Below are 55,691 nucleotides of genomic sequence, written 5' to 3'. Positions count from 1 at the left end.
ACGAGGAGATCGCGCCGATCAGCTTCGAGCGGAACTCGCCCAGGCGCTCGGCGACCTTGGGGCGCAGCACGTGCAGGTACTTGTTGATGTCCTTTTCGCCCAGGGTGGCGGCGTTGCCGACCACGTCGGTGGCGAACTCGTAGCCGTGGCCGTTCCAGTTCACCGAGTAGGATTCGGGCAGTTCGCCGACATTGGCCACCGGGCCGCCGAGCATGGCCTTGGCCGCCGAGTCGTGGGTCCAGCCGCCGTGCAGGATGTCGCCGACGAAGTTTTCGGCGGCGATCTTCCAGTTGCACTCGATGGTGGAGCGGATGCAGCCGCCCAGGAACTCGCTGCCGCCCTCGTCCATGTCGAGCATCACGTCCATGTACCAGGTCATCGGCCCGAGGTACTCCTCCAGGGTCGGCGCATCGCTGGCAAAGGTGGCGAACACCAGGCCCTTGTAGCTGGCCACGCGGGCTTCGCGCAGGCCATGCCTGGACTTGTCGAACTGGCTTTCTTCGTAGCACTTGGATTCGTGCATGCCCATCAGGCGCCCGCCATCGGCGCCGAACGACCAGCCGTGGTAGTTGCAGATGAAGCCGCGGGCGTTGCCGGCCTCGGCAAAGCACACCTTGTTGCCGCGGTGCGGGCAGGCATTGAGGAACACCTTGATCGAGGCGTCCTTCTGGCGTACCACCAGCACTTCGTCTTCGCCCATCGAGGTGGTCAGGTAGTCGCCGGACCTGGGCAGCTGGGATTCGTGGGCGACGAACAGCCAGCAGCGCGCGAAGATCTTCTCCAGCTCCTGCTCGTAGATCGCCTCGTCCCAGAACACCTTGCCCGACAGGCGCCCCTCCTGCATGTCGCAGAGGCGGTCGAGGTTGCCCAGGGCGGGCGTGCTTTCGAGGGTTCTGAGCGGTATGTGCTTGTTGTTATCCATGGTTCAGACTCACAGGTATGCGGTTGGACGGCGCCCGGTCAGACCGGGCTGTCGGCGTCGGCCAGCGCCTCGTCGGCTTCCAGGGCCGTGTCGGCATACACCTCGCGGTCGGTGACAATGACCTTGTAGGTGCGCAGGTGCCGTTCGCAGGGGAAGGTCACGGCCTTGCCGCTGGGGATATGGAACTGGCCCCAGTGCACCGGGCAGGTGATCAGGTCGTCTTCCATGTCGCCTTCGGCCAGCGAGGCGGTGGCGTGGGTGCACATGTCGGTGGTGGCGTAGAAGGTGCCGCCCAGGTTGTAGACGCACAGGGCATCGCCATCGCCGTTGGCGACCTTCTTCAATTCGCCCGGCGCCAGCTCGTCACGCTGGCAAAGCAGTACGCGGCTCATGCCGGCTCCTCGTTGTTGAGTTGCACAAAGCCCAGGCCGGTGACCCAGGCGGGCACGGCTTCATAGGCGATCACTTCACCGCGCGGACGCTCCAGGGCGGCCATGGCGCAGGCGAAGTTGCGGATTTCCATCGCGCCGTTGCCGGCCCGACGCAGGATGTCTTCGTCGCGGTAGGCGCACAGTGCCTGCAGGTCGCCGTTGACCCCGTGGGCAAGGATTTCGCGGTCGAAGTCCTCGGCCACCTGGCCCATCTCGACGGTACCTACCCAGTGGCTGATGCCGCCGCTGCCGATGATCACCACGCGCTCGTCGGCGTCGAACGCCTCGACTGCCGCGCGCAGTTGCCGGCCCAGGTCGGCCGAGCGCTCCAGCGAGATGTACGGGTCGACGCCGCACGCCAGGTACACCGGGATGCTCGGCAGCTCACGGCCCAGCAGGGCCTCGGCCGGCTTGACCACCAGCTGGTGCGGGATCGAGAACGAATGGTCGACGGTGAAGCTGCGCGCCACGGTCCAGTCCACGCCCTGCCCTTCACCGTGATGGACGATGTGCTCGGCCAGCGCCTGGTGGTTGCGCACCACGCCCCGGTCCAGGCCCGGCAGGCGGTCGATGGGGCCGTCCACGTCGCCGGTGCCGATCACGTAGCGCGGCAGGCAATGGGGGCCGAACAGGATGTAGTGATCACAGCCGACGATGATCACCGCCGTGGGCTGCAAGGCGGCCAGGCGCTCGGCGCATTGGGCATAGGCGCCCCATACGGCATCGCGTTGTGCGGCCGGTGGCGCTTCGGGCGCCACGAACATCACCGGGTCATGCGGCATCCAGAAGCCGCCCACTATCTTGCCCATCGGTTCACCCCTTGAGCGCGGCGGAAAACCCCGCGCCTTGTTCATCGGTACAGCCCAGGCGCTGCTTGTAGACGCGCATGCTGCGTTGCGGCGAAAGCTCCTGCCAGAAGCCCATGGTCAGCATCGGGTTGACCCCGGCCGCCTGCAGGCCGGCCACGTCGAAGTCGAGGATCATCTGCGCCTCGTCGGGGGCCAGGGCAAAGCGCTGCACGAAGCCTGCGGCGTCTTCACGAAAGCGCTGCTTGGCCGCGCGCTCCACGCACAGCTGCCACAGCACCCGCTCCATCACGTTTCTGCTCATGCCGGACTACTCGCCGAGAAAGTCGCGAACCAGCGCGGCAAAGCGCCGTGGCTGTTCGCTCTGGACCCAGTGACCGCAGCGCCCGAACAGGTGCAGGTCGGCGTCGGCAATGCTGTTGGCGATCAGCAGCCCGCACTCCGGCGGCACCACACGGTCTTCGCGGCCGTGTACCACCAGCGTCGGCGCCACGATCTTGGCCAGCGCGGCGGCGGGGAAGCCCTTGACCATCGTCTGGCCTTCGGCGGCGGGCTGCGGGATCAGCTTGCGCAAGGCGGCCTGGGCACCGGGCCGGGCACTGGCCTCGTAGCGGGCCTGCACCATGGCGTCGGTGATCAGCGCCTTGTCGTAGGGGAACAGCTCCATCAGCTGACGCATGTTGGCCAGCGACGGCTCGTATTCCCAGGCGCCGCGCAGGCCTGGGGTCTGCACGAACTCGCCGGCCGGGGTGCCGAGCAGCACCAGCTTGTTGACGCGCTCGGGGGCGAACACCGCCAGGCCGATGGCCAGGGCGCCGCCGAACGAGTTGCCGATGAAGGAGGCCTTCTGGATATCCAGGGCATCCATGATGCCGATCAGGTGGCTGACCCACAGCTTGATGTCGTACCGGGCCTCATCCTTGAACTCGGTGAAACCGAAGCCGGCGATGTCCGGCACGATCACCCGCCAGCGGTCGGCGAACACCGGCACGCTGGCGGCCCAGTTGGCCCAACCCGAAACACCCGGGCCCGAGCCGTGCAGCAGGAACAGCGGCTCGCCCTGGCCGGCCTCGTGGTAGTGGGTGTGGTGCCCTGCTGCGAGCAGAGTCTTTGCAGTTGCGCTCATGTCGGCCTCCGGTTTTTATTCTTAACATACAGTTGTGTATCTGCATGCTATTTACCGTTTTGACCTGAGTCAATGAAAAAACATGACTATTTTCAAATAATGAGCAGCCGTACCTACACCTATGTACTGTCATGTATGGCAGGATGCGGACACCCGGCACTGGCCTTGTGGCCAATGCCGGCAATAGCTTCGCCGTTGCGGCGGGCGTTAGAATGACGGTTTGCTGCCAAGGCCAAGCGTCGAACCCTGCGCTGCCCTGGCGCTTATCCAGCTTGTTGGACAAGGCCCTACACAATGTCATCACGCACCAACCTCACGCGGGAAGATTGGATTCATGCGGCACAGGAAGTGCTTGTCACCAGCGGCGTCGACGCCGTGCGCGTCGACACCCTGGCCAAGGAACTGAAGATCACCCGTGGCAGTTTCTACTACCACTTCAAAAGCCGCGGCGAACTGCTCGAAGGCATCCTGGGCAACTGGCGCGCACGCGCCACCGAGGATGTGATCCTCAACCTGCGCACGGCCCACAGCACGCCGCTGCAGCAGTTGCAGCGCCTGCTGGAGCTGCCTTCCCACGGCCAGACCGCCAAGGACGCCGCCTCGATCGAACTGGGCATCCGCGGCTGGGCGCGGCGCGACAAGCAGGCGCGCCAGGCCATCGACGAGGTGGACAGCCATCGCCTGAACTACATCGAGGGGCTGCTGATTCAGGCCGGCGTGCCCAGCGACGAAGCCCAGGACCGCGCCTACCTGATCTACGCCTACCAGATCAGCCTGTCGCTGCTGCACAGCGAAGACACCCCGCAACAACGCCTGGCGCGCAGCCAGCGCATGGCCGGCATCCTCCTCCCCGCGTGCAGCCACGCCCCGGCCTGAGCGCCTGTGCCGACCCGTTCGGCACATTGCAAATACACAAATGTATCTTTGTATATCCAATACCCGCCATCCAGCGGGTATTGGCACGCTCGTCTTGAAAAATATTTATTCAATAAATTCAAATAGATAATCGAATAAATCGGCGAATGCAGGCGCGCCGCTGCGGCGCCTGTTGACAAGCCGCCCACCTTCCCGCGTAGTCTATACATACACATGCACATGTGTATTTAAACGCCTTGCATGTTGCCCTGCCCCGGGCAGGGGCGCACCACAATAAGAATAGAAAACGAGTACTTCACTATGCACGCGCCTGCACGCTCTCGCCGGGTCCCGCCCTGCGCGCCCGACCCGTCACGCCCCCGGTACGGCACCGCCGCACCGACGCCGACCGCCCTCTGCGACCGGCATCCCACCTCCCCCTTGCCCACTGCTCGCTGAGGCCTGCCCATGGATTTCTCGATACTGGCGTTTCTTGCCCAGGACGGCCTGACCACGGGCGCGATCTACGCACTGGTGGCGCTGGCCCTGGTGCTGGTGTTCTCGGTGACGCGCACCATCCTGGTGTGCCAGGGCGACTTCGTCACCTACAGCGCCCTGACCCTGGCCACCCTGCAGCTGGGCCTGATGCCCGGCACCGTGTGGCTGCTGCTGGGCTGCTCGCTGGCCGCCTGCGCACTGGACTGCACCGACGCCGCACGGCGCCGTCAATGGCGCCGGCTGCCGGGCCTGCTGGCGCGCTACCTGAGCCTGCCGCTGCTGTTGTGGGCGGTGCTGGGCAACCTCGACCTGGCGAGCCTGCCGGCGCTGCTGCAGATTCTGCTGACCCTGGCCCTGGTCACGCCGCTGGGGCCGTTGCTGTACCGCCTGGTGTACCAGCGGGTGGCCGAGACCTCGGTGCTGTTGCTGTTGATCGTGTCGGTGGCGGTGCATATCGCGCTGGTGGGCGTGAGCCTGCTGATGTTCGGCGCCGAGGGCGTGCGCACCGAAGCCCTGGCCGAGTCGGTGTTCATGCTCGGCGAGCTGCCGGTGGGCCTGCAGAGCCTGCTGGTGATCGGCAGCGCGCTGCTGCTGATCGGCCTGCTGTATGCCTTCTTCGGCCACAGCCTGTACGGCAAGGCGCTGCGTGCCACTGCGCTCAACCGTACCGGCGCGCAGCTGGTGGGCATCCCCACCCAGCTGGCCGGCAAGGCCGCGTTCGGCCTGGCCGCGCTGATCGGCGCGATCTCCGGGGTACTGATCGGCCCGCTGACCACGCTGTATTACGACTCGGGCTTTCTGATCAGCCTCAAGGGCTTTGTGGCGGCGATCTTCGGCGGCCTGGCCAGTTACCCGATAGCCGCGGCCAGTGCGTTTTTCGTCGGCGTGCTGGAGAGCTTCGCCAACTTCGGCGCCTCGGCCTACAAGGAGGTCATCGTGTTCACCGTGGTGATCCCGGTGCTGCTGTGGCTGTCGCTGAAAAACCCGCATCTGGAGGAGCAACACTGATGGCCCTGCGACTGATCCCCCTGTTGGCCCTGCTGCTGGTGGCGGGCCTGGCGCCGCTGGTGCTGCCCGCGTTTCACGTGACCCTGCTCAACTACATCGGCCTGTACAGCCTGGTGGCCCTGGGCCTGGTGCTGCTGACCGGCATCGGCGGCATGACCTCGTTCGGCCAGGCCGCATTCGTGGGCATTGGCGCCTACGCCAGCGCGGTGCTCACCACCCAGTACGGCCTGTCGCCGTGGCTGGGCCTGCTGGCGGGGCTGGCGATCACCCTGGTGGTGGCCACCAGCCTGGGCCTGCTGACCCTGCGCCTGGCCGGGCACTACCTGCCCATCGGCACCCTGGCCTGGGGCCTGGCGCTGTTCTACCTGTTCGGCAACCTGCCGGGCCTGGGCGGCTTCGGCGGCCTGCAGAACCTGCCGAACATCGAGCTGCTGGGCTGGCAGATCAGCGGCTCGGCCGATTTCGCCGTGCTGATCGGGTTGTTGCTGGCGGCCAGCCTGTGGCTGCTCGACAACCTGCTGCACAGCCGCCAGGGCCGTGCCATCCGCACCCTCAAGGAATCGGCCGGGATGGCCGAGGCGATGGGCATCGATACCGCACGCAGCCGCCTGCAGGTGTTCATCATCGCCGCCCTGCTGGCGGCCCTGTCGGGCTGGCTGTACGCGCACCTGCAGCGGGTGGTCAACCCCACGCCGTTCTCGGTGGTGATGGGCATCGAGTACCTGTTCATGATCGTGCTGGGCGGCGTCGCCAGCCTGTGGGGCGCGCTGCTGGGCGCAGCGTTGCTGACCCTGATCAAGCAGGTGCTGCAGGACGTGCTGCCGCAGCTGTTCGGGCACGCCGACAACGTCGAGATGATCTTCTTCGGCGTGCTGGTGATCCTGGTGCTGCAGTACGCCCGCGGCGGCCTGCTGCCGGTACTGCGCAGCGTGCTGCCGGCCAGCCGCCCGCGCACCCTGGCGCTGGATGACGCGCCGGCCCTGCCCCGGCGCAGCATGCCGGCGGCCGGCAAGCCGCTGATGGTGGCCCAGGGGCTGCTCAAGCAGTTCGGCGGGCTGGTGGCCAACAAGAACATGGGCCTGTCGGTGAATGCCGCCGAGGTGACCGCGCTGATCGGCCCCAACGGCGCCGGCAAGTCGACCCTGTTCAACCTGTTGTCGGGGGTGCTGACGCCCAATGCCGGGCAGATCACCTTCAACGGCCAGCGCATCGAAGGCCTGTCGCCGCGCGCCATTGCCCACCTGGGCGTGAGCCGCACCTTCCAGCACGTGCGCCTGCTGGGCGAGATGAGCGTGCTGGAGAACGTCGCCCTCGGCGCCCATGCCCGGGGCAAGGCCGGGCTGCTGCGCTCGATGCTGCACCTGGAACGCAAGGAAGAAGCCGCCCTGCTCGCCGAGGCCACGCGTCAGATCCAGCGGGTGGGCCTGGGCGAATACCTGCACACCCCGGCCGGCAGCCTGCCGCTGGGCCAGCAGCGCATCGTCGAGATCGCCCGCGCGCTGTGCAGCGACCCGTTGCTGTTGCTGCTCGACGAACCCGCCGCCGGCCTGCGCCATGGCGAGAAACAGGCGCTGGCGCAACTGCTCGAGCAGTTGCGTGGCGAGGGCCTGGGAGTGCTGCTGGTGGAGCACGACATGGAGTTCGTGATGGGCCTGGCCGACCACATCGTGGTGATGGAATTCGGCCAGCCCCTGGCCAGCGGCACCCCGCTGCAGATCCAGCAGAACCCTGCGGTGCTGGCCGCCTACCTCGGAGGTGTCGAATGAGTCGCCTGCTGGATGTGCGCAACCTGTCGATCAACCACGGCAAGGTCGAGGCGGTACGCAACCTCGACCTGCACCTGGAGGAAGGCCAGATCGTCAGCCTGATCGGCCCCAATGGCGCCGGCAAGACCACCCTGATGGCGGCGCTGATCGGCCTGCTGCCCTGCCAGGGCCAGGTGACCTACGCCGGCCAGGCGTTGCTGGGCCACCACGACGTGGCCCAGCGCATCGACCAGGGCATGGTGCTGGTGCCCGAGAGCCGCGAGCTGTTCGGCCTGATGAGCGTGGAAGACAACCTGCGCCTGGGCGCCTTCAGCCGCCACCGGCACGGTTTTCGCGACCATCAGCAGACCCTCGACGAGGTGTTCGGGCTGTTCCCGCGCCTGCTCGAACGGCGCCAGCAGGCCGCCTGCACGCTGTCGGGCGGCGAGCGCCAGATGCTCGCCATCGGCCGCGCGCTGATGGCCAAACCGCGCCTGCTGATGCTCGACGAACCGAGCCTGGGCCTGGCGCCGCGGGTGATCGGCGAGATCTTCACCATCTTCGACACCCTGCGCCAGAGCGGCGTGTCGATTCTGCTGGTGGAGCAGAACGCCCGCGCTGCGCTGAAGATTTCCGACTACGGCTACGTGCTGGAGGTCGGCGAGATCGTGCTTGAAGGCGACGCCCAGGCGTTGGCCAGCAACCCCCGGGTGGTCGAAAGCTACCTGGGCCGCGCACCCGCGCCCACCGCCACCACGGAGGTGATCAGCGCTACCGGCACGTAGCGCCCCGCAGCACTTGCCACACCCATAAAAACAATATCAGGAGCTTGCATGAAACCGATTCTTCCCTTGCTGTTGCTGGCCACGCTGTCGACCGCTGCACAGGCCGACATGACCGTCGGCGTGATTCTCTCCACCACCGGCCCGGGGGCCTCGCTGGGCATCCCCGAGCGCAATACCGTGGCGCTGCTGCCCAGGGAGATTGCCGGGCAGGCCGTCAAATACGTGGTACTGGACGATGCCAGCGACAGTACCGCCGCGGCCAAGAACGCGCGCAAGCTGGTCAGCGAGCACAAGGTCGACCTGCTGATCGGCTCGACCACCGTGCCCACCTCGGCAGCAGTCGCGCAGATCGCCAAGGAGAGCCAGACCGCGCAGATCGCCCTGGCACCGTTCAGCCCCGCCAGCGGCGAGCAGAGCTGGATCTTCACCATCGCCCAGACCAACACCCTGATGGCCCAGGCGCTGATCGAGCACATGCAGCAGAACGGTGTGAAGACCCTCGCCTACATCGGCTACAACGATGTGTGGGGCGAAGACTGGCACAAGGTGCTCAGCGAAATGGCGCCGGCGGCAGGCATCACGCTGGTGCGCGACGAGCGCTTCAACCGCACCGACTCGTCGGTCAGCGGCCAGGCGCTGAAGGTGATGAGCAGCAAGCCCGACGCGGTGCTGATCGGCGCCACCGGCACCCCGGCGGCACTGCCGCATACCGAGCTGCGCCGGCTGGGCTACAAGGGCACCGTGTACCACACCCACGGCGCGGCCAACAGCGCGTTCCTGCGCATCGGCGACAAGGCGCTCAACGGTGCGATACTGCCGGTGGGCCCGGTGGTGGTGTGGGACAAGCTGCCCGCCAGCCACCCCTCCAAGGCCATCGCCAGCCAGTACGCGCAGGACTACCAGGCCAAGTACGGCGACAACAGCCTGTCGCCGTTCGGCGCCTACCTGTACGACGCCATGCTGCTGGTGCAGGCGGCCACCCCGGCGGCGCTCAAGGGTGCCGAGCCCGGCACCGCGCAATTTCGCCAGCAACTGCGCGACCAGCTGGAGCAGACCCGCGACGTGGTCGGCACCCATGGCGTGTACAACCTCAGCGCCACCGACCATTTCGGCCATGACCAGCGCGCGCGTGCACTGGTGAGCGTGCAGGACCAGCAATGGGTCCTGCTGCATGCCCCTGAATAAACCCCCACAACAATAATAAAAAAGGCAGATCCATGAGCACTCTGAAACGGGTCAACACCACCCTCGCCCTCGGCACCCTGTGCGGGCTCAGCCCGGCACTGCTGGCCCAGGGTTTCATCGAAGACAGCAAGGCCACCCTGACCGCGCGCAACTACTACTTCGACCGTGACTACAAGGGCGAATCGGCGCAGTCGGCGACACGCGAATGGGCCCAGGGTTTCATCCTGCGCTTCACCTCCGGCTACACCCCGGGCACCGTCGGCTTCGGCCTGGATGCCCAGGCCATGCTGGGCCTGAAACTGGACTCCAGCCCCGCGCGCACCGGCACCGGGCTGCTGCCGTTCGACCCCAGGGACCGCGACCCGCGCGACGATTATTCGGAGCTGGGCCTGACCGGCAAGGTCAAGGTCTCCAGGACCGAACTGCAGGCCGGCACCCTGGCACCGTTTTCGCCGATCCTGTTCGCCAGCCCCACGCGCCTACTGCCGCAGACCTTTCGCGGGGTGCAGTTCAAGTCCCAGGACATCGACAACCTGACCCTCAGCGGCGGGCGCCTGGACCGCATGAACCAGCGCGATTCCACCAACTACCAGAAGGTCACCGTCGCCGCGCCCAACCGGCGCTTCAATGGTGCAGCCGAGTCGGACAGCTTTACCTATGGCGGCGGCGACTATCAGTGGTCCGAGCAGCTGGTGCTCAAGTACTACCATGCGCAGCTGGAGGACATCTATCGCCAGGACTACGTCGGCTTCGTCGACAGCCGTGCGGTGGCGAACGGGCGCCTGAAGACCGATGTGCGTTACCACATCAGCGGCGAGGACGGCCCGGCCAGGGCCGGCAAGGTCGACAACCGTACCTTCGGCGTGATGAGCACCTACAGCCTGGGCGCACACAGCCTGGGGCTGGGCTACATGCAATTGAGCGGCGATACGGCGATGCCGTACATCGCCGGGTCCGAGCCGATGGTGGTGAGCGAGGGCGCATTGAGCAGCGAGTTCCTCAACCCCAAGGAGCGTACCTGGCAGGTGCGCTATGACTACGACTTCGTCGCCCTGGGCGTACCGGGGCTCAAGGGCATGCTGCGTTACCTGGACGGCAGCCGCATCGAGTTGCCGAATGCGCTGGGCGGCAGCGGGCGCAGCGAGAGCGAGAAGGACATCGAGTTGTCGTACGTGGTGCAGAGCGGCACGTTCAAGAACGTTGCATTGCGGTTGCGCCATGCGTGGTACCGCAATGACTTTGCCTCGACTGCGGCGTTCAGGGATGACAACGAGCTGCGGGTGAACGTGGATTACACCGTGGCGCTTTGGTAACGCGCTGGCATCGTGTGTAGATGAACAAACGCCCCGGCTTGCCGGGGCGTTTTGCATTCCAGGGTGGCCATGACAGTCCGATTGTCTTGCAGTGCCTGGTCAGGCCTCTCGCGGGTCAAGCCCGCTCCCACAGGGTCTTGCGGTGCGTCCAAAATGCTGGCGTGGCGGGTGAGATCCTGTGGGAGCGGGCTTGACCCGCGAAGGGGCCCTCACAATTTACCCCGTAACCACCTGCCCCACCTGCTCCTCCAGCTGCTGCGCCAACGCCCTCAGCTCATCACACGACTGGCGCGTCTGCTCGATGGTGCGCGCGCTCACCGTCGAGGCGTCGTGGATGCGCGTGACGCTGCGGTTGATACCGTCTGCCGTGGCCGCCTGCTGCTCCGCCGCACTGGCAATCTGCAAGGTCATCTGGCTCACCGTGGACGCCGACGCATCGATCAACGCCAGCGCCTGCCCGGCCCGCGCCGAGGCGGCCACCGGCTGCTGCGCCGACTCGACGTTGGCGCCGATCTGCGCCGCCGCCTGGCTGGCACCGGCCTGCACGCGGTTGATGATCTGCTGGATCTCCAGCGTCGACTGCTGCGTACGCCGCGCCAACGTGCGCACCTCGTCCGCCACCACCGCAAAGCCACGCCCGTGCTCACCTGCACGCGCCGCCTCGATGGCAGCATTCAACGCCAGCAGGTTGGTCTGCTCGGCAATCGCGGTGATCACGTCCAGTACGCGCCCGACACTGCCCGAGTCGGTGGCCAGTTGGTCCACCACGCTGCGGCTGTGCTCCAGCGCCTCGGCCAGCGCACCAATCGCCTCACCGGCATCGCGCACCGTGGCGCTGCCGGCCGTGGCCTGTTGCTCGGCATCGCGGGTGGCGCTGGCGGCGACGCTGGCGTTGTGCGCCACGTCCTGCACGGTGCTGACCATCTCGCTCATGGCCGTGACCACGCTGTCGGTCTCCAGTTGCTGGGCCTGCATGCTGCGCTGCGCCGCCTCGGTGATCTGCCCCAGGCTGTCGCTGGTGCTGGAGATGCGCTGGCTGGCCTTGGCCATGCTGCGGGTGACGCGGTGCGCAGCCTCCACCAGGCGGTTGAAGCTGTGCGCCACCTGGGTCAGCTCGTCGAAGCCGTCGGTGGGCAGGCGCAAGGTCAGGTCGGTGTGGCCATCGGTGGCGCGGGCCAGCGCCTGCACGGTGTGGTTGAGCGGCCGGGTGATGCTGCGAATCAGCAGCCAGGCGCACAGCGCCATGCCGAGCAACGCCACCAGCACCAGCAACGCCGGCATGCGCAGCACCGTGTTCACTTCGTGGCGCACGTCCTGCGGGTGGATGCCGCTGGCCAGCACCCAGCCCCAGGGCTTGAACAGCACCACCTCGGACACCTTGAATTCCGGCGCCTGCCCGGCTGCCCGCGGAAACCAGTACTCGACCGTGCCGCGCCCCTGGGCCACCGCCCGGTCGATCATTTCACGGGCGAACGGCTTGCCGTTGACGTCCTTGAAATCGGCCTGCGACTTGCCCACCAGGGCGGGTGCCTTGGGGTGCATGAGCATGCGGTGCTGCAGGTCGAGAATCAGCAGGTAGTTGTCGCCCAGGTAGCGAATGCGGCTGACCATTTCTGCCGCCTGGCGCTGCGCCTCGGCGCGGCTCAGGTGGCCTTCCTCGGCCTGCTTCTCATAATGCGCCAGCAGGGTGGATGCGGTGTCCAGCGCAGTGCCGACACCGGCCATCTTCTCCTGCAGCAGGCTGCGTTGCAGGGTCAGCCCCAGCCAGCCACTGAGCAACACGACAAACAGGGTGATACCGATCACCAGCACGGTGATGCGGGTGCTGATACGCAGATGTCTCAACCCGATCATAGGGGGCAATACCTCATTTTATTGTTATGCACGACGGCGCAAGGCGCACCGCGCACAAACATACACTATTGTATTTTAAAATGAAGATTGACCAGCCTCTAATCTGGAATTTACCTCTTACAAAAAGATTCAGACATGTATTCGATCAGTAGGCGAATGCAGCCCGGTGCTTGCGCACGAAATCCACCCAGCGCACCGGCTCGCGGCCGGTGATGGCCTGGAAGTTGTCGAACACCTGGTCGACCCCGGGGATGGTGCCGGCGGCCATGCGCGTGAAGTTGTCGTGCACGCAGCTCATGTAGGCCATCTCGGCGCCGGCGGCGCGCATGTTTTCGAGAAACACGTCGGGTGATTGCGCGTCATAGCGACACGGCTGGCCGAGTACCTCGCTCATCACCTGTGCCACCTCGTCGTAGGACTTCACGTCGTAGCCCAGGCGGTAGGTCTGCCCGGCATGGCGCTGCGGGTGCAGCAGGGCCTGCGCCGCCACCCGCGCCACGTCTTCGCCGTCGACCCAGCTGAACCGCGTGTGGCCGGTGTACTGTTCGATCACGCCGTTGCGCACGGCCTGGGTGCCGTCGTAGCTGAGCAGGTTCTGCATGAAGCACTCCGGGCGCAGGTGGGTGAAGCTGAAGCCGCACCATTGCACATAGCGCTCCACGAACTGGTGCCAGGCCCAGTGGCCGATGGTGGCGTCGTCGTCGCCACAGGCCCCCAGGTGTACCACGTGCTGCACCCCGGCGTGGCGTGCGCGGTCGAGAAAGGCCTTGCTCTGGCGCAGCATGTCGACGCTGTAGCCGGTCACCAGCAGCACCCGGTCGACGCCCTGCAGGGCCGGCGCCAGGGTGTGCTCGTGGTCGAAGTCCATGATCACCGTGCGGATGCCACGGGCCTCGAAGGGCTGCGCCTTGGCCGGCGAACGCACGGCGGCCACCAGTTCGATGGTGTCGTCGCCTTGCAGAAAGCGCAGGGTGTCGCCGCCGATCTGGCCGGTGGCGCCGGTGATGAGGACGGTGGGCTTGGTGTCGTGCATGGTCGCAACCTGTTGTGCAGTAGAGGTTGAATCAGGCTACTCGGGAACAAACGGCGTATTGGCGATATGTTTTACCGGGTAAAGTGACTGCAATTCATCAATGGGGTGGGCACATGTATTCTTCGGAACGCCTCAAGGGCATCGACGTGTTCGTCTGCGTGGCCGACCTGGGCAGCTTCAAGGCCGCGGCCGAGCGCCTTAACCTGACCGGCTCGGCGGTCAGCAAGAGCGTCGCGCGGCTCGAGGCGCGGCTGCACACGCGCCTGTTGGCACGCACAACACGGCGCGTGGCGCTGACCGAAGCCGGGGCGGCGTTCTATCGCACCTGCACCGGCGTGCTGGCCGAACTAGAAGAGGCGGAGCTGGCGCTGAGCACCCAAGACGCCGAGCCGCGCGGCCGGGTACGCATCGACCTGCCGGCGGCCTTCGGGCGCCTGCACGGGCTGCCGGCGATTCTGGCCTGCGTGCACGAGCATGCGCTGCTGATGCCGCACGTGACCTTCTCCGACCGCTTCGTGGACCCGGTCGAGGCCGGCATCGACCTGTTCGTGCGCATCGGCGGGCCGCAAAGCTGGCCGGCGGCGGTGGGGCACCATTACCTGGGCTCGCAGCGCGTGGTGTTCTGCGCCGCCCCCGCGTACCTGGAGCGTCATGGCGAGCCCGGCAACGAGCTCGAACTGGAACGCCACAGCTGCATCGTGTACGGGCTCAATGACGGCATGGTCGGCCCGTGGCACTTCCCTACCGCCCGCCCCGGGCATACCGAGCGTCGGATCATGCCGGCACGCATGGCGGTGGGCGATGCCGAGGGCCAGGTGGCCGCAGTGCTGGCCGGGCATGGCATCGCACAGCTGCCGACCTGGCTGATTCGCCGTCAGCTGGAAGACGGCAGCCTGGTACAGGTGCTGGCGCCGCTGGCCACCGACGGCCTGCCGATTCACCTGGCGTGGCTCAAGAGCCGGCAGGCGCAGCCCAAGGTCGCGACGCTGCTGACGCACCTGCGCCAGTGCCTGTCGGGGGACGGTTTCGAGCCGCCGTCGCCGTCATCGTGTGGCAACGCGTCGCGCTCCCGGGCGAACGTTTCCAGATAATTCGTATACCATATCCCTAAATCCCCTCGAATGATTGCCACCGTGAACCTACCCAAACTCAACGCGCCGGACCTGGGCAACACGCCCTCCACGTCCGAGATCATCACCCGGCACCTGCGCGATGCCATCGTGGCCGGGCACTTCGACGAAGACGAGCCGATTCGCCAGGACGACATCGCGCGTCAGTTCAACGTCAGCAAGATCCCGGTGCGCGAGGCGCTCAAGCGGCTTGAGGCCGAGGGGCTGGTGATGTTCCAGCGCAACCGGGGGGCGATGGTCACGCGCTTGTCGGATTTCGAGCTGGCGCAGATGTTCGAGGTGCGCATGTTGCTGGAGGACAAGGTGTTGCGCCTGGCCATCCCGAACATGACCGAGGCCACGTTCGAACAGGCCGAGCGCATCTGCCAGGAGTTCATCGGCGAGAACGATGTGGGGCGCTGGGCGCAGTTGAACTGGGAGTTGCATGCGTGCCTGTACGAGCCGGCGCAGCGACCGTTTCTGGTGAGCATGATCCGTTCGGTGAACGACAAGCTGGAGCGGTACCTGCGCATGCAGATGAGCCTGTCGGCGGGCAAGGAGCGTGCCGACCACGAACACCGCGAGATCCTCGATGCATGCCGGGCGGGTGATGTGGAGCGCGCGGTGGGCTTGCTGGATGAGCATATTGCGGGGGTGTGCGAGACCTTGCTGGAGCACTTGCCGATGGCCAAGCCCCACCCCAGTCTGGAGCCGGGCCAACAAGGCTGACCTCTCAAAACCCCCAGGCCATGGCGCGTTGCAACAGTTCGGACATGTCATGGCCCTATGCCGATTTCGTCATCCACACCGCGCAATTCCATCAAGACGCCACCCCCCACCAACCGCCACCCTTGCGTCCATACCCCCAACGGACGCGCCCCATGAAACGCATCACCGTGATCGACTCCCACACCGGCGGCGAACCCACGCGCCTGGTCACCGCAGGCTTCCCCGACCTGGGCCACGGCAGCATGGCCGAACGCAGGCAACAGCTGGCCGAACACCACGATCAGTGGCGCGCCGCCTGCATGCTCGAACCCCGCGGCAATGATGTGCTGGTAGGCGCACTGCTCTGCGAACCGGTCGACCCCAGCGCCTGCGCCGGGGTGATTTTCTTCAACAACACCGGCTACCTGGGCATGTGCGGCCACGGCACCATCGGCCTGGTGATCTCGCTGGCCCACCTGGGCAGGATCGGCCCCGGCACCCACACCCTCGAAACCCCCGTGGGCAACGTGCAAGCCACCCTGCACGACGACCACTCGGTCAGCGTGCGCAATGTACCCGCCTACCGCTATCGCCACGCCGTCAGCGTGCAGGTGCCCGGCATCGGCGAAGTGACCGGCGATATCGCCTGGGGCGGCAACTGGTTCTTCCTGGTGGCCGAGCACGGCCTGCGTATCAGCGGCGACAACCTCGACGCGCTCACCGCCTACACCGTGGCCGTGCAGCAGGCCCTGGAAGATCAGGGCCTGCGCGGCGAGGACGGCGGCCTGATCGATCACGTCGAGCTGTTCGCCGACGACCCCGACGCCGACAGCCGCAACTTCGTGCTGTGCCCCGGCAAGGCCTATGACCGCTCGCCCTGCGGCACCGGCACCAGCGCCAAGCTGGCGTGCCTGGCCGCCGACGGCAAGCTGCAACCGGGCCAGATCTGGCGCCAGGCCAGCGTGATCGGCAGCCAGTTCGAAGGCTCGTTCGAAACCGCCGGCGATCGCATCGTGCCGACCATTCGCGGCCGCGCGCATATCAGCGCCGAAGCCACGCTGATCATCGAGCAGGACGACCCGTTCGCCTGGGGCATCCGCCTGTGACCCAGGGCCTGGCCGCCGATGTGATCGTGGTGGGCGCCGGCATCATCGGCGCGGCCTGCGCCCAGGCCCTGGCCCGGCGCGGCCTCGACGTGCTGGTGCTGGATGCCGGGCTGCCCGGCGCCACCGCCGCCGGCATGGGCCACCTGCTGGTGCTGGACGACAACCCCGCCGAACTGGCCCTGAGCCAATACTCGCTGCAACGCTGGCGCGACATTGCGCGCAACCTGCCCGAAGGCTGCGCCTACCGCAGCAACGGCACCCTGTGGCTGGCCGCCAACGCTGAAGAAATGGCCGTGGCCGAGCACAAGCACGCCAACCTGCGCGCCCATGGGGTGATCTGCCAGCTGGTCGGCGCACCTCGATTGCGCGAACGCGAACCGTTGCTGCGCGAAGGGCTGGAGGGCGGCCTGCTGATCGAGGACGACGGCATTCTGTATGCCCCGGCCACCGCACGCTGGATGCTCGACCAGCCGCGCATTAGCCAGCGCCAGGCACGGGTCGCCGAGGTGGATGGCGCCCGCGTGCGCCTGGACGACGGCCAGTGGCTGGCCGCCACGGCCGTGGTGCTGGCCAACGGTATCCAGGCCACCGAACTGTGCCCCGAACTGCCGATACAACCCAAGAAGGGCCACCTGCTGATCACCGACCGCTACCCCGGCCAGGTCACCCACACCCTGGTGGAACTGGGCTACGTGACCAGTGCGCACAACGCCAGCGGCCCGTCGGCCGCGTGCAATATCCAGCCGCGCCCTACCGGCCAGCTGTTCATCGGTGCCTCACGCCAGTTCGGCACCACCGACCCGCAGGTAGAAGGCTGGATGCTTGCCAGGATGCTCAAGCGCGCCACCGAATACGTGCCGGCGCTGGCCCAGCTCAATGCGATTCGCGCCTGGACCGGCTTTCGCGCCGCCAGCCCCGACGGCCTGCCGCTGGTGGGCCAGCACCCGCAACGCCCCGGCCTGTGGCTGGCGGTGGGGCATGAAGGGCTGGGCGTGACCACGGCCCCGGCCACCGCCGACCTGCTAGTGGCGCAACTGTTCGACGAACACCCGCCCCTGGCCGCACAGGCCTACCTGCCACAGCGTTTTCTCGGAGAACCGACCCATGCCTGAACTGACCCTGGACGGACGTGCCCTGCGCGTGGCCGAAGGCACCAGCGTGGCCGCTGCACTGGCCCTGGCTGGCGACGGCTGCACGCGTACCTCGGTGAGCGGCCAGCGCCGCGCACCGCTGTGCGGCATGGGCATCTGCCAGGAATGCCGGGTGAGCATCGACGGCCGGCGCCGCCTGGCCTGCCAGACCCTGTGCCGCGACGGCATGCAGGTGGAGACCCGCGCATGAGCGCCCGTGCCGACGTACTGATCATCGGCGCCGGCCCGGCCGGCCTCAATGCCGCACTGGCCGCTGCCCCCAGCGGTGCACGCATCGTGCTGCTGGACGACAACCCCTGGCCCGGCGGGCAGATCTGGCGCGACGGCCCGCAGGCCAGCGTGCCGGCGCAGGCACAGCGCCTGCGCGAGCACGTGGGCGCCTTGAACAATGTGCAGCACCACCCGCAGACCCGCGTGATCGCCGCCACCGGCCCGCGCCAGTTGCTGGTGGAAGACGCCGAGCGCGGCTGGTTGATCGACTACGACACGCTGATCCTGTGCACCGGCGCACGCGAACTGCTGTTGCCCTTCCCCGGCTGGACCCTGCCCGGCGTGACCGGTGCCGGTGGCCTGCAGGCACTGGTCAAGGGCGGCCTGCCGGTGCGCGACCAGCGCGTGGTGATCGCCGGCAGCGGCCCGCTGCTGCTGGCCAGCGCTGCCACGGCGCGGCACAACGGCGCGCAGGTGGTAGGCGTTGCCGAACAGGCAACCCGCGGCGCGGTGGCGGGTTTTGTCGCACAACTGCCGCGCTGGCCAAACAAGCTGCTGCAAGCGTTCGGCCTGTTCGACCGCCACTACCGCACCGACAGCCATGTGGTGGAGGCACTCGGCACCGAGCGCCTCGAAGGCGTGCGCCTGCGCCAGCACGGCAAGCTGGTCGAGCTGGCCTGCGAGCGCCTGGCCTGCGGCTTCGGCCTGATTCCCAACAGCCAGCTCGGCCAGGCCCTGGGCTGCACACTCCACGGCCAGGCGCTGGCCGTGGATGCGTGGCAGGCCACCAGTGAGCCGGGCCTGTTCGCGGCGGGGGAATGCACCGGTTTTGGGGGCAGCGAACTGGCGCTGGTGGAAGGCACCATTGCCGGGCTGGCGGCCGTGGGCGACCGCCAGGGCGCCGCCCGCCACTGGCCGCAGCGAGCGCGCTGGCAGGGCTTCGCCAAGGCGCTCAACCACGCCTTCGCCCTTGCCCCGCAGCTCAAGCAACTGGCGCGCCCCGACACCCTGGTATGCCGCTGCGAGGACGTGCCCTACAGCAAGCTCGCCGGCCAGCGTGACTGGCGCGAGGCCAAGCTGAGCAGTCGCTGCGGCATGGGCGCCTGCCAGGGCCGGGTGTGCGGCGCCGCAGCGCAGCACCTGTTCGGCTGGCAGCCCTCGGCGCCGCGCCCGCCGTTCAGCCCGGCGCGCATCGAGACCCTGCTGTGCCTGGACGACACCCCGCCCGCATGAAACGCAGCCCGGGGCTTTCGAGGCGGGCGCCGGATCTCTATGATCCCGAAGGTGCCCACCAGACCGTCAGCGCCATGTACGTATCGCTCAACAGCTTCCAGCCCTGCGACCTGCCCAGCCTGCTGAGCAGCCTGCAGCCGATCGCGCCGCTGCTCGATACGCTGAGCGACGTGGTGTTCTTCATCAAGGACACCCAGGCCCGCTACGCCTTCGTCAACCACACCCTGGCGCGGCGCTGCGGCTTCAGGCACAGCCACGAGCTGCTGGGGCTGACGGCCGACAGCGTGTTCCCCGAACGCTTCGGCCCGCTGTACACCGCGCAGGACCGCCGCGTGCTCGACAGCGGCCGCGAGCTGGCCGACCAGCTCGAACTGCACCTGTACTTCGGCAACCAGCCGGTGTGGTGCCTGACCCACAAGCTGGCACTGTTCGACACCCAGGGCCAGATCGTCGGCTTGGCCGGCATCTCCCGCGACCTGCAGGCGCCCCAGGCCAGCCACCCCGGCTTCGATCGCCTGGCGGCGGTGGATGCGCACATTCGCGAGCACTTCGCACGGCCCGTGAGCCTGGCCGAGCTGACCGCGATTGCCGGGTTGTCTGCCGCGCAGCTGGAGCGCAACTGCAAGCGTGTGTTCCAGCTCACCCCGCGCCAGATGATCCACAAGGTGCGCCTTGAAGAAGCCTCGCGACTGCTGCACCACAGCGACCTGCCGATCACCGAGATCGCCCTGCGCTGCGGCTACACCGACCACAGCGCGTTCAGCCGCCAGTTCCGCGCCCTCACCAGCCTGTCGCCAAGCCAGTACCGCGATACCCGTCGCTAGACGCGGTGTGTTCCTTTAGGGTGCGCCGCCGCACCCACTGCTCCCATATGTAACACCGCCGGCACCGGGCAGCGTTTCCTGCGCACCGCCCGCCTGCCCTGCCGGATTCAACGCAAGTCCTCTGGCTCAAGGGCCGCACAGCAATTGCATCGCGCGGGCAAAAACAGGCACGCGCATTGCTATAAAAATATCGTATACGAAATTCACAATACGCCCGCTACCAGCACCTTCCGACAAACGAGGCTTCCATGAAAAACCCCGCTTTTGTTGTAGCTCTCAGCGCTGTGCTCAGTACCTCCTTCATCGCCACCGCCCAGGCCGACAAGCTCGATGACATCATCGGCTCCGGCAAGCTGCGCTGCGCCGTGACCCTGGACTTCCCGCCCATGGGCTTTCGCGACGACGCCAACAAGCCGGCCGGCTTCGACGTCGACTACTGCAACGACCTGGCGAAGGTCCTCGGGGTAGATGCCGAGATCGTCGAGACGCCGTTCCCGGACCGTATCCCGGCGCTGGTCTCGGGGCGGGCCGACGTGATCGTGGCGTCCACCTCCGACACCCTGGAGCGGGCCAAGACGGTCGGCCTCACGGTGCCCTACTTTGCCTTCCAGATGGTCGTGCTGACCCGCGACAACACCGGCATCAACAGCTTCGACGACATCAAGGGCAAGGCCCTGGGCAACACCAGCGGCACCTATGAAGCCATCGCACTGGAGAAGGACGTGAAGCAGTGGGGCAGCGGCAGTTTCCGCGCCTACCAGTCGCAGAACGACACCATCCTGGCCGTGGCCCAGGGGCACATCGATGCCACCGTGGTGACCAACACCGTGGCCGCCGCCACGCTCAAGTCGGGCAAGTACAAGAACCTGAAGATCGCCGGCAACGCACCCTACGTGATCGACTACGTGTCGCTGGGGGCCAAGCGCAACGAGTACGGCCTGCTCAACTACCTCAACCTGTTCGTCAACCAGCAGGTACGTAGCGGCCGCTACAACGAGCTGTTCGTCAAATGGGTAGGCACCGATATCCCGCCGACCGACCTGACCGTGCCGAAGGTCTACTACTGAGGTGCCCGGCATGCCCAGCCCTTCCACTGCCCTGAACGGGCGTAGCCTGGTCGATGGCGCGGCCAGTGGCGAGTTGCTGTTCGCCGACATCGGCCTGAGTTTCTGGGGCGGTGTCGACGCCTTCAGCGGCGAGGTCATCGACCGCCATCACCCGCTCAGCGGCGCACACCTGGCCGGCCGCGTGCTGGCCATTCCCAGCGGGCGCGGCTCGTGCACCGGCAGCAGTGTGATGATGGAGCTGATCAGCAACGGCCATGCTCCGGCGGCACTGGTGCTGGCCGAACCGGATGAGATCCTGACCCTGGGCGTGCTGGTGGCGCAGTTGCTGTTCGGGCGCTCGCTGCCGGTGCTGTGCATCGGCCAGCAGGCCTTTGCCGCCCTGCGCGGCAAGGCCTTTGCGCAGGTGCAGGGCGAGCGCCTGGTGCTGTTCGACCAGGCCCCCGCCGAGGCGCTGCCGGCAGCCCCCGCCAGCCCGCCGGCGGCGACGCGCCCGACCACCCTCACCCTTACCGACCACGACCAGGCCTTGCTCGCGGGCGACCTGGGCAAGGCCGCGCAGGTGGCGATGCAGATCGTGCTGCGCATGGCCGAGCTGCAGGGCGCACACAGCCTGGTGGACATCAGCCAGGCGCATATCGACGGCTGCATCTACACCGGCCCCGCCAGCCTGCGCTTTGCGCAGCAGCTGGTGCAGTGGGGCGCCATGGTGCGGGTGCCGACCACCCTCAATTCGATTTCCGTGGACCAGCGCCGCTGGCGCGAACTGGGTATCGACGCGGCGCTGGGCGAACCTGCCAGTGCGCTGGGCGATGCCTACATGGCGATGGGCGCGCAAATGAGCTTTACCTGCGCCCCCTACCTGCTAGACAGCGCGCCGAAGCTCGGCGAGCAGATCGTGTGGGCCGAGTCCAACGCCGTGGTGTACGCCAACAGCGTGCTCGGCGCGCGTACCCTGAAATACCCCGACTACCTGGATATCTGCATCGCCCTGACCGGCCGCGCGCCGCTGATCGGCTGCCACCTGGAGGCCCAGCGCAAGGCGCGGGTGCAGATCGACCTGCCGGCGCTGACCCACCTGGACGATGCGTTCTACCCGCTGCTGGGCTATCACATCGGCGCCATGGTCGGCAGCCAGATCCCGCTGGTGACGGGGCTGGAGCGTTTTGCCCCGACCCACGACGACCTCAAGGCCTTCGGCGCCGCGTTCGCCACCACCTCGGCGGCGCCGCTGTTCCATATCGCCGGGGTCACACCCGAAGCGCTGGACCCGGCCCAGGCGGTCAGCGCGGGCGAGGTGCTGCCGGTAAAACGCATTGCCCTGGCCGACCTGCTGGTGAGCTGGCGCGAGCTGAACAGTGCCCGTGACAGCCAGGTGGACCTGGTGTCGCTGGGCAACCCGCACTTCTCCCTGGGCGAGTTCGCGCACCTGGCACAGCTGTGCCGCGGGCGCACACGCAACCCGGCGGTCAGCCTGGTGATCACCTGCGGCCGTGCGGTGCTGGAGCAGGCCCGTGACGCCGGCCACCTTGCCCCGATCGAAGCCTTCGGCGCGGTGCTGGTGACCGACACCTGCTGGTGCATGCTCGGCGAGCCGGTGATCCCGCCCGCCGCCCGCACACTGATGACCAACTCGGGCAAATACGCCCACTACGCCCCCGGGCTGGCGGGCCGGGCGGTGCATTTCGCCAGCCTTGGCGAGTGCGTCGAGGCCGCCTGCACCGGCAGCGCCAGCGGTCGCCTGCCGGCCTGGCTGCAGCCGGCCGCCCCACAGGAGAGCTCCGCGCATGTTTGACTACACCTTCCAATGGCGCTCGGCCCTGCGCGCCCTGCCCGACATGCTGGCCGGCGCCTGGGTCACCTTCGAGACCGCCGCGCTGTCGATGATCTTCGGCGTGCTGATCGCCCTGGCCTTGACCGTGATGCGTGAAGCGCAGCAGCCGGTGTTGCGCGGCATCGGCAATGCCTGGGTATCGATTGCGCGCAACACCCCTTCGCTGTTCCAGATCTACATCCTGTACTTCGGGCTTGGCTCGCTGGGGCTGCACGTGAGTTCGTGGTTCGCGCTGCTGGCCGGCATCACCTTCAACAACGCCGGGTACCTGGCGGAGAACTTTCGCGGCGGGCTCAAGGCAGTGCCGACCACGCAGATGCGCGCGGCACGCTCGCTGGGCATGAGCGCGTTCCAGGCCTACCGCATGATCATCGTGCCGCAGCTGCTGCGGGTGGTGTTCTACCCCTTGAGCAACCAGATGGTGTGGGCGGTGCTGATGACCTCGCTGGGGGTGATCGTGGGGCTCAACAACGACCTCACCGGCGTGACCCAGGACTACAACGTCAAGACCTTCCGCACCTTCGAGTACTTCGCCATTGCAGCGGTGCTGTATTACCTGATCGCCAAGCTGATCGTCGCGGTGGCCCGGCTGATGGCCTGGCGGCTGTTCCGTTACTGAGGAGCTGTCCATGTTTTCTACAAGCTTTACCTGGAACGACATGCTGTTCCTGCTCGACGGGGCCTGGGTCACCCTGCAGCTGACCTTCTGGTCGATCATGCTGGGCTCGGTGGCCGGGCTGGTGTTCGGCCTGCTGCGTGCGCTGCTGCCACGCGCCAGCCTGCCGCTGGCCTGGGTGCTGGATGTGTTTCGCAGCGTGCCGCTGCTGATCCAGTTCGTGCTGTTCAACTCGTTCAAGAGCATCGTGGGCCTGAACATCAGCGCCTTCAGCGTGGGCTGCATCGTGCTGGGGGTGTACGCCGCGGCGTACTTCACCGAGATCGTACGCAGCGGTGTGCTGGCGGTACCGCCCAGCGTGCGCCGGGCCAGTCGGTCGCTGGGCCTGAGCTACCTGCAGGACCTGCGCTGGATCGTGCTGCCGATGGCCTCGCGGGTGGCCTTTCCGGGCTGGCTGAACCTGGTGCTGAGCGTGATGAAGGACACCGCGCTGGTGATGTGGATCGGCATCGTCGAATTGCTGCGCGCCTCCCAGACCATCGTCACGCGGATTCAGGAACCCCTGCTGGTGCTGTGCATCGCGGGCCTCATCTATTACGTCATGAGCCTGGTGGTCGCACGCCTGGGCGCCCGACTGGAAAGAAGGTGGCAAGAAAATGATTGAGATCGACAACGTACACAAATCCTTCGGCGACCTGGAAGTGGTCAAGGGCGTGAGCCTGACGGTGAACAAGGGCGAGGTGGTTTCGATCATCGGCGGTTCGGGCTCGGGCAAGTCGACCCTGCTGATGTGCATCAACGGCCTGGAGCCGATCCAGAAGGGCAGCATTCGCGTGGACGGCATCGAGGTGCACAACCGCGCCACCGACCTCAACCGCCTGCGCCAGAAGATCGGCATCGTGTTCCAGCAGTGGAATGCCTTCCCGCACCTGACGGTGCTGGAGAACGTGATGCTGGCGCCGCGCAAGGTACTGGGCAAGAGCCGCGAGGAAGCCGAGGCACTGGCGATCCGGCAGCTGACCCACGTGGGGCTGGGCGACAAGTTCAAGACCTTCCCCGGCAAGTTGTCCGGTGGCCAGCAGCAGCGCATGGCGATTGCCCGGGCGCTGGCGATGTCGCCGGACTACATGCTGTTCGACGAGGCCACCTCGGCGCTCGATCCGCAACTGGTGGGCGAAGTGCTGGACACCATGCGCATGCTTGCCGAGGACGGCATGACCATGGTGCTGGTGACCCACGAGATCCGCTTTGCGCGGGATGTGTCGGACCGGGTGGCGTTCTTTCGCAACGGGCTGGTGCACGAGATCGGCTCGCCGGACCAGGTGATCGGCAACCCGCAGCAGCCGGAGACGGCGGCGTTTCTCAAGTCAGTGAAGTAACCAGGGGCCTCATCGCGGGTCAAGCCCGCTCCCACACAGATCAGCCCATACCCTGTGGGAGCGGGCTTGACCCGCGATGAGGCTGCGCAGCAGCCCCAATCAATCAGGAGCCAGGCAATGCGTTCATCAAAGGTGATTCATGTAGTCAGCTGCCACGCCGAAGGCGAGGTCGGCGATGTGATTGTCGGTGGCGTCGCGCCGCCACCGGGCGACACCCTGTGGGAACAGTCGCGCTGGATCGCGCAGGACGACACCCTGCGCAATTTCGTGCTCAACGAACCGCGTGGCGGCGTGTTCCGCCACGTCAACCTGCTGGTGCCGCCCAAGAACCCGGCCGCGCAGATGGGCTGGATCATCATGGAGCCGGCCGACACCCCGCCGATGTCCGGCTCCAACTCGCTGTGCGTGGCCACGGTGCTGCTCGACAGCGGCATCCTGCCGATGACCGAGCCGCAGACCCGCCTGGTGCTCGAAGCCCCCGGCGGTCTGATCGAGGCCGTGGCCGAATGCCGGGACGGCAAGGTGCAGCGCGTGGAGGTCAGGAACGTGCCCTCCTTCGCCGACCGCCTGGACGCCTGGATCGAGGTCGAGGGCGTGGGCTCGCTGCAGGTCGACACCGCCTATGGCGGCGACAGTTTCGCGATTGTCGATGCCCAGCGCCTGGGCTTCGCCATTCGCCCCGACGAGGCCGCCGACCTGGTGGAGGTGGGCCTCAAGATCACCCGCGCCGCCAACGAACAACTGGGTTTTGTGCACCCGCTCAACCCCGGCTGGTCGCATATCTCGTTCTGCCAGATCGCCGCGCCCATCGTGATGGAGAATGGCGTGGCCACCGGTGCCAACGCGGTTGTGATCCAGCCCGGCAAGATCGACCGCTCCCCCACCGGCACCGGCTGTTCGGCGCGCATGGCAGTGTTGCAGGCCAAGGGCCTGATGCAGGTGGGCGAACGCTTCATCGGCCGCTCGATCCTGGGCTCGGAGTTCCACTGTCGCATCGATTCGCTGACCGAAGTGGCCGGGCGCGCCGCCATCTACCCGTGCATTTCGGGGCGCGCCTGGATCACCGGCACCCACCAGTTGCTGCTCGACCCCGCCGACCCGTGGCCACAAGGCTACCGACTGTCGGACACCTGGCCCGGCGCCTGATCACTAAGCCCTTGATTCACAAACCCTAAGCAAAAAGACCAGCAAAAACCCCGAAATAACGCTGGTCTGCTTCACACACATAAAATATCGTATACGAAATACTAACAACCACCGGAGACAACCAATGAGCAAGCGCATCAACTGGAGTGGCGTGTTCCCTGCGGTCACCACCCAATTCAACGACGACTTCTCCATCAACCTGGAAAAAACCCACCAGGTGATTTCCAACGTGATCCGCGACGGCGTGTCGGGCCTGGTGGTGTGCGGCTCGGTGGGCGAGAACACCTCGCTGACGGCCGAAGAAAAGATTGCCGTGACCGAAGTGGCGGTGGATGCCTCGCGTGGTCGTGTGCCGGTGATCTGCGGCGTGGCCGAGTTCACCAGCGTGCAGGCCGCCAAGGTGGCCAACGCGGTGCGCAAGGTGGGCGTGGACGGGGTGATGCTGATGCCGGCGCTGGTGTACGGCTCCAAGCCGTTCGAGACCGCCGAGCACTACCGTTACGTGGCCAAGCATGCCGACGTGCCGCTGATGGTCTACAACAACCCGCCGATCTACAAAAACGACGTGACCCCGGACATCCTGATTTCCCTGGCCGACTGCGACAACGTGGTGTGCTTCAAGGATTCCTCCGGCGACACCCGTCGTTTCATCGACGTGCGCAACGAGGTGGGTGACCGCTTCGTGCTGTTCGCCGGCCTCGACGACGTGGTGCTCGAAAGCATCGCGGTGGGCGCCGAGGGCTGGGTGTCGGGCATGTCCAACGTGTTCCCCAAGGAGGGCGAGACGATCTTCCGCCTGGCCAAGGCCGGACGCTTTGCCGAGGCCATGCCGATCTACGAGTGGCTGATGCCGATCCTGCACCTGGATGCCCGCGCCGACCTGGTGCAGTGCATCAAGCTGTGTGAAGCCATTGCCGGTCGCGGCAGCGCGCTGACCCGTCCACCGCGCCTGGCCCTGCCAAAGGACGACCGCGAGTTCGTCGAGCAGATCATGGCCAAGGCCCTGGCCAATCGCCCTGAACTGCCGGATGTCGGCCTCTGAGTGAGTGCCGGGCGGGCCTCTCTGCGGGGCCCACCCGGCGCGCCTGTTTTTCTGTCTTGCGCCTGCACAGGAAACGCCAGCATGAGCACTGCACACCCCTCTCCCCGCGCATCCACCGCCCCGGCGGGCCTCAAGCGTGTGGTAGCGGCCGCCATGGCCGGTACCGTCGCCGAATGGTATGAATTCTTTCTCTACGGTACGGCCTCGGCACTGGTGTTCGGCCAGTTGTTCTTTCGCCAGACCGACAGCCCCATCGACGGCATCATCGCCGCCTTCGCCCTCTACGCCGTAGGTTTTCTGGCCCGCCCGCTGGGCGGCCTGGTGTTCGGCCACTATGGCGACAAGTTCGGGCGCAAGCGCCTGCTGCAACTGAGCCTGGTGGTGGTCGGCATCACCACCTTTCTGATGGGCTGCCTGCCCGGTTTCGACAGCATCGGCTACGCCGCGCCCATCCTGCTGGTGCTGCTGCGCCTGATCCAGGGGTTCGCCTTTGGCGGCGAATGGGGCGGCGCGATCCTGCTGGTGTCCGAGCACTGCCCGGACAACCGTCGCGGCTTCTGGGCCAGCTGGCCGCAGGCCGGCGTACCGGCCGGCAACCTGCTGGCCACGGTGGCGCTGCTGGCGCTGTCGAGCACCCTGAGCGAGGAGCAGTTCCTGGCCTGGGGCTGGCGCGTGGCGTTCTGGCTGTCGGCACTGGTGGTGCTGATCGGCTACTGGATCCGCTCCAGCGTGGATGATGCTCCGATCTTCAAGCAGGCCCAGGCCCGCCAGGCGCAGCACAAGGTGCAGCAGCTGGGTGTGGTGGAAGTGCTGCGCCACCACTGGCGTTCGGTGCTGGTGGGCATCGGTGCGCGGTTTGCCGAGAACATCCTGTACTACACCGTGGTGACCTTCTCGATCACCTACCTCAAGCTGGTGGTGCACAAGGACACCTCGCAGATTCTGCTGCTGATGTTCGGCGCGCACCTGCTGCACTTCTTCCTGATCCCGCTGATGGGCTACCTGTCCGACCTGGTGGGGCGCAAGCCGGTGTACCTGACCGGTGCGGTGCTGACCGCGTTCTGGGGCTTCGTCGGCTTCCCGATGATGGACACCGGCAACAACTGGCTGATCATGGCGGCGATCACCCTGGGCCTGGCCATCGAGTCGATGACCTATGCGCCCTACTCGGCGCTGATGGCCGAGATGTTCCCCACCCATGTGCGCTACACCGCCTTGTCGCTGTGCTATCAGGTGGCGCCGATTTTCGCCGGCTCCCTGGCACCGCTGATCGCCATCACCCTGCTCAACAAGTACAACAGCTCGACGCCGATTGCCTGGTACCTGGTGGGCGCCGCGGCGATTTCCATCGTCGCCGTCGGCCTGACCCGTGAAACCCGTGGCAAGTCGCTGCACCTGGTCGACGCCGAGTCGGCCGAGCGGGTTGCCGCCAGCACCGACACCGCCAGCGCTCGCGGCAACTCGCTGGCCTGAGCCCAACCCTTTCAACAGGAGGTCTGCATGACCGAGATCATCGGCCACAACTACATCGGCGGTGCGCGCAGCGCCGCCGGCAGCATCACCCTGCACAGCCATGACGCCACCACCGGCGACGCCCTGCCGTACCGTTTCACCCAGGCCACCGCCGAGGAAGTGGACGCTGCCGCCCGCGCCGCAGCGGCGGCCTACCCGACGTTTCGCAACCTGCCGGCCGGGCGCCGGGCGGAGTTTCTGGAGGCCATAGCCGAGCAGCTGGACGCGCTGGACGATGACTTCGTCGCGCTGGTAACCCTCGAAACGGCCTTGCCCACGGCACGGATCAAGGGCGAGCGCGGCCGCACCAGCGGGCAGATGCGCCTGTTTGCCCAGGTGCTGCGCCGGGGCGACTTCTACGGTGCACGCATCGACCGCGCATTGCCCGAGCGCCAGCCGCTGCCACGGGTGGACCTGCGCCAGTACCGTATCGGCGTGGGGCCGGTGGCGGTGTTCGGCGCCAGCAACTTTCCGCTGGCGTTCTCCACCGCCGGGGGCGATACCGCGGCGGCGCTGGCGGCCGGCTGCCCGGTGGTGTTCAAGGCCCACAGCGGGCACATGGCCACGGCCGAGCACGTGGCCAACGCGATCATTCGCGCCGCCGAGCGCACCGGCATGCCCGAGGGCGTGTTCAACATGATCTATGGCGCCGGGGTGGGCGAGGCGCTGGTCAAGCACCCGGCGATCCAGGCCGTGGGCTTTACCGGCTCGCTCAAGGGCGGGCGCGCGCTGTGCGACATGGCGGCGGCGCGGGCGCAGCCGATCCCGGTGTTTGCCGAAATGAGCAGCATCAACCCGGTGCTGGTGCTGCCGCAGGCGCTGCAGGTGCGCAGCGAGAAAATCGCCACGGAGCTGGCGGCGTCGGTGGTGATGGGCTGCGGGCAGTTCTGTACCAACCCCGGGCTGGTGATCGGGCTGCGCTCGCCGCAGTTTTCGGCGTTTGTTGCGCACTTGGCGGCGACGCTGGGCGGGCAGCCGGCGCAGACCATGCTCAATGCCGGCACCCTGCGCAGTTATGCCAAGGGCGTACAGGCGTTGCAGGCGCACCCTGGGGTGAGCCACCTGGCGGGCCGTGAACAACAGGGCAACCAGGCGCAGCCGCAGCTGTTCAAGGCAGATGTGAGCTTGCTGCTCGACGGTGATGCGCTGTTGCAGGAGGAGGTGTTCGGGCCGGCCACGGTGGTGGTGGAAGTGGCCGATGCGGATCAGTTGCACAGCGCGCTGGCGAGCCTGCATGGGCAGTTGACCGCCACCCTGATTGCAGAAGCCGACGACCTGGCGCAGTTTGCCCAGGTGCTGCCGCTGCTGGAGCAGAAGGTTGGGCGGGTGCTGTTCAACGGCTACCCGACCGGTGTTGAAGTGTGCGATGCGATGGTGCATGGCGGGCCCTACCCGGCCACCTCGGATGCGCGGGGGACGTCGGTGGGGAGCCTGGCGATCGATCGGTTCCTGCGGCCGGTGTGTTACCAGAACTGCCCGGATGATCTGCTGCCGGCGGCGTTGCAGGATGGCAACCCGTTGGGGATTGTGCGGTTGGTGGAGGGTTGTAGTAGTCGCGAACCGCTCTGACTGATTTGGGGCTGCTTTGCAGCCCATCGCGGGTCAAGCCCGCTCCCACAGGTACACCACTGTGTTCATGGTCAGTGGAGCCCCTGTGGGAGCGGGCTTGGCCCGCGATGGGGTTTCAGTTCAGCAATGCCTTGAGGTCGTTGTACAGCGCCTCGGGGATCTGCACGCCCTCCTCCAGGCTGCGCTTGCGCGCCTCGAAGCGGCGCTGTGACGGCAGCCGCGCACCCTGCCCCTCGATGCCCGCAAACACCGCCTCCGCCCGCGTCAGGTGCGCCTCGGCGCCCGCCCCCAGAAACCGCTGCGGGTCCAGCGCGAGGATCAGCTCGCCATGGTACGGCGAGGACTTGCTGCCCGCGTCATAGGCCAGCGACTCGGCACTGGTCAGGTCGCCGATCAGCGGCCCGGCAATCAGCTCGACCATCGCCGCCAGCGCCGAGCCCTTGTGCCCGCCAAAGGTCAGCATGGCGCCACTGTCGAGCACCACGTTCGGGTCGGTGCTCGGCTGCCCCTGGGCATCCACGCCCCAGCCTTCGGGGATGGCCTTGCCGGCGCGCCGATGCAGCTCGATGTCGCCGCGCGCAATCGCGCTGGTGGCAAAGTCGAACACGAACGGGTTGGCGCCCGCACGCGGCCAGCCGAACGCGATGGGGTTGGTGCCAAATACCGGCTGGCTGCCCCCGGCCGGCGCCACCCAGGCATGGCTGGGGTTGCACGCCAGCGCCACCAGGCCGGCCTCGGTCAGTTGTTCGATCTCGACCCACAACGCCGAAAAGTGCACGCAGTGGTTTATGGCCAGGGCCGCGATACCGTTGCTGCGGGCCTTGGCCTGCAGCATCGGCAAGCCGGCCTGGAACGCCAGCTGCGAGAAGCCGCCAGCAGCATCCACACGCACGATCGAGGGCGCCTGGTCGATCACCTGCGGCTCGGCCGCCGCCGACACCTTGCCGGCCTTGAGCGAGTTCACACAGCCGATCACCCGGTACAGCCCATGGGAGGCGCAGCCATCGCGCTCCCCGGCGACCACCGTGGCCGTCACCGCTGCGGCGTGCGCCGCGTTGAAACCGTTGTGCAACAGGATCGACTCTGCCAGTTCATGGGCTTGGGTAAGGGTCAGTCGAATCATGGTCAGCTCCTTGGACAGACCGTCCATCGTGCCCCATCGACCGGGGCCGGGCTTGATCGATTCGGACCACGGGCATGACGAACTTGGCACAGTGGCCAACAGCCCCCCACGCACACCCAGGGAAGCTGTTCAGTTTGTAATCAAACTGACGCAGCCCTTGTGGTACGCAGCGTGTAGCGCTTTATCCACAGAGCTACCCACTTTTTTTGTGGATAGCTTCAGCGCAGTTCGACCGGTTGCAGGTCGGCCCAGGATTCCACCGGGCCGGGGTTGCTCGGGTCGCTCGCGCCGCCCAGGCACACGGCAATCTTGTTCACCGCATTGAGTGCGCTGGTGACCGCGCCCTCGGCCCAGCCACCGGTCCAGGACACGTCGTCGCCGGCCAGCACGAAGCCGTAGGGCGTGGCGCTGCCCACCCCGGTCATGAACTGCGCGAAGAGCCTGCGCTGGTAGGCGTACTGCCCGGGCAGGTTCATCTTGAAGGCGCCCAGGTAGTGCGGCTGGTCCTCCCAGTTGAACTCGACGAAGGTGTTGCTGGCACTGTAGTGCGCGGCGAGGTCCACGTTGGGGTAGATGGCCTGCAGCAACGTGGTGCACAGCTGGGCATGCTGCGGCGCCGGCCTGGCGCGGTCGCCCAGGAACTTCAGCGCATCGTCGTTCCAGGTGTACGACAGGAAGATGCCGCTGCCGCGGTAGCCGCTTGGCGCCTGCGCGTAATCGACCAGGTAGGTGCCACGGGTGAGGCCATCGGACAGCGTCACGCTCAGCGTGCGTTCCTGCATCGGCCCCGGTCGTTCGTGCCAGAAGGGCCGCCGGGTGGCCGCGAAGATCTTTGCCGACTGCATGTAGTGGGTGTATTTGACGGCCTCCCAGGTCGCGCTGGGCAGCAGCGCGTCCATGGCCTTCAGTTGCGGCACGGTGCCGCTGGCGCGCAGTTTGTCGAGCACCCGCAGGTGCGGGGTGTAGACCACGTGGCCGATGGTCAGCCAGGCGCTGGTATCGCGCTTGAGGTCGTGGACCAGTACCGAGAACTCACCGTTCGCCAGCGGGCTGATATGCCGGACTTCCTGGTTGAACGGCTCGGCAAATACCTGGCGGGTCATCGACTCGACGCTGCTGTCGCCCTGGCCGTTGGCGCAGGGGTCGCCCAACGCAGTGGGCGATTGCGTCCACAGCGCCCTGGGCAGTGCATCGGCGCCCTGGTACATGAGCCGGTGGCTGGCATCCAGCCCGGTGTACAGCACCCGCAGCACTTCGAGGATGCTGTTGGGGTAGTCGGTGTTCCAGCCACCGGTGCCGAAGCCGATCTGGCCGAACAGGTTGATCTGCTCGCGGCTCCACCCCGACTCCTGCAGCAGGGCCTGGTAGAAGCTGACGTCGTCCCAGCTGCGGCCGGCGCCGCAGTGGACGATGGCATTCCACAGGCGCTTGATGGCTTTCTGGTCGATGCTGCCTTCGGTCATGGCGGTTTCCAGTTCATGGAAGTGGAACGGCGCGCCCGCCAGAAAGGTATCGAAGAATTGCTCTTCGAGCTGCAGGTACTCCGGTGGCACGGGAAACACCGGGCTGTCGTGCTCGTAGTACTTCACGCAGCCCTGGTAGTCGACCACGGTGCTGACTGCGGCCGCTGTGCCGGGGTTGGGAAAGTCCGCCGACTGCGCGCTCATGCCCACCTTGTCGAAGTAGTGGAACAGCGCCTTGCCGGATACCGGAAAGCGCATGGCGCCCAGCTCGCAGATCACCTCGGCGCCGGGGTCGCCCATGACCCTGGAATACAGCCGCCCGCCGATGCGCTCGCCGGCCTCCAGCACCACCGGGTGCAGGCCCATCTTCAGCAGTTCGTAGGCCGCCACCAGGCCGGCGATACCGGCGCCGACCACCAGCACCTTGCGGCCCCAGCACTCGGGCGGCACGCGGCACAGCGGCTGGCCGGCGGCACGAGCGGCGGCGAGGTAGTCGGCGTAGTGGAACGGGAAGTCCGGGACCAGCGCGGTCACGTCCTTGTTGCGGGCAAGTGGCGTCCTGCGGGGGCTGCGCGAAGGGATGGCGGACATGGCAGTGGCTCCAGGGGCAATCGGGCTCTTGCGTTGAAGTCACAAAGACTGCCAGCGATGTGACTACTTTCAGAAAAGACCAGATCGACCCGGAGCACCAACACGCACCCGACCGGCGGCCTGTGACGTACACAGGCCGCCGGTGCGATTCAAGGTGCGGCTTTGTGGCGCGCCATGTAGTCCTCGTACTCGCGCGACATCACGTAGAGCTTGATCTGCTCGACCTCCTCGGGCTTGAGCGAGTCGTCGAACGACGGCATGCCCAGTGGCTTGAGCGCGCCCTGCAGGACGATCTGCTGGAAGTGCTCGCGGGTGGCGTCGCTGGACTGGCGCAGGTCGGGGATCAAACCGCCGCTGATGGTGCCCATGCCGTGGCACACGCTGCAGAACTGGCCATACAGCTGCTTGCCGGCCTGCACCTGCTCGGGTGCTGCGGTGACGGGCTGGGGCACGCGCTCGACCTTGGCGGGCGCCGGGGCCGGTGGCGGCAACTGCGCCTTGCCATCGAGGGCGAACACCAGCAGGCGGCTGCGGTTCTTCATGCCCGGCAGGTTCATCGACTCGCCGCCGGTCAGGGTGGCCACGCCGCCCCAGCCGGCCATGATCGCCACGTACTGACGCCCGGCCAGTTCGAAGGTCATGGGCGCGGCAACGATGCCGCTTTGCGCCTCGAACTGCCACAGCGCCTCGCCCTTGTCGGCGGAATAGGCATGCATCTGCCCCGCCGCGGTGCCCTGGAACACCAGGTTGCCGGCGGTGCTCAGGGTGCCGCCGTTCCAGTGCGTGGGGTACGGCACCTTCCAGGCGGCCTTCTGCTTGACCGGGTCCCAGGCCAGCAAGGCGCCGCTGACCACGGCGGCCGGCACGTCGGTGGCGTCGGCAAAGCCGGCGGCGGTGTTGAATGCCTTGCGGGTGACGAAGTCCTTGCCTTCGTTGCGGTACACACCGGGCACTTCCTGGTAGGGGATGTACACCAGGCCGGTGCCGGGGTTGAACGACATCGAATGCCAGTTGTGCGCGCCGAAGGGGCTGGGCCACATCACGATGGGCTCTTTTTCGTAGCGCACCCCAGGGGCCTCGACCGGCCGGCCGGTGGCGAGGTCGACCTTCTCGGCCCAGGTGACCTTGCCGAACTTCTCGGCCGAGATCAGCTTGCCGTTGGTGCGGTCGAGCACGTAGAAGAAGCCGTTTTTAGGCGCCTGCATCAGGACCTTGCGCGGTTTGCCGTCGATGTTCAGCTCGGCCAGGGTGATCTGCTGGGTGGCGGTGAAGTCCCAGCTGTCGCCCGGGGTGACCTGGTAGTGCCAGGCCAGCTTGCCGGTGTCGGGGCGGATGGCGAGGATCGACGACAGGTACAGGTTGTCGCCACCGCCCGGGCTGCGCACCTCGCGGTTCCACGGCGAGCCGTTGCCGGTGCCGACGTAGAGCAGGTCCAGCTCGGGGTCGTAGGCCATGCTGTCCCACACCGTGCCGCCACCGCCGAGCTTCCAGTACTGGTCGCCCTGCCAGGTCTTGGCCGCTTCGCGCAGTTCGGGATGCTCGTAGGGCAGCGCCGGGTCGCCCGGTACGGTGTAGAAGCGCCAGGCCAGTTTGCCGGTGTCGGCGTCATAGGCCGAGACGAAGCCGCGCACGCCGTATTCGGCGCCGCCGTTGCCGATGATGACCTTGCCTTTGACCACCCGTGGCGCGCCGGTGATGCTGTAGGGCTTGGCCGGGTCGGTGGTCTGCTGGCTCCAGATGGCCTTGCCGGTCTTGGCGTCGAGGGCGATCAGACGCCCGTCCAGGGTGCCGACGTAGACCTTGTCGCCCCACAGTGCCACGCCGCGGTTGACCGCGTCGCAGCACGAGGTACGGGCCTTGACCTTGGCCACCTCGGGGTCGTAGCGCCACAGCTCCTTGCCGCTGGCGGCGTCGACCGCGATCACCCGGCTCCAGGACATAGAGGTGTAGATCACCCCGTCGTGGAACAGCGGTGTCGCCTCCAGGCCGCGGGTGTTGTCCAGGTCCATGTACCAGGCCAGGCCCAGCGACTTGACGTTGCTGGCGTCGATCTGTTTGAGCGGGCTGAAGCGTTGTTCGGCATAGGTGCGGCCGTGGCTGAGCCACTCGCCGCCGGCCTGTTCGGTGGCGCGGATGGCGGCCTCGTCCACCCCGGCGGCAAGGGCTGCCAGCGGGGTGGCCAGGCACAGCATCAGCAATGAAGTACGCAAAGGTTTTTTCATGTTCGGTGTCCTCGGTGATGGCTGCAGGTGCGGGTCAGAACACCTGCATCAGGCGTACGTTGAAGCGGTCGCCTTCCTTGAAACCGTTTTCCACCGACTGGTCACGGCCATAGTTGAACAGCAGCTGGGTCTTGGGGGTGACGAACCAGCCTGCGCCCACCAGAAACTTGGCGGTGTCGGGTTTGTCGTGCTGGTCGACGCCGTCCAGGCGGGTTTCGCCGCCCCACAGCCTGGAGTAGCCCACGCGCAGGTCCAGGCTCGGGGTGAGCTGGTAGCGCAGGAACGCCTGGCCCTGGTACAGCGCGGACTGGCGCAGGGTCAGACCGGCGGAGGTGGCGTCGTCGTTCTTGCCGAACCAGGTGACGTCGCCGATCAGGTCCAGCCACCACTTGTCGCCCAGGCCCTGGATGTAGCCGGCCTGCAGCGCGAACTTCCAGCGGTTCTCGCCGATGTTGAGCGCGTCGTCGCGGTCGTAGCGGCCGGTGGGCACGTAGAGGAACGGGGTGATGCCGAAATAGGTCTTTTCTTCCGGGCGCTCCACCAGCCACACGGTGGAGGCCAGGATCAGGTCGCCGATGCCGCCATCGCTCTTGCCCAGGCCCGAGGTGTCGCGCTTGCCTTCGAGCTGGCCGAAGGGCAGCAGGAACTGCGGGTCGATGGTGAACCCGCCCAGCTTCATGAAGTGCACGCCCCTGAGAATGCCGATGTCGGAGTTCAGCCCGGCACGCACCGGCTGCTTGTGGCCACCGGAGTACAGCGAGCGACGTTCGGCATGCTGGTAGTAGACCATGCCCAGGTTGGTGCCTTCGGGCAACGCGGTGTAGTCCCCGGCGTCCACATCCACGGCGTGCGCCTGGCTGCCCAGGCAGCCGGCGAGGCCCAGCGTCCAGGCCTGTGCCCAGCCCAATGCAGTACGACGGCGGTGTGCCGGCACGCTTGACAGTACGGTCTTGCTCATCGAGTCACCTGTTTATTGTTTTTGTCGGATGAGCCACCCAATGGGCGGCACACAGGCCGTAGCAGGCTTCGTGCCAACGAAATTAATCTATTGATATCAATTGGTTGCGCTTTGAGGGCGTCAACCTGCGGTGAAGTGCCCGGCTGCCACCTGCCCCGTTGCAGGCCCGGTTTGCAAGGCTTTGCGGGGTTTCTCAGGGGCGTCTCATGTGTCTCACCGTTTGTCTCGACCTAATACGCACAGAACCGGCTCAAGCCCTCCAAACCCCTGAAAAACAAGTACTTTGGTAGTAGAAAAAAGCTGGCACAAGGGTTGCTGAATGCCTCGGGTTCCTTTCAATAACAAGAGAGCCACACCCATGACCCATGCCTTCCCGGTTCACAGTGATACCCAGGCGTTCGTACAGCGTCAGCACCGCATGCTGATCGGTGCCGACTGGCGCGGCGCCAGCGATGGCGCCACGCTGCAACTGCTCAACCCGGCCAACGGCCAGGCGCTGGCCCAGGTGCCTGCCGCCACGGTCGAGGATGTCGACCAGGCGGTACGTGCCGCGCGCCAGGCGTTCGATGACTCGCCCTGGAGCCGCATGCGCCCGCGCGAGCGCCAGAACTTGTTGTGGAAGCTGGCCGACCTGATCGAGCGCGATGCCCAGGTGTTCGCCGAGCTCGAATGCCTGAACAACGGCAAGAGCGCGCAGGTGGCGCGGGTGATGGACGTGCAGATGGCCATCGACTCGCTGCGCTACATGGCTGGCTGGGCAACCAAGATCGAAGGCACCACGGTCGACCCGTCGCTGCCGCTGTTCGACGGCGAGTTCCATGCCTATGTGCGCCGCGAGGCGGTAGGTGTGGTGGGTGCCATCGTGGCGTGGAACTTCCCTCTGCTGCTGGCCTGCTGGAAGCTTGGGCCGGCGTTGGCCACCGGGTGCAGCGTAGTGCTCAAGCCGGCGGACGAGACCCCGCTGAGCGCGCTCAAGCTGGCCGAACTGGTACTGGAGGCCGGCTACCCGGCGGGTGTGTTCAACGTGGTCACCGGCGTGGGCGCGGTGGCCGGTGCGGCGCTGTCGGCGCACCCGCTGCTGGACAAGGTGACCTTCACCGGCTCGACCGAGGTGGGCAAGCTGATCGGCAAGGCGGCGATGGATTCGATGACGCGGGTGACGCTGGAGCTGGGCGGCAAATCGCCGACCATCATCCTGGCCGACGCCGACCTTGAGGTGGCCGCTGCCGGTGCCGCCAGCGCGATCTTCTTCAACCAGGGGCAGGTGTGCTGCGCGGGGTCGCGCCTGTATGTGCACCGCAAGCATTTCGACCGCGTGGTGGCCGATATTGCCGGCATCGCCAACGGCATGAAGCTGGGCAATGGCCTGGACCCGAGCATCGACATGGGCCCGTTGATCTCGGCCAAGCAGCAGGCACGGGTGGGCCGCTACATCGACATGGGCCGCGAGCTGGGCGCCAAGGTGGCGTGTGGCGGCGAGTATTACGGGCCGGGGTATTTCGTGCAGCCGACGGTGATTGCCGACGTCGACCAGCAGTGCCCGCTGGTGCAGGAGGAGATTTTCGGGCCGGTGCTGGTGGCGATTCCGTTCGACGACATGGACGAGGCGATTCGCCTGGCCAACGACAGTGCCTATGGCCTGGGCGCGAGCATCTGGTCCAACGACCTGGCGCAGGTGCACCGCATGGTGCCGCGCATCAAGTCGGGCTCGGTGTGGGTCAACTGTCACAGTGCGCTGGACCCGGCGCTGCCGTTTGGCGGCTACAAGCTGTCGGGCGTGGGGCGCGAGATGGGCGCGGCGGCCATCGAGCATTACACCGAGCTGAAGTCGGTGGTGATGAAGCTGTAGGCGGCAGTTGGGGCCGCTCTGCGGCCCGATCGCGGGTCAAGCCCGCTCCCACAGGGGGGGGCTTGCGCCGTGATGGGGTCAGCCCAGTACAGGGCGGAAGAAACTGCGCTCGTAGCTGATGATGCACCGGGTGTCTTCGGCGTACTTGAACGCGGCGATGCACTCGGCGTCGGTTTTCGACTGTTCGCGGTAACGTTCGTACGCTGCCAGGCTCGGGAACGAGAACATCGCCAGGGCGACGTTGTTGGCGCCTTCGCTGGGCAGGAAGTAGCCATGGTGCTGGCCGCCGAATTTCTCCACCAGCGGTATCCACATGCGCCCGTAGGCTTCGAACTCTTGCAGCTTGTAGGCATCGACGATGTAGCGCAGGTAGCAGGTAACCATTGCAGCACTCCATGAAAGGGACCGGCAGCGAGCCTAGTGGGCGTCACGGGCGGGCGTCAATACGCGACAGGTGCAGCGAGCATCAGCGCTCGCACCGTTGAACCCGTGTGCAGCCCTTCAGCGGGTCGGTGCCGCCGGCGCCTGTTCGATGTGGCGCAGATGGCTTGAAGGCACCCAGCCGGCCTGCGCGTCGCGCGGCCTTGTGCACCAGGACCAGCCGTTGAGCGACCTCACGCAGAGCACTTCATCGCCAATGTCCACGTCCAGCTCCCTGGCGGTGTAGTCCTCGCGCGCGCGGCCTGCCTGCTCGCCCAGCCTTTCGATCACCTGCGCCGGTACCCAGCCACCCTGCTGGCCGGGCGTGGTGCAGAAGTACCAGTTGTCCCATCCTTCATCGCCCTGGTACACCTCCCCCACCTCCAGCACGGCCCCCTTGGCAAAGGTGATGGGCTGAGGGAATTCGCTGTGGTGCGCTTTAATCACGCGGTATTGCATGTGCCTTCTCCTTGGTGAACTGAAGCCGGTGCCCACCCAGCGGCGCGGCTGTGCGAAAATAGCGCCTTTGTTATCAACAGGTTGGAGATGTACGGTTTGGTTACACACTATTCGGCGAACGGCGCCAATGCCGCCTGCGGGCGTACCAGTCAGACCCTCAACAGCACTCAGGCAGCGGATCAGGTGTCGTGCAAGTCCTGCCTGCGCTCGCTGGCTGCCCCCGACTCGGCAGCCGTGGCCGCCAAGGCCAAGACCCCTTCGCTGGCCGAACTGCGCAAGCAGCGCCAGCAACAGGCCGCGCCGGCGCCGGTGCCCGCGTTCAGCGTCAAGGCCAGCTGGCAGGCCCGCCTGAGCAGCCAGGCCGACCGTTGCCGCCTGCCACGCGGTGCGCGCAAGCAGATCTGCGTGTGACCCCCGGGCAGGCCGGCTTGCCGTGGCAAGTCGGCCTGCCCGCCGTTGCCCTGCAACGGATAATCGAGCGGTTTTCATAACCCCGCGCCACCACCGCTTGCGCGCCTGGCGACTTCAGGCCAGTGGCTGGATCACGTCGACCCACTGCGCGTTGACCAGGGTGGCCAGGCGCTCGGGCTCGATGCGCACCGCCGCATTGACCGCACCGCCGGCGGGGAAGACCACCTCGAAGTCCTTCAGCGACTCGTCGCAGTACACCCGCAGCGGCTGGCTCAGGCCGAAGGGGCACACGCCGCCGATGGGGTGGCCGGTGTGCTGCTCGACCTGCTCGGCCTCGAGCATGCGTGCCTTGACGCCGAACTGCTGCTTGTACTTGCGGTTGCACAGGCGCGCATCGCCGCGTACCACCAGCACGATCACCTCCTCCCCCACGCGCAGCGAGAGCGATTTGGCGATCTGCCCCGGCTCGACCGCCAGCGCCTCGGCGGCCAGGGCGACGGTGGCGGTGCTGGACGCCAGTTCCAGCACCTGCAGGTCGGGTGAATGGTGGGAGAAAAACGCTTTGACTGACTGCAGACTCATCTTCGCTTGATCCTCTGAAAAAACAGCCCTGGCGGGATACCGTTGCGTACCCTACCAGCTTGGGCAGGCAAAAAACTCAGTCGCCCAACGCGACGCCCTCGCGACGTGGGTCGGCACCGGCCGACCAGCCCTGCCCATCACGCACGATGACCTGCGTGCCGCTGGTCATCTCGATGGGCGATACCGCATGCCCGCGGGCCTTGAGCTGCTCGATCAGGGCGGGGCCGATCAGCCCGGCCTCCACTTCGGTGCCGACGTTGCGGCTGCCGAAGTTGGGCAGGTCGACGGCCTGCTGCGGGTCGAGGTTCCAGTCCAGCAAGCCGATCAGCGCCTTGTTCACGTACTCGATGATCTGCGAGCCGCCGGGCGAGCCGAGGGCGGCCACCAGCTGGCCGCTGGCCTGGTCGAACACCAGGGTCGGCGCCATCGAGGAGCGCGGCCGCTTGCCCGGTGCGATGCGGTTGGCCACCGGCTTGCCGTTCTCCTCGGGGATGAACGAAAAGTCGGTCATCTGGTTGTTGAGCAGAAAGCCCTTGACCAGCACATGAGAGCCGAACGCCGCCTCGACCGAGGTGGTCATCGACAGCGCGCCGCCCTGATCGTCCACCGCAACGATCTGCGAGGTGGAAATGCGCAATGGCGAGCGGTCAGGCGCCCACGCCAGGGGCATGCCGGGCGGCACACCGGCAGTGGCGACGCCCATGCTCCGGTCACCGATCAGCGTGGCGCGCTGGGCCAGGTACGCCTTGCTGGTGAGCCCTGGCACATTGACCGGCACCTGGTCGCTGTCGGCCAGGTACAGGGCGCGGTCGGCATAGGCCAGGCGCTCGGCTTCGGCAATCAGGTGCACGGCCTGGGCGGAGGGTTGCATGACGCCCCCGGGGCGAGCTTTTTCGGGCGCCATCGCGACCAGGTCCAGTGCCGGTTTCTGGCGCTGCAGCGCCTCCAGGATGCCCAGCGTCTGGAGTACCGCGACGCCACCGGACGACGGTGGCGGCATGCCGCAGACCGTCCACTGCTTGTACGGCCCGCATACCGGCGCGCGCACCTTGGCCCGATAGCCTGCAATGTCGCCCAGCGACAACGTGCCGGGGTTACTGTGGGTATTGACCTGCTGCACCATCGCCTCGGCGATGGGCCCGTGGTAGAAGGCGTCCGGGCCCTGGTTGGCGATGGCCTCCAGGGTTTGCGCCAGCTCGGGGTTCTTCAGCAGCGTGCCCACGGGCAAGGGCTGGCCCTGGGGCGTGAGCAGGTAGCGGGCCAGTGCAGGCGACTGCGGTATCGAGGTGGAGGCGGCAATCAGGGCATGCAGCCGCGCAGACACGGGGAAGCCGTCGCGGGCCAGGTCGATGGCCGGCTGGAACAGCGCGCGCCAGGGCAGCTTGCCGTGTTGCTGGTGCGCCATCTCCAGGGCCCTGAGCACACCGGGCACGCCCACCGAGCGACCGCCGATCTGGGCGTCCTTGAATCCCATCGGCGTGCCGTCCGGCTTCAGGAACAGGCGGCTGTCGGCCCCTTGGGGCGCCGTCTCCCGCCCATCGAACGCCTGCACCTGCTTGCCATCCCAGTACAGGATGAAGGCGCCGCCGCCGATGCCGCTGGACTGCGGCTCCACCAGGGTCAACACCGCCTGCATGGCAATGGCGGCATCGATCGCAGACCCGCCCTTGCGCAGCATCGCCTGGCCGGCGGCGCTTGCCAGGGGGTTGGCTGCCGCGGCCATATGGTGCTGTGCCTGTACGGGGGCCATGCCTGTGCGGTAGCCCGAGGCGATTTCCGGGGCGGCGGGCAAGGCGGTGCTGGATGGCGCAGGCGGGGTTGCGCTGGTGCAGGCGCCGAGCAGCAACGCTGCCATCGAGAAGCCGAGGGCGTGGATCAGGTGTTTGCGGGTGGTTGGGTAACCGGTCAAGACCAACTCCATTGAGCGTTTGGGGAACGCGGGCAATGGTAGCGTGATTGACGCGAGTAGACCCGGCACCCACCGCGCCTTGTGCGGCGAATCCAATGCGCGTGCCCTGATTCTCGACGCGTAGGGTGCAGATTGATTAAGCTTCCCGCTTTAACGTTTCAGTTTGTTTCAAGGATTCAGATGACCATTCAGCAAGCGCCGCCACTCGCCTATTCCAGAGCCACCGTCGGCAAGATGGAAGCCGCCATGGCCCTGGGGAGTTTTGCCATCGGTACCGGCGAGTTCGCGATCATGGGGCTGATGCCCGACATCGCCAGCAACCTGCACCTGAGCGAGCCCCAGGTGGGCCATGCCATCAGCGCTTATGCCCTGGGCGTGATGGTGGGTGCGCCGGCCCTGGCGATTCTGGGCGCCAAGCTGCTGCGCAAGCACATGCTGCTGTTGCTGATGGCGCTGTATGCGATCGGCAACCTGGCCACTGCCTTCGCGCCCTCCTTCGCCGGGCTGGTGGCGTTTCGCTTTATCAGCGGCCTGCCCCACGGCGCCTACTTCGGCATCGCGGCGGTGGTGGCCTCGAGCATGGTGGCCACCGACCAGCGCGCGGGCGCGGTGGCACGGGTGATGATGGGGCTCACCCTGGCGATGCTGCTGGGCAACCCGGTGGCGACCTTCCTGGGGCAGTTCTTCGGCTGGCGTGCGGCGTTCGTGCTGGTGGGCGCGATTGCGCTGTGCACCATCGGGCTGGTGTGGCGCTACGTGCCGCAGCGTCACGATGAAGTGCGCAGCGACCCGCGCAAGGAGCTCCAGGCGTTTCGCCTGCCGCAGGTGTGGATGGCGCTGGCCATCGCCTCGATCGGTTTTGCCGGCATGTTCTGCGTGTTCAGTTACCTGGCGCCGACCATGCTGCAGGTGACCAAGGTGTCGCCACAGTGGATTCCATTCGGGCTGGCGGCGTTCGGGGTGGGCGGCATCATCGGCAACATCGCGGGCGGCAAGCTGTTCGACCGCCTGCAGTTTCGCGCGGTGGGGTTGGTGCTGGTATGGTCGATTCTCGTGCTGAGCCTTTTCCCCTTCGCGGCCAGTTCGCCGTGGGGCGTGCTGCTGGGCTGCGGGCTGGTCGGCACCATGATCGCACTGGCCGCCCCCTTGCAGATTCGCCTGATGGACATTGCACATGAAGCGCCGAGCCTGGCGGCGGCATCGAACCATGCGGCGTTCAACCTGGCCAATGCGCTGGGGCCATGGTTTGGCGGCATGGCGATTACCGCGGGGTTCGGCTGGACCAGTACCGGCTACATTGGCGCGGCGACTGCGCTGGTGGGGTTGGGGATCTACCTGGTGGCGCGGCGTATGAAGGGCGGGCACTGAGGGCCTGCCAGGTTTTGCCAAAGGAAAGAAACCAACGTGAACCAGCTTTCAATCGCCAGCTTCAAATCGAAGTACAGCCAGGGCTTCTACTCGACCTTCGCCATCGATGGCGCGCCGCTGGAAGTCTGGCTGCCAGCACGAGACCCCGCTGCACAGCTTCATCTGGTGGCAGCGCATGCCGGCCTCTACGGCGAAGACGATAATGAACTGGTGTGGGACCGCAGCTACTCCACTGCCCCTGGGTGGACCACCCTGGTGCCGCTGCTGGTGTGCTCCGATGACCTGGACCTGAGCTGCACGGTCATCGTCGTGGAGCAACACGCCCATGAGGACCACATCCACTGGCGGCGCTTCGGCCTGCTGCACGAGGTGATCACCCTGGAGCAGCCCCGCGTCAGCTGGTTCGAGGCCGCGTGCACCGCCACCTTTGGACGCGCCGAATTCCACCGCACACTGGATGAATTTCGCCGGCTGGAAGGCGTGGTGATGGCCTGGGACTAGGGTCTGTATGAAAAGTCTTGAGACGAAGGTCAGGCTGTTTTCAACGCAGCATCACCGAGTATCAAGGCTTTTCGTACAGAGCCTAGGCCGCTATCGAAGCCTGGACTGTTCGCATGCAGCCTTGAGGCGCTGCATGGCATCGGGCGCCATGGGCGCGGTCATCATGGCGTGATAGTTCATGCATTCCCGGGTTTGCTGCTCAGCCGTGGGAGCGCCGCTGGAGGTACAGCCGGCGAGGATGAACAGCGCAAGGGCCGTGATCAGTGGTTTCATTTATATATCCGCAACAAGTGACGCCATGGCCTCCAGCGCCTTGAGGCCTCAATGGTCACCATGGCCTGCGCGCATCTTGAAAAAGCGAACCTGCCGCTTATTGGCCAAGGCGGAAAATAATAATCAAAAGCCCTGCAGATGAGCATCATGAGGGTGGCTAACGTTCCCATGAAATCAATTCAATTTAACTCGTTCGATGCCCGGACATAAAATACGCCCCAATTAAGGAACACTTCAAGACGCCCGAGCAAAAAAACCTACAACGAATCAAACTTGCCGAAGAGGGCAAATGTAGATTCGGCTTTTATCTCGGACCATCAGGGCACCCGATTAAAATGAGCACAGCATTTACATTCTCGATCAAACGTATTCGTTTCGACGAACATTATCGCCCCGCTGAAAACACCCGCACGACCACCAACTTCGCGAACCTGGCGAGGGGGCAGCGTCGCCAGGAGAATCTGCGCAATACCCTGACGATGATCGACAATCGTTTCAACGCCCTGGCGCACTGGGACAACCCGAAAGGCGACCGCTACAACGTCGAACTTGAAATCATTTCCGTGGAAATGAACATGGATGCCGAGCACAGGGACACCGCCCTGCCGCTGATTGAAATATTGCAGACCACCATTGTGGATCGCAAAACAAGCGAACGCATCGAGGGCATCGTAGGCAACAACTTCTCCTCTTACGTGCGCGATTATGACTTCAGCGTACTGTTGCTGGGGCACAACAAGAACCAGCAGGGGTTCAGCACGCCGGAGGATTTCGGCGAGCTGCACGGCAAGCTGTTCAAGCATTTCGTGAACTCGAGCACTTATAAAGAACACTTCAAAAAACCACCGGTCATCTGCCTGAGTGTTTCCAGCAGCAAGACCTATCAGCGCACCGAAAACCAGCACCCGGTATTGGGCACCGAATACCAGCAGGACGAATATTCCCTGACCGATGAGTACTTCCGGAAGATGGGCCTGAAGGTTCGCTACTTCATGCCTGCCAACAGCGTGGCACCGCTGGCGTTCTACTTTGCGGGGGACTTGCTTGGGGATTACACCAACCTTGAACTGATCAGCACCATCAGCACGATGGATACCTTCCAGAAGATCTATCGCCCTGAAATCTACAACGCGAATTCAGCAGCAGGTCGATCCTATCAGCCGAGCTTGAATCACCAGGATTACTCGTTGACCCGCATTGTCTACGATCGAGAAGAGCGCAGTCAGTTGGCCATCGAACAGGGCAGGTTTGTCGAAGAGCACTTCATCAAGCCCTACCAGACCGTGCTTGAGCAGTGGTCCGCCCAATACGCGCTTTGATCATTCAGAACATACAAGGTCATCTATCGTGAAAAAACTGCTACCCACCTCCACTGCTGGCAGCCTGCCCAAACCGTCCTGGCTTGCACAACCCGAGACGCTCTGGTCGCCCTGGAAGCTGCACGGCGAGGAGCTGCTCGAAGGCAAGCAGGACGCCTTGCGCCTGGCCCTGCAGGAACAGCAACACGCAGGCATTGATATCGTCAGCGACGGCGAACAGACCCGCCAGCATTTCGTTACCACCTTTATCGAGCACCTGAGCGGAGTGGATTTCGAAAAGCGCGAAACCGTCAGAATTCGTGACCGCTATGACGCAAGCGTGCCGACCGTTGTGGGTGCTGTTGCCAGGCAGAAACCGGTGTTTGTCGAAGATGCCAGGTTTCTGCGCCAGCAGACCAGCCAGCCCATCAAATGGGCCCTGCCCGGCCCCATGACCATGATCGACACGCTGTATGACAGCCACTACAAAAGCCGGGAAAAGCTGGCTTGGGAATTTGCCAAGATCCTCAATCAGGAAGCCCGAGAGCTGGAGGCGGCGGGCGTGGACATCATCCAGTTCGACGAGCCTGCCTTCAACGTGTTCTTCGACGAGGTGAATGACTGGGGCGTGGCCACCCTGGAACGGGCGATCGAAGGGCTCAAATGTGAAACGGCCGTGCATATTTGCTACGGCTACGGCATCAAGGCCAATACCGACTGGAAAAAGACGCTGGGCTCGGAGTGGCGCCAATATGAGGAAGCCTTCCCCAAGCTGCAGAAATCCGGTATCGATATCATCTCGCTGGAGTGCCACAACTCCCATGTCCCGATGGACCTGATCGAGCTGATTCGCGGCAAGAAAGTGATGGTGGGGGCCATCGATGTGGCGAACCACGCCATCGAAACCCCCGAGGAAGTGGCCAACACCCTGCGCAAAGCGCTGCAGTTCGTGGACGCCGACAAGCTCTACCCGTGCACCAACTGCGGCATGGCCCCTCTGCCCCGCGAGGTGGCGCGCGGCAAGCTGAACGCCTTGAGCGCCGGCGCGGACATCGTGCGCAGAGAGCTCTTGAACCGATAAGGGTGCAGGAGGGGTTGCAGCGCTGATCGAGCGACTTGCCCCCTCCCCGCCGCCTTTGGACCCGCCCTTTCAGCCAGGACCTACCATGTCACGTTCCAGTACTGCCATCGAGCCATTGCGCTTTCGCGAAGCGCTCGGGCACTACGCATCCGGTATCACCGTGATCACGTCGCAGATCGAGGAGGAGCCGGTCGGCTTTACCTGCCAGTCGTTCTATAGCGTGTCGATGAGCCCGCCGCTGGTGTCGTTCAGCGTGATGGCCGGTTCGGCGAGCTACCCCAGGATCCGCCAGGCAGGCCGCTTCGCAGTCAACATCCTGTCCGGTGAACAGGTCGGGATCTCCAACCAGTTCGCCCGACGAGGTACCGACAAGTGGCAGGGCGTGCAATGGCAGGCATCGCCACTGGGCAACCCGATCATTGCCGGCAGCCTGCACTGGCTCGATTGCGAGATCCACGCCGAACACGTCGCCGGTGATCACCTGATCGTGATTGGCGAAGTGAAGGCGCTGAACCTGCAGCAAACTGCCGCCACACAGCCCTTGCTGTACTTCAAGGGGCAATACTGCAACCTCGCCGCCCACGGCGCAGGCTGAGGAACCAGGGGCTTGGCCTTCTCAACAAGCCCCTTGCATCGCGGTATCGACCGCTTCCACAAGCATCTGCGCATGCGCCTGGGTAAACGCCAGCAGCGGACGGATTTTGAGCACGTTCTGGTGCGGACCGGCGGCGCTGATCAGCACGCCCTGCTCGCGCATCGCGTTGACCACCTGGCGGGCCTGCCTGGCTGCGGGTGCCCTGGTTGCGCGGTCGGTGACCAGCTCAACCCCAAGGAACATGCCGGCCCCCCTGACGTCGCCGATCATTTGATGGCGCTGGGCAAGCCGTGTCAGGCCGTCCAGCAGGTAGCTGCCAATGTGATGGGCCCTCTGCTGCAGGTGTTCTTCGCGGATGACGTCCAGCACCGCCTGACCTGCCGCACACGAGACCGGGTTGCCGCCAAAGGTATTGAAGTAGCGCATGCTCCTGCCGAAGTGATCGACCACCTGGGAGCGCCCGACGATGCCGGCAATGGGCTGGCCATTGCCCATGGGCTTGCCGAGGGTGACGAGGTCCGGGCGCACGTTGTGCCTGGTAAACCCCCACATGTTAAGGCCGGTACGCGCAAAACCCGGCTGTACCTCATCGGCGATGTACAGCAGGCCTTCGGCCTGGGCCAGCGCCACACCCTCGGCGATACAGCCCGCCGGCCCGGGCAGCACGCCGTCGCTGGAGAAGATGCCATCCAGCAGGATTGCCGCCGGGCGGATGCCGTGCGCCTTGAGGTCGTCGATTGCGGCGCGCACGTCTGCGGCGAACATCGGCGCCACGTTTTCGGCCCCCAGACGGTAAGCGTCAGGTGCGCGAACGGTGCGCACATGCGCCGGGAGCACCATGGCGCTGCCAAGCGATGGTGAAAGCTCGGCGATGTCTGCGGTGACGCCGTGGTAGGCGAACCGGGTGATGATGACGCCGGTGCCTCCGGTGCAGTGCCTGGCGATACGCAGCGCCAGATCATTCGCCTCGCTCCCGGAGCAGGTGAACATGACGCGATCCAGGTCATCGGTGAAGGTACCGAGCAACTGCTCGGCATAGTCGAGAATGCCCTCCTGCAGGTAACGGGTGTGCGTGTTCAGCACCTGCGACTGCCGATGCATCGCCTCGACCACCCGGGGATGGCAGTGACCGATGGAGGCAACGTTGTTGTAGGCGTCCAGGTAGCGACGGCCCTGCTCGTCGAAGAGCCATACGCCCTCCCCTCGAACAGTGTGCAGCGGTCGCTCGTAGAACAGGCGGTATGCCGGGCCCAGTAGCCGCTCGCGGCGCTCGATCAGGCGTCGCTGCGATGCCGAAAGCCGGGTGGCGTCGGCTGACGTGAAGCCGTTGATCATGCTCATGCTCGATTTGCTCGCAGGCAGGCCGAAGCAATTCGGTCTTCTGTTTCAGCGCGAGGCAGCGCCGACAGTGCCTTCAGGTTTGCCCAGGCACGCTGGGTGTTTCGAAGGATGTACTGGCGATTGTCCGGATGCAGTTCGGCGCGCCAGGAGTTGATGCACAGGGCCAACGCCAGGCGCGTGGCCAGCAGCTCGGGCAGCAGCGCCAGCTCCTGCTGGTTCAGGGGGTTGCACTGGTGGTAGCCGACAATCACATCCAGGGCCGGCTCCAGTACATCGCCTACCTGCCCAAGGTGGTAGGAAGCGGCAACCGCGACCTCGTTGACCAGGGGCGCATGCACCATGTCACCGAAATCGAGGATGCTGCGCAGCACATCGGGGTTGTGGGCATCCACGATGATGTTGTGCGGGTTGGTGTCATTGTGAATGACCTGCTTGCGCAGCCCGGGGATGCTGGGCACCACCACCGACGCATACTGTTCGAGGCTGCGCTGCACCAGGCTTCGTCCGGGGCCGGGTTCGATGTGCACCAGCAGCGGTCGAAGGTGCGCGGCGTGCTGCATGTCCCACAGCAGCGCATGCCCGGCGGCGGGGTGGGCAAACCCTTGCAGCGCCACGTCAAGCCGGGCGATGGACTGCCCGATGACCCGGCGAAACGTCGGTGTGGGGTGACTCACGCAGTGAAGGGGCATGCCATCTTCGAAGGACAGCAGCCGCGCCAGCATGCGCTGCCCGTCGATCTCGACGAAGGTGGCGTACTGGCCCTCAAGCGAGGGGTGCACGCGCTGAACCGCAAGCCCGGGATCGCGAAGCTCGATTCTTCGCATCGCCTGGTTGTGGAAGTCGACCACATCGGGGTTTTCAAGCGGGTGGGAGAGCTTGAACAACCGGGATGAGCCGTCTTCGAGCATCACGCGGAAATTGAGGTCGCGCTCGCCGCCCAGTTTTTCGAGCGTGCCGCTCAAACCGAATTGCTGGCGCAGCACTGCACACGCCTGCGCATCGGTGACCCGTGCCGGAGCAGCTTCGAGCAGGCTGTCATCGACAGCCAGATTTTCAAGGGGCATGACTCGCATCCTTATACGGCCTTTGAATGGCGCCCCCGGTTTCAGGGGCGCCATGCATCACTTGTTGACCCAGGCGTTGAAGCGTTCCTCCAGATCCTCACCGTGGTCGATCCAGAACTCGGCGTCGGTGGCACGGGCGTTTTTCAGGTTTTGCGGGGCGGTGGGCAGTTTTTCGCCCACGCGCTTGTCCAGCAGGTCCATCGCGCCGGTGTTGCTGGGCCCGTAGGGGATGGCCTCGACGAAGTTCTTCTGTTGCATGGGCTCGCTGGCGAACGCGATGAAGCGCTCGGCCAGTTCCTTTTTCGGCGCCCCTTTCACGATGGCCCAGTGATCGAGATCGTAGAGGCTGCCATTCCATTGCATCGCAAACGACTGGCCTTCCTCCTGGGCAGAGGTGACACGGCCGTTGTAGGCGGAGGTCATGACCACGTCACCGGCGATCAGCCATTGCAGCGGCTGCGCGCCGGAGTCCCACCACTGGATGCTGGACTTGATTTCATCGAGCTTCTTGAACGCACGTTTGACACCCTCTTCAGTACCCAGCAGCGTGTAGAGGTCCTTGTTGTCTACCCCATCGGCGAGCAGCGCGAACTCCAGCGTGAACTTCGCGCCGCGGCGCAGGCCGCGCTTGCCGGGGTACTTCTTCAGGTCCCAGAAGTCGGCCCAGCCTTGCGGGCTGGAGGCGAGTTTGTTGGGGTCGTAGGTCAGCACGGTGGACCAGATGAAGATGCCGACACCACAGTCGCTGACGGCCGCAGGAATGAAGTCTTCCTTGTTGCCTATCCGGCTCCAGTCCAGCGGTTCGAACACCCCTTCGCTGCAACCACGGATGAGCTCGGGCGATTCGACCTCCACCACATCCCAGCTGGTTTTGCCGGTGTCGGCCATCACCTTGATCTTGGCCATTTCGCCGTTGTAGTCGTCGGCGGTGATGGCCACGCCGGTCTGGGCGGTGAAGGGTTTGTAGAACGCCTTCTCCTGCGCCTGGCGGTTGTTGCCGCCGAAGGACACCACGGTCAGCTTTTCAGCGGCATACAGCGGGCTTGCGATGGTTGCGAGCAAAAGTACAGCTGCGATTTTCTTATTCATGCGTCTCTCCAGGTCAGCTACGGGTCGTGGGCAGCTTTAAAGGGATGGCAGTTTTCTTGTAGTGGCAGCAATCGATCGAACGTGACGCTTCCCCGGTGGGGACGGGACGCATTAAAACACATAATAAATATGATGCATCATATTTTACGCTACACTTGCCCTCACCAATGAACAGGGAACCCGCCATGACCGATCAACGTACGCTGCTTCTCACCGGTGCCAGCCGGGGCATCGGCCACGCCACCGTGAAACATTTCAGTGCTGCGGGTTGGCGCGTGTTTACCGCCTCGAGGCAGGACCTGGGCGAAGGCTGCCCCTGGGCCGAAGGCATCGCCAACCACATTCACCTCGACCTGGGGAGCGTGGAGGACATACAGCGCAGGCTTCCGGAAATCCGGGAAAAACTCGGGGGGCGGCTGGATGCGTTGGTCAACAACGCCGGCGTTTCACCCAAAGGCCCGGATGGGGAGCGACTGGGGGTGCTGGAGTCCGACTACTCGACCTGGCTGAACGTGTTCAACGTGAACATCTTCTCGACGGCCCTGCTGGCACGGGGGTTGTTCGAGGAGCTCAAGGCGGCGAAAGGCTCGGTGATCAACGTCACCTCCATTGCCGGTTCGCGGGTGCACCCGTTCGCAGGGGTGGCCTATGCCTGCTCCAAAGCGGCGCTGTCGGCGCTGACTCGCGAGATGGCGCACGACTTCGGGCCCTATGGGGTTCGGGTGAACGCGATCGCCCCGGGGGAGATCGACACCTCCATCCTGTCCGCTGGCACCGAGCTGATCGTGGAGCGATCGATCCCGATGAAACGCATGGGCAAACCCGAGGAGGTCGCGGCGTTGGTGCATTTTCTCTGCACGCAGGGCGCTTCGTACGTCAATGGCGCAGAAATCCATGTAAACGGTGGGCAACATGTTTGAGTTACTCGATAATCGCTGCCGGTAGCCTCCCCTCTCCCGCCGGGCCTGCGCCGCACACGAGTACGCGATGAATTATCCGATTGAGCACCTGAAACACTCCTACCTTGGCAGCGGTATCTATGGCCTGCTGCGCGAAGCCCTGATTACAGGGCGCTTCCAGCCTAACGACCGGCTGCGCATACGCGACCTTGCCGAACAGCTGGGTACGAGTGTCACACCAGTGCGGGACGCGATTCTTCAACTGGCAAAGGAGCAGGCGCTGGTTCTGAAGACACCGCGGGACATTCGTGTGCCGGTACTGACTTCCAAGCAGTACCTGGAGATCAGGAGCATCCGGCTCTCGCTCGAGGGGTTGGCGGCCGAAACAGCTGCATCGCTGGCGACCGAGGAGCAAGTGGCGCGGCTGCAAACCTGCATTCAGAACAACCTGGTGGCGATCAAGGACAATGACTTGAGGTCCGCGCTGACCTTCAACCACGAGTTTCACTTCAGGTTGGCGGAAATCGCCGATATGCCGGTGCTGGTCAGCCTGCTGGATGGGTTGTGGATGCGTACCGGGCCGCTGATTGCCCGGGCCTACGGCGGGTTCAACGAGCGCATGGCGATTGATCATCACTGGGATGTGCTGGAGGCGTTGAAGCAGCGCGATGGTGCGGCGGCTCGCCTGGCGATCTGCAGTGACATTCTGGATGGGAGCCAGAAGATGCTGGAGTATGTTCAGATGGAGCATGACTGAAGGGGCGTGGTGCTGGCGATAACTCGGCATGCGACAGGCCGCATGCTGCAAGTGGCGCCGCTGGCGTTCTGAAACCGATTCTCACCCCTGTTCCGGCGTCCTGCCGACCGAAAAAATCCCCCTCCCCGTGCAATTCGTCGCCTCGGCTCGCCGTGCTCGCCCGACTGGATTACTGTATATGCAAACAGTATCCATATGGTGGCGGAAATGACCCAAGACATTGAAGACTTTGACGGCTTCGGAGCGCCCACTGAGCTGGAGATGTGGAAGCACCAGGTGGTGCTCATTACGAATGAGGCCGAATACCTGACCCGAGAGCTGGGCAAGGCGCGCAGGAACATTGCCAAGCTTGTGGCGATGAACCAGGGGCTGACGAAGGACCTGCACGACCTGCAACTGAAATCGGCAGGGCGGGTGTTCCCCACGAGCTGCGCACTCAGTGGCAGCCCGGCACAGGAAATCGCGGAACTTCATAAAAACTCATAAGGCGTGTCGTCACCGTAAAACTTAGCGGGAAAGGCAGGAAACTTACACGGTGCACGAACCCATTAAAGTGAGAGCGAAACTTTTTTTGAACAAGAAATAAATTGTAACAATGACCTATTGAAATATTTTAAATACCAGGAACCCAACCTTTATTGACCAAAAAATGTGAAGCCGTGCGTTTTTATAGCTGGATGGAAACCCAGTTCAATAAAACCTCACCCGATGGTAACGTATGCTTTCGCATTGCTCAGAATAATAAAAAACATGAGCAAACTTGTTGGTTGAATAAAGGATTAACGAATGACTATCGAGCGAGAGATTTTCTCGGCCCTTATCGCGCAGAACGCATTCCAAGGTGAAAAGCCGAGCGTACAAAGCTACGCCCAGCTCGCCGTAGACAAGGGGTTCAGAGCGCTTACGTCAAGGCAGCAGGCGGTGGTGAGCCCCTTCCTGAAGAAACAATGCGAGGGGATGAGAAAACCAAACGAAAAACACAACAACTGCCAAAACACGATAGCCGGTCGTGATCTGGTTGCAGCGCTTGAAAAAGCCGAAAGTTACAAGGGATGGCGCTGCGAAAGCTGCCGGAGTGCATCTTAAAAACCAGAAAGCACCGCAAAAAGAGTAGCCCTCCAGAAAAGCTGTAAAGTAAAAAACACTATTGCACTCGCTACTCCTGACTGTTACTGCAGCAGGCCGCCATGGCCTGCTCGCAAGTTTTTCTTTTTAGGCCCTGATCAGCCCACCCTCCAATCGTCATTCACTCGTCACGCACCTGAGCGCCTTGAAAAAATAGTGCACGAAACAGCCCGATTCTTTTGCGCGGCTAACTTTTCCAGAGAGAAAAATAGTGCCTATCTACCAGGCAGCACTACTGGTTGTGCGCCGGGTCATCGCTTACAGTGAGGCCAGCATCCTCGACAGCGATGTTCGGTGCGGGCGGGCTGGCACTCGTAGCCAGACCAATTAGCGGGCCTACCAAGAGCTGGCGAGTGCTTCAATGACGACGCTGCCCGTCAGAGCATCAACGCTTCCGGTGCAGTTCGGGTGACCAGGCGCTGCTCAGGACGATAACCCCGAAGATCACCAGGTACAGCCAGTATTGGCTCGGGTACGAGAAAGAGCCCACTTGGGCGACCACAAACACGCCGCCACCAACAACTAACCGCTGCCGACGCGTGAACCTCTGCCTGAGCGCTACCAGCTTGCTTCTCCACCCCATTGCCACGCTCCCTGTCTGGTCAGCGGCAAAGCATATCACCCCTATTCAATGATTCCGCCTCGCGCCAGATGCTCGACGCACCGCTGTGCGCTGAGCAGCTCATGGAGCTTGCGGAAGACAGGCAGGTGCCACGACCTCGGTATCAGGGCCAAGGGCGTGGCCAGAGAGATTTGAACGTATCGAATGTCATTGCAAAGACCGGATGTTGCTGGCTCCGCACTTTTAGCGGGGCCAGACAAAAGCTACCCCGGCTTGACGGAACACGTTGCGATGAATGTTGGCATGTAGTTGTCGATCAGAAATCGGGGCACCGGCTGAAAAGCTTCTTCGAAGCCTGTTAGCAGCAAGCCCGCCTCCAGCTGCCCGCTTATTTGCTCCGCTAACGTGTGACCAAATACGAATGCCTCACCTCTCGCTATCTTACCCTCAATTTCGTCAGCATTCAGATCGGTTATGTCTGCGTAAGGCAGTGTGAAGCGCGGTTTCATCAAACCGCTTTTAGCCAGGTCAGTAGAGCGGTCGAAAATGAATACTACCGGATTGTAAAAGCTGCTGAGCAGCTTTCCTCCCTTACCGAGTACGCGATAACATTCAGCCCATACTTTACGAATATCGGGCACATACAGATTCGAGATTGGATGAAAAATCAGGTCAAATGACTCATCATCAAATTCAGACAAGTCCTGCATATCTCCCAAGACCGTGCGTAGAGAAAGATCGTCTCGCTTTGCAACCATATCATCCAATGCCAGCTGATCGCGAGAGGCATCCATCACAACCACTTCAGCCCCCGCAGCCGCCAACACGGGGGCTTGCTGCCCTCCGGAAGCAGCTAGGCACAAAATGCGCTTCCCTTGCACATCGTTAAGCCACGCTGTCGGGAGCTCTGCGGGGATAAGTTGTATTTTCCACTCCCCTCTTCGAGCAGCCTGAATAACTTCGGCAGAAACTGGCTTCGACCAATCACAACCTTCGCGAGCAAGTCGGTTCCAGACATTCTGATTATGATCATAAACATCTTTTGAGGAGAATCGGGCAGTCATCGTTACTTATCCCTACAGAAGAGAACAACGCCAAACAGTAAAGCAAGAAGGCTTTATTAGCCGTCACCATCGATAAATTCAAGGTAACAGGCCATATCAACTCAAACAATTACGTGCTTTGACTTTTGGCAAATCCGCAAAAAGCAAATACGCATTAATTATTCATTTCGGGAGAATCTCGATGCAAGATTAATTCAATGAAGACTTTTGAACATAACTGCCCAAGCCGATTCATGCAAGTATCACATTTCGGATACAAGGTGGACTCAAGATAGAAACCAGGTCGGCAGCTACGAGCCCATATGTAGTGGCCTAATGATTCCGGACACCCATTTAGGCGAGAATGCTAGCCATAGAGAGGTGTCTGATGACCAAGCAACGTCGTACCTTTACGCCCGAGTTCAAACGCGAAGCTGCCAGCCTGGTGCTTGACCAAGGCTACAGCCACATCGAAGCAGCCCGTTCGCTCGGCTTGGTGGAGTCGGCCCTGCGTCGATGGGTCAACCAGCTCCAGCAAGAGCGAGGCGGTGTCACTCCGACCAGCAAGGCGCTGACGCCCGAGCAGCGAAAAATCCAGGAATTAGAAGCCCGAATCAATCGGCTGGAACGGGAAAAATCGATCC

General features: G+C 65.0%; 54 protein-coding genes and 1 pseudogene (1 of these 55 running past the window's edge). 34 read left to right on the top strand and 21 right to left on the bottom strand.

The annotated features are described in order from the left end of the window. The 5 genes in view from FW760_RS25505 to FW760_RS25485 are tightly spaced (at most 38 nt apart) and all read right to left on the bottom strand, a layout consistent with a single transcriptional unit that may run on beyond the window. Window positions 1-922, bottom strand: partial view of an SRPBCC family protein gene (locus tag FW760_RS25505; RefSeq protein ID WP_043861077.1) — the 5' portion only. It extends 428 nt beyond the left edge of the window; 922 of the gene's 1,350 nt are visible here — the first part of the coding sequence; the start codon lies at window positions 920-922; the stop codon falls past the left edge of the window. A gap of 38 nt (window positions 923-960) precedes the next feature. After that, a complete protein-coding gene (locus FW760_RS25500; RefSeq protein ID WP_043861076.1) occupies window positions 961-1,314 on the bottom strand; it encodes a non-heme iron oxygenase ferredoxin subunit in 354 nt (117 codons plus the stop codon). Next, on the bottom strand, window positions 1,311-2,162 hold the full coding sequence (locus FW760_RS25495) for a DODA-type extradiol aromatic ring-opening family dioxygenase (protein WP_054916106.1): 852 nt from the start codon (window positions 2,160-2,162) through the stop codon (window positions 1,311-1,313). The genes FW760_RS25500 and FW760_RS25495 overlap by 4 nt, the downstream gene beginning before the upstream one ends. A 4-nt stretch (window positions 2,163-2,166) precedes the next feature. Further along, window positions 2,167-2,463, bottom strand: a complete 297-nt coding sequence (locus FW760_RS25490) for an extradiol ring-cleavage dioxygenase (protein WP_043861074.1) — start codon at window positions 2,461-2,463, stop codon at window positions 2,167-2,169. A gap of 6 nt (window positions 2,464-2,469) precedes the next feature. Then, window positions 2,470-3,285 (bottom strand): alpha/beta fold hydrolase, encoded by an 816-nt coding sequence (locus tag FW760_RS25485; protein ID WP_116054594.1) that lies wholly within the window; start codon window positions 3,283-3,285, stop codon window positions 2,470-2,472. A gap of 294 nt (window positions 3,286-3,579) precedes the next feature. On the opposite strand from FW760_RS25485, the gene FW760_RS25480 reads away from it, so the two are divergent. From FW760_RS25480 to FW760_RS25455, 6 genes are all read left to right on the top strand, one after another. Further along, window positions 3,580-4,161 carry a TetR/AcrR family transcriptional regulator gene (locus tag FW760_RS25480; RefSeq protein WP_116054597.1) on the top strand — a complete coding sequence of 194 codons (582 nt, stop codon included), beginning with the start codon at window positions 3,580-3,582 and terminating at the stop codon, window positions 4,159-4,161. Window positions 4,162-4,608: 447 nt separating this feature from the next. Next, window positions 4,609-5,646 carry a branched-chain amino acid ABC transporter permease gene (locus tag FW760_RS25475; RefSeq protein WP_043861071.1) on the top strand — a complete coding sequence of 346 codons (1,038 nt, stop codon included), beginning with the start codon at window positions 4,609-4,611 and terminating at the stop codon, window positions 5,644-5,646. Next, on the top strand, window positions 5,646-7,412 hold the full coding sequence (locus FW760_RS25470; RefSeq protein WP_052504234.1) for a branched-chain amino acid ABC transporter ATP-binding protein/permease: 1,767 nt from the start codon (window positions 5,646-5,648) through the stop codon (window positions 7,410-7,412). Before FW760_RS25475 ends, FW760_RS25470 begins: the two co-directional genes overlap by 1 nt. Window positions 7,413-7,417: 5 nt before the next feature. Continuing rightward, window positions 7,418-8,176 (top strand): ABC transporter ATP-binding protein, encoded by a 759-nt coding sequence (locus FW760_RS25465; protein ID WP_446444091.1) that lies wholly within the window; start codon window positions 7,418-7,420, stop codon window positions 8,174-8,176. Between the two features lie 48 nt (window positions 8,177-8,224). Beyond that, complete coding sequence (locus tag FW760_RS25460; RefSeq protein ID WP_043861069.1) at window positions 8,225-9,361, top strand: ABC transporter substrate-binding protein; 1,137 nt, start codon at window positions 8,225-8,227, stop codon at window positions 9,359-9,361. A 32-nt stretch (window positions 9,362-9,393) separates the two neighbouring features. Continuing rightward, a complete protein-coding gene (locus FW760_RS25455) occupies window positions 9,394-10,674 on the top strand; it encodes an OprD family porin (RefSeq protein ID WP_446444087.1) in 1,281 nt (426 codons plus the stop codon). Between the two features lie 216 nt (window positions 10,675-10,890). Here FW760_RS25455 and FW760_RS25450 read toward each other — a convergent pair whose 3' ends face one another. The 3 genes and pseudogenes from FW760_RS25450 to FW760_RS25440 form a co-directional block, all read right to left on the bottom strand. Further along, window positions 10,891-11,649, bottom strand: coding sequence for a methyl-accepting chemotaxis protein (locus tag FW760_RS25450; RefSeq protein ID WP_370409121.1), 759 nt, complete (start codon window positions 11,647-11,649; stop codon window positions 10,891-10,893). A gap of 105 nt (window positions 11,650-11,754) precedes the next feature. Then, window positions 11,755-12,399: pseudogene (locus tag FW760_RS25445) on the bottom strand (cache domain-containing protein); the annotation flags it as partial. Window positions 12,400-12,673: 274 nt separating this feature from the next. After that, the gene (locus tag FW760_RS25440; protein WP_446444086.1) at window positions 12,674-13,561 is read right to left on the bottom strand and encodes an SDR family oxidoreductase; all 888 of its coding nucleotides are present in this window, start codon (window positions 13,559-13,561) and stop codon (window positions 12,674-12,676) included. 113 nt (window positions 13,562-13,674) lie between these two features. On the opposite strand from FW760_RS25440, the gene FW760_RS25435 reads away from it, so the two are divergent. The 16 genes from FW760_RS25435 to FW760_RS25360 all read left to right on the top strand — a co-directional run bounded on the left by FW760_RS25435 (window position 13,675) and on the right by FW760_RS25360 (window position 30,064). Further along, window positions 13,675-14,652, top strand: a complete 978-nt coding sequence (locus tag FW760_RS25435) for a LysR family transcriptional regulator (protein WP_100633774.1) — start codon at window positions 13,675-13,677, stop codon at window positions 14,650-14,652. Window positions 14,653-14,694: 42 nt separating this feature from the next. Then, window positions 14,695-15,399, top strand: a complete 705-nt coding sequence (locus FW760_RS25430) for a GntR family transcriptional regulator (protein ID WP_043861088.1) — start codon at window positions 14,695-14,697, stop codon at window positions 15,397-15,399. Window positions 15,400-15,551: 152 nt separating this feature from the next. Then, the gene (locus tag FW760_RS25425) at window positions 15,552-16,484 is read left to right on the top strand and encodes a 4-hydroxyproline epimerase (protein ID WP_054916112.1); all 933 of its coding nucleotides are present in this window, start codon (window positions 15,552-15,554) and stop codon (window positions 16,482-16,484) included. Next, window positions 16,481-17,596, top strand: a complete 1,116-nt coding sequence (locus FW760_RS25420; protein ID WP_054916113.1) for an NAD(P)/FAD-dependent oxidoreductase — start codon at window positions 16,481-16,483, stop codon at window positions 17,594-17,596. Before FW760_RS25425 ends, FW760_RS25420 begins: the two co-directional genes overlap by 4 nt. Further along, entirely contained in the window at window positions 17,589-17,825 is a 237-nt protein-coding gene (locus FW760_RS25415) for a 2Fe-2S iron-sulfur cluster-binding protein (protein ID WP_043861063.1), read from the top strand. Before FW760_RS25420 ends, FW760_RS25415 begins: the two co-directional genes overlap by 8 nt. After that, window positions 17,822-19,078 (top strand): NAD(P)/FAD-dependent oxidoreductase, encoded by a 1,257-nt coding sequence (locus FW760_RS25410; RefSeq protein ID WP_116054604.1) that lies wholly within the window; start codon window positions 17,822-17,824, stop codon window positions 19,076-19,078. Before FW760_RS25415 ends, FW760_RS25410 begins: the two co-directional genes overlap by 4 nt. Window positions 19,079-19,152: 74 nt before the next feature. Beyond that, on the top strand, window positions 19,153-19,902 hold the full coding sequence (locus tag FW760_RS25405; protein WP_043861061.1) for an AraC family transcriptional regulator: 750 nt from the start codon (window positions 19,153-19,155) through the stop codon (window positions 19,900-19,902). Between the two features lie 248 nt (window positions 19,903-20,150). Then, the gene (locus tag FW760_RS25400) at window positions 20,151-20,969 is read left to right on the top strand and encodes an ABC transporter substrate-binding protein (protein WP_043861060.1); all 819 of its coding nucleotides are present in this window, start codon (window positions 20,151-20,153) and stop codon (window positions 20,967-20,969) included. A 10-nt stretch (window positions 20,970-20,979) separates the two neighbouring features. After that, window positions 20,980-22,761, top strand: coding sequence for a cis-3-hydroxy-L-proline dehydratase (gene lhpI / locus FW760_RS25395; RefSeq protein WP_116054607.1), 1,782 nt, complete (start codon window positions 20,980-20,982; stop codon window positions 22,759-22,761). After that, window positions 22,754-23,419: an amino acid ABC transporter permease gene (locus tag FW760_RS25390; RefSeq protein ID WP_043861058.1), complete on the top strand. Its 666-nt coding sequence runs from the start codon at window positions 22,754-22,756 to the stop codon at window positions 23,417-23,419. The genes lhpI and FW760_RS25390 overlap by 8 nt, the downstream gene beginning before the upstream one ends. A gap of 10 nt (window positions 23,420-23,429) precedes the next feature. Next, window positions 23,430-24,080, top strand: coding sequence for an amino acid ABC transporter permease (locus FW760_RS25385; RefSeq protein WP_043861057.1), 651 nt, complete (start codon window positions 23,430-23,432; stop codon window positions 24,078-24,080). Beyond that, window positions 24,073-24,795 (top strand): amino acid ABC transporter ATP-binding protein, encoded by a 723-nt coding sequence (locus tag FW760_RS25380; RefSeq protein WP_116054610.1) that lies wholly within the window; start codon window positions 24,073-24,075, stop codon window positions 24,793-24,795. Before FW760_RS25385 ends, FW760_RS25380 begins: the two co-directional genes overlap by 8 nt. 117 nt (window positions 24,796-24,912) lie before the next feature. Next, window positions 24,913-25,941, top strand: a complete 1,029-nt coding sequence (locus tag FW760_RS25375; RefSeq protein ID WP_054916117.1) for a trans-3-hydroxy-L-proline dehydratase — start codon at window positions 24,913-24,915, stop codon at window positions 25,939-25,941. Between the two features lie 124 nt (window positions 25,942-26,065). Then, on the top strand, window positions 26,066-26,983 hold the full coding sequence (locus FW760_RS25370; RefSeq protein WP_043861054.1) for a dihydrodipicolinate synthase family protein: 918 nt from the start codon (window positions 26,066-26,068) through the stop codon (window positions 26,981-26,983). A gap of 81 nt (window positions 26,984-27,064) precedes the next feature. Beyond that, entirely contained in the window at window positions 27,065-28,456 is a 1,392-nt protein-coding gene (abaF, locus tag FW760_RS25365; protein WP_446444085.1) for a fosfomycin efflux MFS transporter AbaF, read from the top strand. Between the two features lie 27 nt (window positions 28,457-28,483). Then, window positions 28,484-30,064 (top strand): aldehyde dehydrogenase (NADP(+)), encoded by a 1,581-nt coding sequence (locus tag FW760_RS25360; protein WP_116054616.1) that lies wholly within the window; start codon window positions 28,484-28,486, stop codon window positions 30,062-30,064. 115 nt (window positions 30,065-30,179) lie between these two features. Here FW760_RS25360 and FW760_RS25355 read toward each other — a convergent pair whose 3' ends face one another. From FW760_RS25355 to FW760_RS25340, 4 genes are all read right to left on the bottom strand, one after another. Next, window positions 30,180-31,187 carry an Ldh family oxidoreductase gene (locus FW760_RS25355; protein WP_088515138.1) on the bottom strand — a complete coding sequence of 336 codons (1,008 nt, stop codon included), beginning with the start codon at window positions 31,185-31,187 and terminating at the stop codon, window positions 30,180-30,182. Window positions 31,188-31,405: 218 nt separating this feature from the next. Next, on the bottom strand, window positions 31,406-33,241 hold the full coding sequence (locus tag FW760_RS25350) for an NAD(P)/FAD-dependent oxidoreductase (RefSeq protein ID WP_116054621.1): 1,836 nt from the start codon (window positions 33,239-33,241) through the stop codon (window positions 31,406-31,408). 149 nt (window positions 33,242-33,390) lie between these two features. Next, complete coding sequence (locus FW760_RS25345; protein ID WP_116054624.1) at window positions 33,391-35,463, bottom strand: PQQ-dependent dehydrogenase, methanol/ethanol family; 2,073 nt, start codon at window positions 35,461-35,463, stop codon at window positions 33,391-33,393. A gap of 34 nt (window positions 35,464-35,497) precedes the next feature. After that, on the bottom strand, window positions 35,498-36,421 hold the full coding sequence (locus FW760_RS25340) for a transporter (protein WP_052504233.1): 924 nt from the start codon (window positions 36,419-36,421) through the stop codon (window positions 35,498-35,500). Between the two features lie 358 nt (window positions 36,422-36,779). On the opposite strand from FW760_RS25340, the gene FW760_RS25335 reads away from it, so the two are divergent. Next, window positions 36,780-38,270 (top strand): aldehyde dehydrogenase family protein, encoded by a 1,491-nt coding sequence (locus FW760_RS25335; protein ID WP_043861048.1) that lies wholly within the window; start codon window positions 36,780-36,782, stop codon window positions 38,268-38,270. Between the two features lie 78 nt (window positions 38,271-38,348). Here FW760_RS25335 and FW760_RS25330 read toward each other — a convergent pair whose 3' ends face one another. Further along, window positions 38,349-38,654, bottom strand: coding sequence for an NIPSNAP family protein (locus FW760_RS25330; RefSeq protein ID WP_043861047.1), 306 nt, complete (start codon window positions 38,652-38,654; stop codon window positions 38,349-38,351). A gap of 117 nt (window positions 38,655-38,771) precedes the next feature. Continuing rightward, window positions 38,772-39,149 (bottom strand): SH3 domain-containing protein, encoded by a 378-nt coding sequence (locus FW760_RS25325; protein WP_446444084.1) that lies wholly within the window; start codon window positions 39,147-39,149, stop codon window positions 38,772-38,774. 96 nt (window positions 39,150-39,245) lie between these two features. On the opposite strand from FW760_RS25325, the gene FW760_RS25320 reads away from it, so the two are divergent. Next, window positions 39,246-39,560, top strand: a complete 315-nt coding sequence (locus FW760_RS25320; RefSeq protein WP_043861086.1) for a hypothetical protein — start codon at window positions 39,246-39,248, stop codon at window positions 39,558-39,560. A 114-nt stretch (window positions 39,561-39,674) separates the two neighbouring features. Here the strand turns inward: FW760_RS25320 and FW760_RS25315 are convergent, their stop codons facing one another. Together FW760_RS25315 and ggt are read right to left on the bottom strand one after the other, a co-directional pair. Beyond that, complete coding sequence (locus tag FW760_RS25315; protein WP_043861044.1) at window positions 39,675-40,142, bottom strand: YbaK/EbsC family protein; 468 nt, start codon at window positions 40,140-40,142, stop codon at window positions 39,675-39,677. Between the two features lie 76 nt (window positions 40,143-40,218). Beyond that, a complete protein-coding gene (gene ggt, locus FW760_RS25310; RefSeq protein WP_446444090.1) occupies window positions 40,219-41,997 on the bottom strand; it encodes a gamma-glutamyltransferase in 1,779 nt (592 codons plus the stop codon). Between the two features lie 234 nt (window positions 41,998-42,231). Between ggt and FW760_RS25305 the strand changes: the two genes are divergently transcribed. Both FW760_RS25305 and FW760_RS25300 read left to right on the top strand, forming a co-directional pair. Beyond that, window positions 42,232-43,419: an MFS transporter gene (locus FW760_RS25305; RefSeq protein ID WP_058541189.1), complete on the top strand. Its 1,188-nt coding sequence runs from the start codon at window positions 42,232-42,234 to the stop codon at window positions 43,417-43,419. 36 nt (window positions 43,420-43,455) lie between these two features. Further along, entirely contained in the window at window positions 43,456-43,920 is a 465-nt protein-coding gene (locus FW760_RS25300) for a hypothetical protein (protein WP_446444083.1), read from the top strand. Between the two features lie 90 nt (window positions 43,921-44,010). Here the strand turns inward: FW760_RS25300 and FW760_RS25295 are convergent, their stop codons facing one another. Continuing rightward, a complete protein-coding gene (locus FW760_RS25295; protein WP_054916126.1) occupies window positions 44,011-44,193 on the bottom strand; it encodes a hypothetical protein in 183 nt (60 codons plus the stop codon). A 335-nt stretch (window positions 44,194-44,528) separates the two neighbouring features. Between FW760_RS25295 and FW760_RS25290 the strand changes: the two genes are divergently transcribed. From FW760_RS25290 to FW760_RS25280, 3 genes are all read left to right on the top strand, one after another. After that, window positions 44,529-45,512 (top strand): DUF1852 domain-containing protein, encoded by a 984-nt coding sequence (locus tag FW760_RS25290; protein ID WP_043861041.1) that lies wholly within the window; start codon window positions 44,529-44,531, stop codon window positions 45,510-45,512. Window positions 45,513-45,540: 28 nt separating this feature from the next. Continuing rightward, window positions 45,541-46,572, top strand: a complete 1,032-nt coding sequence (locus FW760_RS25285; protein ID WP_043861040.1) for a methionine synthase — start codon at window positions 45,541-45,543, stop codon at window positions 46,570-46,572. A gap of 85 nt (window positions 46,573-46,657) precedes the next feature. Continuing rightward, window positions 46,658-47,167 carry a flavin reductase family protein gene (locus tag FW760_RS25280; protein ID WP_054916127.1) on the top strand — a complete coding sequence of 170 codons (510 nt, stop codon included), beginning with the start codon at window positions 46,658-46,660 and terminating at the stop codon, window positions 47,165-47,167. Window positions 47,168-47,188: 21 nt separating this feature from the next. On the opposite strand, the gene FW760_RS25275 is transcribed toward FW760_RS25280, so the two are convergent. Genes FW760_RS25275 through FW760_RS25265 form a run of 3 tightly spaced genes read right to left on the bottom strand, consistent with a single transcriptional unit; the run spans window position 47,189 to window position 50,661 of the window. Then, window positions 47,189-48,508, bottom strand: a complete 1,320-nt coding sequence (locus tag FW760_RS25275; RefSeq protein WP_100633750.1) for an aspartate aminotransferase family protein — start codon at window positions 48,506-48,508, stop codon at window positions 47,189-47,191. After that, entirely contained in the window at window positions 48,505-49,572 is a 1,068-nt protein-coding gene (locus FW760_RS25270; RefSeq protein WP_104573015.1) for a phosphotransferase, read from the bottom strand. Before FW760_RS25270 ends, FW760_RS25275 begins: the two co-directional genes overlap by 4 nt. Before the next feature lie 57 nt (window positions 49,573-49,629). Beyond that, window positions 49,630-50,661 carry an ABC transporter substrate-binding protein gene (locus FW760_RS25265; RefSeq protein WP_043861036.1) on the bottom strand — a complete coding sequence of 344 codons (1,032 nt, stop codon included), beginning with the start codon at window positions 50,659-50,661 and terminating at the stop codon, window positions 49,630-49,632. Between the two features lie 185 nt (window positions 50,662-50,846). On the opposite strand from FW760_RS25265, the gene FW760_RS25260 reads away from it, so the two are divergent. The 4 genes from FW760_RS25260 (at window position 50,847) to FW760_RS25245 (ending at window position 53,403) form a co-directional block, all read left to right on the top strand. Continuing rightward, window positions 50,847-51,581 carry an SDR family NAD(P)-dependent oxidoreductase gene (locus FW760_RS25260; protein WP_043861035.1) on the top strand — a complete coding sequence of 245 codons (735 nt, stop codon included), beginning with the start codon at window positions 50,847-50,849 and terminating at the stop codon, window positions 51,579-51,581. A 67-nt stretch (window positions 51,582-51,648) separates the two neighbouring features. Further along, the gene (locus FW760_RS25255) at window positions 51,649-52,317 is read left to right on the top strand and encodes a GntR family transcriptional regulator (RefSeq protein ID WP_043861034.1); all 669 of its coding nucleotides are present in this window, start codon (window positions 51,649-51,651) and stop codon (window positions 52,315-52,317) included. Window positions 52,318-52,524: 207 nt separating this feature from the next. Next, window positions 52,525-52,803 carry a hypothetical protein gene (locus FW760_RS25250; protein ID WP_254999009.1) on the top strand — a complete coding sequence of 93 codons (279 nt, stop codon included), beginning with the start codon at window positions 52,525-52,527 and terminating at the stop codon, window positions 52,801-52,803. A 300-nt stretch (window positions 52,804-53,103) separates the two neighbouring features. Next, window positions 53,104-53,403: a hypothetical protein gene (locus FW760_RS25245; protein ID WP_043861032.1), complete on the top strand. Its 300-nt coding sequence runs from the start codon at window positions 53,104-53,106 to the stop codon at window positions 53,401-53,403. 864 nt (window positions 53,404-54,267) lie between these two features. Here FW760_RS25245 and FW760_RS25240 read toward each other — a convergent pair. Further along, window positions 54,268-55,068 carry a class I SAM-dependent methyltransferase gene (locus FW760_RS25240; RefSeq protein WP_043861030.1) on the bottom strand — a complete coding sequence of 267 codons (801 nt, stop codon included), beginning with the start codon at window positions 55,066-55,068 and terminating at the stop codon, window positions 54,268-54,270. Between the two features lie 367 nt (window positions 55,069-55,435). Between FW760_RS25240 and FW760_RS25235 the strand changes: the two genes are divergently transcribed. After that, window positions 55,436-55,691, top strand: a 256-nt coding sequence (locus FW760_RS25235; RefSeq protein ID WP_446444082.1) for a transposase, incomplete at its 3' end; no start/stop codon positions are given.

Source organism: Pseudomonas sp. 1176_21 (genome assembly GCF_052850635.1).
This window is presented reverse-complemented; position numbering and strand designations above follow the sequence as displayed.

Excerpts from the sequence above, each read along its gene's own strand:
- FW760_RS25385 (WP_043861057.1), top strand. The coding sequence starts at position 23,430 with ATGTTTTCTACAAGCTTTACCTGGAACGACATGCTGTTCCTGCTCGAC.
- FW760_RS25400 (WP_043861060.1), top strand. The coding sequence starts at position 20,151 with ATGAAAAACCCCGCTTTTGTTGTAGCTCTCAGCGCTGTGCTCAGTACC.
- FW760_RS25350 (WP_116054621.1), bottom strand. The coding sequence starts at position 33,241 with ATGTCCGCCATCCCTTCGCGCAGCCCCCGCAGGACGCCACTTGCCCGC.
- FW760_RS25325 (WP_446444084.1), bottom strand. The coding sequence starts at position 39,149 with ATGCAATACCGCGTGATTAAAGCGCACCACAGCGAATTCCCTCAGCCC.
- FW760_RS25370 (WP_043861054.1), top strand. The coding sequence starts at position 26,066 with ATGAGCAAGCGCATCAACTGGAGTGGCGTGTTCCCTGCGGTCACCACC.
- FW760_RS25290 (WP_043861041.1), top strand. The coding sequence starts at position 44,529 with ATGAGCACAGCATTTACATTCTCGATCAAACGTATTCGTTTCGACGAA.
- FW760_RS25470 (WP_052504234.1), top strand. The coding sequence starts at position 5,646 with ATGGCCCTGCGACTGATCCCCCTGTTGGCCCTGCTGCTGGTGGCGGGC.
- FW760_RS25280 (WP_054916127.1), top strand. The coding sequence starts at position 46,658 with ATGTCACGTTCCAGTACTGCCATCGAGCCATTGCGCTTTCGCGAAGCG.
- FW760_RS25265 (WP_043861036.1), bottom strand. The coding sequence starts at position 50,661 with ATGAATAAGAAAATCGCAGCTGTACTTTTGCTCGCAACCATCGCAAGC.
- FW760_RS25250 (WP_254999009.1), top strand. The coding sequence starts at position 52,525 with ATGACCCAAGACATTGAAGACTTTGACGGCTTCGGAGCGCCCACTGAG.
- FW760_RS25460 (WP_043861069.1), top strand. The coding sequence starts at position 8,225 with ATGAAACCGATTCTTCCCTTGCTGTTGCTGGCCACGCTGTCGACCGCT.
- FW760_RS25475 (WP_043861071.1), top strand. The coding sequence starts at position 4,609 with ATGGATTTCTCGATACTGGCGTTTCTTGCCCAGGACGGCCTGACCACG.
- FW760_RS25360 (WP_116054616.1), top strand. The coding sequence starts at position 28,484 with ATGACCGAGATCATCGGCCACAACTACATCGGCGGTGCGCGCAGCGCC.
- FW760_RS25405 (WP_043861061.1), top strand. The coding sequence starts at position 19,153 with ATGTACGTATCGCTCAACAGCTTCCAGCCCTGCGACCTGCCCAGCCTG.
- FW760_RS25245 (WP_043861032.1), top strand. The coding sequence starts at position 53,104 with ATGACTATCGAGCGAGAGATTTTCTCGGCCCTTATCGCGCAGAACGCA.
- FW760_RS25270 (WP_104573015.1), bottom strand. The coding sequence starts at position 49,572 with ATGCCCCTTGAAAATCTGGCTGTCGATGACAGCCTGCTCGAAGCTGCT.
- FW760_RS25275 (WP_100633750.1), bottom strand. The coding sequence starts at position 48,508 with ATGAGCATGATCAACGGCTTCACGTCAGCCGACGCCACCCGGCTTTCG.
- FW760_RS25380 (WP_116054610.1), top strand. The coding sequence starts at position 24,073 with ATGATTGAGATCGACAACGTACACAAATCCTTCGGCGACCTGGAAGTG.
- FW760_RS25315 (WP_043861044.1), bottom strand. The coding sequence starts at position 40,142 with ATGAGTCTGCAGTCAGTCAAAGCGTTTTTCTCCCACCATTCACCCGAC.
- FW760_RS25450 (WP_370409121.1), bottom strand. The coding sequence starts at position 11,649 with ATGCAGGCCCAGCAACTGGAGACCGACAGCGTGGTCACGGCCATGAGC.
- FW760_RS25485 (WP_116054594.1), bottom strand. The coding sequence starts at position 3,285 with ATGAGCGCAACTGCAAAGACTCTGCTCGCAGCAGGGCACCACACCCAC.
- FW760_RS25330 (WP_043861047.1), bottom strand. The coding sequence starts at position 38,654 with ATGGTTACCTGCTACCTGCGCTACATCGTCGATGCCTACAAGCTGCAA.
- FW760_RS25305 (WP_058541189.1), top strand. The coding sequence starts at position 42,232 with ATGACCATTCAGCAAGCGCCGCCACTCGCCTATTCCAGAGCCACCGTC.
- FW760_RS25255 (WP_043861034.1), top strand. The coding sequence starts at position 51,649 with ATGAATTATCCGATTGAGCACCTGAAACACTCCTACCTTGGCAGCGGT.
- FW760_RS25495 (WP_054916106.1), bottom strand. The coding sequence starts at position 2,162 with ATGGGCAAGATAGTGGGCGGCTTCTGGATGCCGCATGACCCGGTGATG.
- FW760_RS25480 (WP_116054597.1), top strand. The coding sequence starts at position 3,580 with ATGTCATCACGCACCAACCTCACGCGGGAAGATTGGATTCATGCGGCA.
- FW760_RS25345 (WP_116054624.1), bottom strand. The coding sequence starts at position 35,463 with ATGAAAAAACCTTTGCGTACTTCATTGCTGATGCTGTGCCTGGCCACC.
- FW760_RS25260 (WP_043861035.1), top strand. The coding sequence starts at position 50,847 with ATGACCGATCAACGTACGCTGCTTCTCACCGGTGCCAGCCGGGGCATC.
- ggt (WP_446444090.1), bottom strand. The coding sequence starts at position 41,997 with ATGGCAGCGTTGCTGCTCGGCGCCTGCACCAGCGCAACCCCGCCTGCG.
- FW760_RS25440 (WP_446444086.1), bottom strand. The coding sequence starts at position 13,561 with ATGCACGACACCAAGCCCACCGTCCTCATCACCGGCGCCACCGGCCAG.
- FW760_RS25340 (WP_052504233.1), bottom strand. The coding sequence starts at position 36,421 with ATGAGCAAGACCGTACTGTCAAGCGTGCCGGCACACCGCCGTCGTACT.
- FW760_RS25355 (WP_088515138.1), bottom strand. The coding sequence starts at position 31,187 with ATGATTCGACTGACCCTTACCCAAGCCCATGAACTGGCAGAGTCGATC.
- FW760_RS25335 (WP_043861048.1), top strand. The coding sequence starts at position 36,780 with ATGACCCATGCCTTCCCGGTTCACAGTGATACCCAGGCGTTCGTACAG.
- FW760_RS25375 (WP_054916117.1), top strand. The coding sequence starts at position 24,913 with ATGCGTTCATCAAAGGTGATTCATGTAGTCAGCTGCCACGCCGAAGGC.
- FW760_RS25435 (WP_100633774.1), top strand. The coding sequence starts at position 13,675 with ATGTATTCTTCGGAACGCCTCAAGGGCATCGACGTGTTCGTCTGCGTG.
- FW760_RS25240 (WP_043861030.1), bottom strand. The coding sequence starts at position 55,068 with ATGACTGCCCGATTCTCCTCAAAAGATGTTTATGATCATAATCAGAAT.
- FW760_RS25425 (WP_054916112.1), top strand. The coding sequence starts at position 15,552 with ATGAAACGCATCACCGTGATCGACTCCCACACCGGCGGCGAACCCACG.
- FW760_RS25455 (WP_446444087.1), top strand. The coding sequence starts at position 9,394 with ATGAGCACTCTGAAACGGGTCAACACCACCCTCGCCCTCGGCACCCTG.
- abaF (WP_446444085.1), top strand. The coding sequence starts at position 27,065 with ATGAGCACTGCACACCCCTCTCCCCGCGCATCCACCGCCCCGGCGGGC.
- FW760_RS25415 (WP_043861063.1), top strand. The coding sequence starts at position 17,589 with ATGCCTGAACTGACCCTGGACGGACGTGCCCTGCGCGTGGCCGAAGGC.
- lhpI (WP_116054607.1), top strand. The coding sequence starts at position 20,980 with ATGCCCAGCCCTTCCACTGCCCTGAACGGGCGTAGCCTGGTCGATGGC.
- FW760_RS25295 (WP_054916126.1), bottom strand. The coding sequence starts at position 44,193 with ATGAAACCACTGATCACGGCCCTTGCGCTGTTCATCCTCGCCGGCTGT.
- FW760_RS25500 (WP_043861076.1), bottom strand. The coding sequence starts at position 1,314 with ATGAGCCGCGTACTGCTTTGCCAGCGTGACGAGCTGGCGCCGGGCGAA.
- FW760_RS25390 (WP_043861058.1), top strand. The coding sequence starts at position 22,754 with ATGTTTGACTACACCTTCCAATGGCGCTCGGCCCTGCGCGCCCTGCCC.
- FW760_RS25490 (WP_043861074.1), bottom strand. The coding sequence starts at position 2,463 with ATGAGCAGAAACGTGATGGAGCGGGTGCTGTGGCAGCTGTGCGTGGAG.
- FW760_RS25410 (WP_116054604.1), top strand. The coding sequence starts at position 17,822 with ATGAGCGCCCGTGCCGACGTACTGATCATCGGCGCCGGCCCGGCCGGC.